This window comes from Microcoleus sp. AT3-A2 (genome assembly GCF_036705685.1).
In the GTDB taxonomy this organism is placed as follows: Bacteria; Cyanobacteriota; Cyanobacteriia; order Cyanobacteriales; family Microcoleaceae; genus Microcoleus.
The window spans coordinates 9420-67090 of record NZ_JAUBVF010000009.1; the positions used below are offsets into that span (position 1 = coordinate 9420).

Consider the following 57671-nt stretch of genomic DNA (forward strand, 5'->3'; position numbering starts at 1 on the left):
CGCCGATTGGTTCTGGTGTAGTGCCACCACCGCCGATTGGTTCTGGTGTAGTGCCACCACCGCCGATTGGTTCTGGTGTAGTGCCACCACCGCCGATTGGTTCTGGTACAGTGTCGTTATCAGCGATCGCAACTGTCACCCCTGGAACCACAACCACATTATACTTAGCATCACCGCCGCTCACACTGTGAGTGATAGTACCGCTGTGAGCCCCTTCGACAACCGTATCATCAACAGCTTTCACCGTAACGGTTTGAACACTATCCCAATTAAGGGTAGTGAAAGTGATAGGCGCGATCGCCTCAATCTGCTCACCTGTTGTGAGAGTGATAGTAACAGAGGCGATCGGCTGGCTGTTGAGTTTTACTGTATAACTGCCATTCGCCCCGTCTTCAGTAGCAGTTGTTTGCGTGGGAGAAATGCTGACACCTACTGTGTCGTTGTCGGTAATAGCTACATTGACATCCGGAATGGTCTGACCGCTATACTTAGTGTCGGTACTGGTAACAGTGTGAGCGATCGTGCCGCTGTGCGTGCCTTCGGCTTTGCTGTCGTCGGTAGCAGTGACTGTGACTGTTTTGGCAACATTCCAATTCGTGCTATCAAAGATAACAGGCGCGATCGCATTTATTTCACTTCCAGCATTAAAGTTAATGGTAACAGGAGCGATCGGCTGTGACGTTAACTCGATCGCATAATTGCCCGTCGCGCCGCCTTCTGTAGCAGTTGTTGCCGTGGGGGTAATAGAAATACCAGCCGTATCCTCGTCTTTATTGCTGAGGCTAACATCCGCTACATCTTGGTTGTTGTAAATCGGATCTGTACTAACAGTAGCCGTCGTGATTATTTTGTAGTCAATATTGCCGTCAACAATGCTATCCTCAACCCCTGTCACAGTCACCGGCTGCGGTGTATTCCAGTTAACCGGAGTGAAAGTTAAGCTATTAACCGAAACTGTTCCTTCGGCAACATTGTCACTGTTCAAACCGATAGTCACATCAGCAGTCGGCGGAGTATTCAGCACCACAGTAAAGTTAGCCTTAGTGCCATCTTCACCAGTAGTTAATCCCGCCGTCGGATTCACCGTAATTCCGGGAGTTTTATTGTCACTGTTGGTGACGGTGACATCTTCAGGATCGAGGTTAGTGTAATTAACATCGGTACTCACAGCAGCAGCGGTGACAATTTTGTAAGGTTTAGGGCCATCAGCTACTAAATCTTCAACACCACTTATCGTGATTGTTTGCGGTTGATTGTAGTTAGCAGGAGTGAAAGTTAAGCTATTAGTTGAAACTGTTCCTTCTTCAACATTGTCACTCCTCAAACCGATGGTAACGTCAGCAGTGGGTTGAGCGTTGAGTTTGACTGTAAATTCTGCCTTGCCACCAGCTTCACTTGTAGTTAATCCCGATATTGGGTTAATAGTAAAGCCAGCTTTGTCATCATTAGTAATAGTTGTGGTAGCGGTTGCAGTGGTAATTGTCGGTGTGGAGCCCGGGCTGGTGGGATTTGACAGGGTAACGGCTATGGTTTCGTCGGGTTCAACTTGGGTGTCGCCTAATACATCGAGAGTAATGGTTTTGGATGTTTCATCGGCGGCAAAATTAATGGTGCCAGTAGCAGTAGTTGCCCCTGAAGTGCCGCCGATGTTGTTGTAATCGCTGATGTTTGTAGCTGTGCCGGCGATCGTATAATTGACGCTACTTGCCCCGCCTGTGTTGCCGCTGCGAGTCGCGGTGAAAGTCAGAGGTTTTGTGCCGGTATTACCTTCAGGAATGCTGGCAGTACCAGTGGCAATGGCATAAGAAACAGTACCGTTTGCTGCAATATTTAATGTTGTTTGTTTGGTTGTACCTGCAATGCCTCCGGTGATTGCGCCAAAGTTGAGGATTGCGGTTTCGGCGTTTTCAGGGAGATTGTCGGGTTTGATAGTAACTGCAATATTTTGGGTGAGTGCGGAACCTGTTGCACCGGCGGGGAATATAACAGTTGTAGGGGAAATGGTGTAGTCTGAATTTTGGGTGGCTGTGCTGCTGGGGTCGATGACAATTGGCACAGTTACATCGCCCAAGGGTGTGCCACCGGTGAGGGTGACGGGAATATCAACTGCGGTGTCTGTTGTTCCTTCTGTACGGGTGTAAGTTGCAGCCCCGAAATTAACTGTATTGGGTGTATTCAGCAGCACCGAAACGTTATCTGAACCGTTGTTCGCTACTGCCAAATCCGGTAGAGTATCAGCATTAAAGTTGCCGGCAATAATGGACATTGGACTTGTCCCCGCAGCAAAGTTAACGGCTGAACTAAAACTCCCAGTGCCATTTCCTACTAAAATTGCAGCGCCGTTAGTGCCTGTTACTGCTAAGTCAAGTTTGTCGTCTCCGTTTAAGTCTTTCACCACAATGCCGTTAAGCCCTGCCCCTGCGCTAAGATCAGTGGCCGCGCCAAAGCCACCAGTGCCATTTCCCAATAGAATTGAGACACTGTTAGAGCTGCCATTAACTGTGGCCAAGTCGAGGTAAGTGTCTCCGTTAAAGTCCCCAGTGGCGATCGAATTTGAACCTTGCCCAGCCCCAAAATTAGTAGCTGCACCAAATCCGCCCGTGCCATTTCCTAACAGAATTGAGACATTATTAGAGAGACTGTTGGCAACGGCTAAGTCAGGTAAACTGTCAGCATTAAAGTTGCCTACAACAACGCCAGCCGGAATAGAACCAACATTGAAATTAGTGGCAGCGCCAAAGCTGCCAGCACCATTTCCCAACAAAATTGAGACGCTACCAGCACCTTGAGGGTTAGCGTTTACCACTGCTAAATCGAGGAAAGTGTCGCTGTTAAAGTTCCCGACAGCTATTGAAAGGGGAGTGTTACCCACATTGAAATCATTACCTACATAGAAGCCACCAGTGCCATTTGCTAACAGAATGGAGATATTACTACTATTTACTACTGCTAAGTCGGGGAAATTGTCATTGTTAAACAGTCCTGATGTGATGTAACGCGGACTTGAACCTACGGCAAAGTTGCTAGCCGTGCCAAAACCCCCTGTGCCATTCCCTAACAAAATGGAAATGTTGTCGTCATTCTGGTTTGTCACTACCAAGTCTGGGAAGGTATCAGCGTTGAAATCCCCTACATTAATACCTCTGGGAAGTGACCCCGCGGCAAAATTAGTCGCAGCACCAAAACTATTCAAAACGTACTCGTAACCCGCTAACACTTGGGGTTCAAATACCAGCGGTGCTTCTATTTTCCCGGTTCTGACTTCCAGTTCCCAGTCGCCGCCTTTTGCTACACTTCCGGTGAGGTTTTTGGAAGCCGCAACCGATGCGCCGGTTAATTCACTCAAGCGTTTGACAAATGCTTTACCTGTCTCGCCTGCTGCTACACAGCACCCGTAAAGGAGTATATTAGGTCGATTTTTGCTCCTTGAGTCGGTTTGTGGCGAAAACCATTGCTGTAGAGAATCCCGATCGCATTCTATATCATCTAAATCCAAGCTACCGTCGCCCAGTTGCAAGCTGCCCGGAGCACCGTGAGAAACAATGTGAATGCTGTCAATATTGGTACGAAGAGCTAAAATTTGAGTAATTTGGTCGATCGCATCTTTATTCCCATCCAAAACGACTACTTCCGTACCCGCTTTTACCCCGGCGACTAAACTTTGATAATTTTCTACTTGAGTGTCGATAAAGGCGATCGCACTTGGTGAAACTTGATTATTTAAATTTGGCATAATACACCTATTGATAGCTAAAAAAAGACAATGATTTCCCTGTTTCGCCACTTGCGTCCGAAACATTTCTGAAGGTTGTAGTAACCATAACTGTTTTTTATGAAAATCTATATAAACTTTTCTTTATAAACACCTTTTTATTTAAAGTTTTGATAAAGATGGGGGAATTTATTAAGTAATATTACGGATGAGCCATTCTGAGGCAGATTATATAACACAAAAACACTTCAATTGCAAGTGTAATGAGACTGAAATATTAAGAACGGGATTTTTGATAGATATCTGCGATGCGGTTGGGCAGTTCGTTTCAACCCTGGCGGACTTTCGGGCAAGGGTGGGGACGGGTTTAGGAGATAATTGGTATTAGGCAATTATTTTTAGTAAAACCCGCCCCTAAAACTTATTCGTTACCATCTTTACGAGTGATTCCCTACGGGATAGCTTCGCTTCACGGACTTACTTCAAACCCCCATCTATCCCCGCTAAAATCTGCTCAGCTTGCCCGCACAAAGCAGCGTGACAGCAACCATTACTCGCCAACAATCCCCCCCACTGACTCACATCTCCCCGGTTATACTGCAAAGTAGAACCGTCAAAACGAGTAAATTGACCGCCCGCTTCCGTCAAAATTAATTCGGGCGCCGCTAAATCCCAATCTTTAGGCGCAGACTTTCCCGAAAGAGCAATATAAACATCAGCCTTTTGTTCGACAAGTGTCGCAATTTTACAGCCGATACTGCCAACAGCTATTTGATTTTGACAAGGCAGTTTTTGTAACAATTGATTAAAGCGATCGTCCCGGTGACTGCGGCTAGTTACTATAGATAAATCCGCCGCTGTATTTCGCGCCGAAACCTGCAATTTGACCGCTGAACCCCCCCGGCTTTCCATAAAAGCGCCAGCATTTTGCACCGCGTAATAAATCTTTTGCTGTTCGGGCCAAGCCACAACTGCCAATACCGGTCTTCCCTCGAACGCTAAAGCAATGTGAACTGCAAATTCCCCTGTCCTGTCAATAAAATCTCGCGTTCCATCCAAAGGATCAATAATCCAAACCCAACTTTGAGGTAAGGGAATTTGACCGTTAGTTTCTAAATAAGATTTGTAAGTTTCTTCGCTGAGATAGCCAAATTCTGCATTCCCCAAAGCCGATTGCAATTCGTCTAGGATGTAAGAATTGACAGCGACATCGGCGGCGGTGACGGGGCCATCTTTTTTCTCTTGGATGTCAAGGTTAGGAGTGTTGGAATCCTGCCGATAATAGGATTGTAGGATATCTGATGCACTCCAGGCGATCGATCGGGCAATTTCGCTGATTTCTTCGAGAGTTTTCATGAGTTTCTTGTTTGTGAACCGCAGATGAACGCCGATTAACGCAGATTTCTGTAGGGGCGGTGTCCCCGTGCCCGCCCCGGGGAACCATACATTAGCAATTACCAATTAATATGAGGATATTTCCATTCATAATAATTAGGAAACACAAAATTAGTAAAAGAAACCGAAATACTAACCTCCAATGATTTTACATGGTGCCACCAACCGACAGGAATAAAGATAGCTTCTCCCGGTTCCAAAATCACTTCAATAATTTTCGCATCTCTGTAAAGTGGGTATTTGTCATAATCCGGATTTTCGCCGTCCACCTTGCTGAAAACTCCGACGTGATTATAAAGCAGAGGTGTTTGTTGCGGAGAAATCAACTTAATTAGTTTGCGACCAGACACTTGAGCTAAAATTAAATTAACTGGGTCATGGTGCAGCGGTGTAATCGTGCCTTTGGGCCCGAACCAAAAGAAAACTCTGCCTTTTGTATCCGTTGGATTGAGGTATTCAGGGAAAATTTCAATGTCGTTGAATAAGGGTTTAAATTCCTCTCTTTCCAGAGTTTGGTTGTTAGCAACCATGTAGTAGTCGTTGCTAGGCCCGCCCTTGACCACCATCTCTACATATTTGCGGAACAAAACAATTTTTTTGTGATTTTCTATCTTGATTTCGTAATTTGGGTCAGAGTTGCGGTTGGCTTGAATTTGTACCTCTGCATCGCCATATTTTTGCTGTAAATACTCCGGCGTCCACAACTGCAACGCTTTCCAGTTGTGCATAATATTGGTAATAATTACTGGAGTATTTTTTGCATAGTAGTTTTCGAGAAAATACTCTCTAGAAAGGCTGCTTTTGCGTTCGATTGTGCCAAACTTGGAAGACAATGCAGCTAATTGATTGCTAATCCTGAGATGCGATTCTAATTTCTGCAATAACTGCACGTACTGACTACCTGCTTGAAAGTAGGGATGAGATGATATTTCCCTAACTTCTGCGGTGGCTGTTTCCGCATCTATGCCGGTATTTATTAGTCCTTGAATGATTTCTGCATCGGGTTGATTTAATAATTTGTTAGCCGCCACCCACTGTTTCATATTGTCGGGAAGTTCTTGTTTGCTTGGGGTGAGTAGATTGGGCAAATTTTGTGTCAGCCATTCTAGGTTAACTTGCTGCTGTTCTGTTAGGGTAATCCGCAAAGGGGGAAGGGTGATAGTTAGAGGTTGGGTGTCAGACATGATTCGGGTATGTTGTTTTGGGAGTGTTTTGTGTGACTTTAACTTGTCTTACTAATATAGCAATTTTGTTAACGAACCGCGAAGGCGCTAAGGGCGCGAAGGAAGAGAAGAGAGAATTTCACAAATTTTGTCGAGGTTGCTGTCAGGATTTTAACTCAACAAGTGTTGCCAGTTCAAGTTTTCTAGCTTTGAGCGGTTTTAACCGGATAGTTTGGTTAATTTTAATTTAAAATTAACTCTTATTCATCCAGGCGCGGGTTCCGAAGCTTTTGCAGGAATGGGAAGCGATTTTAGATGCAGCGGTGAGAGTATCGGTAAAGTTATTTTGCAAAATGTAGTGACAGAAAGCCCCGTGAAAGATGTCGCCAGCGCCTAAAGTGTCTGTGGCTTGAATTTGAGGTACTTCTATAGTGCCGTAAGTGCCATTGCTGAGGTATGAAATTGATTTTTCGCCGCGAGTGATGGCAATATTGGGAATTCCTGCGGCTGACAAGTAAGCAAAGACTTGTTCGGAATTGTCGCAGTCTGGTGGATGAAAGTTATCCGAACATACCGCCCATTCAATAAAAGGTAAGATTTCCTCTAATCCGGGTTTCCAACTGCCACCGTCGAGGACAATGGGAATGTTTTTTGACTTGGCAAGTTGAGCAATTTCTTGGCTGGCTGCGATTTGATGTCCGTCAACCAGTACAATATTAACGGATGTTAAAATATCCTGGTTAATTGTTTGACTGTCAACTTGCGATTTCGTAGCATTGATGGAAATTACCGATCGATCGCCCGTTGCTTCAGTTACAATAATCGAGGAAACTGGCGGCGAGTGTGATCGCCCCGGTTCCAAATCAATTATCCTGACATTATACTCCGCTAAGTCTGCACGAATTAATTGGGCGATCGCGTGAGTGCCCAAAACGCCCGCTAATACCGCCGCATTCCCCAAATAGCTAAAAGTGACCGCAGCATTTGCCGCCGGCCCGCCCGCAGCAATGGTACAATCAGAAGCAACAACTTTCTGATTTTCACCCGGAGGCTTCCCTGCCAAATAAACTAAATCTAAAGTCGCCAATCCCAAGAATAATCCCGTTTTCATATCTGCGTTAATCCGCGTTCATCTGCGGTTAAAAAATCCCAATCTTAAAATGCAAGCAAATCCCACCACAGGAACATTTTACATCGTAGGAACCCCGATCGGCAACCTGGAAGACATGACATTTCGCGCCATCAAAATCTTGCAAAAAGTAGACTTCATCGCCGCCGAAGATACCCGCCATACAGGCAAACTCTTGCACCATTTTCAAATCAAAACTCCCCAAATCAGCTATCACGAACACAACCAAAACCAGCGACTCCCCGAACTCATCGACAAACTGCTTTTAGGCAAAGATATCGCCCTCGTCACCGATGCCGGAATGCCGGGAATTTCTGACCCCGGATACGAGTTAGTCAAAGCCTGCGCCGATGCTAATATTAACATTATTCCGATTCCCGGCCCGACCGCCTGCATTGTTGGCATAACTGCATCAGGATTACCCACAGAAAGATTTGTATTTGAAGGTTTCTTACCCGTGAAAGGTCAAGAACGCCAACAGAGTTTAGAAGCTTTACAAATAGAATCCCGCACTATAATATTATATGAATCTCCGCACCGATTGCGGCAAACTTTACAAGATTTAGCAACTACTTTGGGAAGCGACAGACAGATTGTGCTGGCGAGAGAGTTAACTAAAATGCACGAAGAGTTTTGGCGTGGTAGTATAGAAAGTGCGATCGAGCTTTACAGCAATCGCGAACCCCAGGGAGAATTTACCCTCCTAATTGCCGGCATCCAAACAGCCGCACCAATATTTTCTGAAGACGCCATCAAAGCAGAATTGCAAACATTAATTGCAGAAGGCATAAGTCGTTCCCAAGCCAGCCGCCAGCTAGCGCAACAAACATCCCTCCCCCGCCGCCAAATCTACCAACTCGCCCTCACAATTGGCGACAATGAATCATTAGAAAAACCCGTGGATGAGTTGTGAAATCTCTCTTCTTCTCTGCGCCCTCTGCGCCCTCTGCGGTTAAATAAAAAAAGCTAGATACTCACACTCAGAATTATATGGTACGCGGAAACTACGATCGACAAAAACCATATTTACGCAACCCCCACATCAACAAACCAATCGCCGAAATTTATGCAGACTTAGACGCCTTTACCTGGGAGATATTTGAAGACCAACCCCACCGCTTCGATACCGTAAGTTTCTACGTCTTGCTTCCCCCACTGTTTTATGAAGGGCGTTTCATCAAAGGAATTTACTTCAGCGAAGCAGTCGAACTCATAAACAAACTATTTCCCCAACTTTCATCAGTATTTTTCTCCTTCACCTATTCCCCCGGAATCTCCTACTCCTGGGCCCCCATAGCTGACGCCTACTCCAGCTTATACAAAAACCCACAGCGAGAAAAGTGGTTTCGCGAAACTTATGTCGATCGCGCCCACAAACCAATCATACCACTGCAAGACACCGACTTCATCAACGAATACTTAATTTCCCCGCGCAACGTCCCCGCAAAAGACATCGACCTCCTCGCCGTCGCCCGAATTTCCGAAGAAAAAAATTTGCCAATCATAGCCAAAGCCTTAAAAGTTTACCGCCAAAAATATCCGCAAAAACCGATTAAATTAACAGTAGTCACCGGCCACGAATTTGATGCTAGAAACCTAAAAACTCTCGACCAGTACGCCTTACAAGAATGGCAACAAGTCGAGGCAATTTTAGACAATCCCTCCGACTACATTAACTTAGTACCAAGAGTAGACTACTACAGCGAAATCCCCACATATTATTCGCGAGCCCAAGCATTCGTCCTCGGTTCCCTCCTCGAAGGAAAAAACCGGGGAATTACCGAAGCAATGAGTTGCAACGTACCAGTAATTTGTTTTGAAGAATTCAACCAATACGCCAGAGGAAACTCGCCTGTTTTCCCCGAAGGTGCGGGTCTTTACGCCAAATTTGACCCGGAATCTCTCGCAGATACTATATATACAGTATTGGAAAATCAAACAGAATTCAAACCGCGATATCAGTATTTAAAACATTGCGGGCGCAAGAACTTTTTCAATACTTGTATAGACAGTTTTCCTTACTATCAGCACAATATTCCAGACTACAAACAAGGAGATGCGATTAACAATTTGTGGCTAGATTTAGCTGTTCAGCAAAATTATCAAGTTAGTTTGAATAGCTTTTTGTACGGAGGTTCTCCATTGTCTCATATTCGCGGGACAAATGCGATTCAGCAGAACCTCGGCGAGTTAACCAAGTTTCAATGACAGATAATTCGGAATGATGAAACCACAGAGGACACAGAGGACACAGAGGAAGAGAAGGGAGAGATGAATAATTCTGATGTCAACGGGATTCGAGATTAGTCTTCATAGCGAGGACTTTCGCAAGCCCCGTGGAATTCATTCCCTGGCGACTGGTAGATGGCCGGCTTAAGTTGACACTAATGCCCTATGACAATATCCGCACAAATCTTACTTGCCAAAACTCTAGCCAAATTCACAGGAACAGCATTGCCGACCATTTTGTATCCATCAGCAATATACTTATACTTAAAAATAAAATTATCCGGGAAAGTCTGAACTCTCGCGCACTCTCGCACAGAAAGCCGACGGTAAGGCTGAGGTGAATTGGGGTCAAAAATGCGTTTGTCTTTACCAACCAAAATCATTTTACTAGCTTGAGGATGGAGAGGTGCGTGTCTGCCACTTGCCTGAATTGTAAAAGAAGGTTCTGACCAACTTCTAACTCGATTGCGCGACATATAAATGCTCGAAAACCCCAAATCCGCACATTCGTGATTTTTGACATAATCGTGATAATTATCTAATTTACCCTTAACTGACATAGGGGCGATCGCCTGCAAATCAAAAATCGCATCTTTCAGCGTCAAAACCTCGATTCCAGGTTCGGGAAACTCAAAACCAAAACCCAGAGTTTCCCGATAGCCAACAACAATCACCCTTTGCCTATCTTGCGGAACACCAAAATGTCTAGCATTCAACAACTTGTACGAAACCCGATATCCGATGTCCTCAAACTGCGATAATATATAATTGAAAGCATCCTTGTTTCTGCCAGCCAAAATACCGCTAACATTCTCAGCTAAAAAAAACAGAGGCTGCTTGTCCCGCACAATTCTGATATACTCCCAAAAAAGTTGACCCCGACTGTCATCAATCCCCCGTTTCGCCCCGGCTTCACTCCAACTTTGACAAGGAGGCCCGCCAATTATCCCAATACATTTGGGAATTTCATCAGATTTGATTTTTCTGATATCTCTGCGATCTAAAATAGTTTCAGGATGATTAAACTCGTAGGTATCCCAAATAGACTTATCATATTCATTCGCCCAAACCGCATTAAAGCCAGCGAACCGAAAACCCAAATCCAACCCCCCACAACCAGAAAACAGAGAGATAATATCTAAAGCCACCTTTTTTCATCCGCAACAAATACACTAAATCAATTATAAACCTCTCTTTTCTTAGATATCTATCTCTTTCTTCTCTCACTCTGCGCCCTCTGCGCCCTCTGCGGTTAATAAAAAAATATAATTCACACACAAACAGAACTTATCATCCTCAATGAATGCAGAATCCATCCTCCAATCCTACCAACATTTCGGCGTGCACCTCGGCTTAGAAAGAATTCACCAACTTCTCCAAAAACTAGACAACCCCCACCAACAAGTACCCATTATCCACATTGCCGGCACCAATGGCAAAGGTTCCGTTTGCGCTTATCTCTCTTCCGTACTAACAGAAGCAGGCTATCGAGTTGGACGCTACACATCCCCGCACCTAATCGATTGGACAGAAAGAATTTGCATCAACCAAAAACCGATTTCCCCAACAGAATTGCAACAGTGTCTAGAACGAGTTGTCGCCGCTACCGAAAACAACACCGAAACTCCCACTCAATTTGAAATAATCACCGCAGCAGCTTGGCTGTATTTCGCCGAACAAAAAACAGACATCGCAGTCATAGAAACTGGATTGGGCGGTAGATTAGACGCGACTAACGTTTGCGAAAAACCTCTCGCGAGCGTCATTACTTCTATCAGTCTTGAACACTGGCAAATACTCGGCCCCACCGTCGCCGATATTGCTGGGGAAAAAGCGGGAATTCTTAAAGAAAAATGTCCGGCAGTTATCGGAGAATTGCCAGAATCAGCTAGAATAGTAGTAGAAAAACGCATTCAAGAATTAGACTGTCCGGCAACTTGGGTAAAACCAGCAATAGATTTAGGACAAGGATTCGCAGAATATCAGTTAAATCAAAATGCGGTTAAAATAAAATATCAATTGCCGCTGCTGGGAAAAATTCAACTAATGAATTCAGCAATTGCGATCGCAACTTTGCAAATTCTCCAAAACCAAGGATGGCAAATTTCCCCAACCGCCATTGAAAACGGTATCGCCAAAACCCAATGGCCCGGAAGACTCCAGCAGACAACTTGGAAAAACCGCAATATATTAATTGATGGCGCGCACAACCCCGCCGCCGCGATCGCCCTGCGTGAATATGTCGATCGCCTGAACAATCACCCGTCACCGATTAGCTGGGTAATCGGCATTCTTGCGACTAAAGACTGCGATGATATTTTGAAAGCATTACTCAAAAAGGGCGATCGACTTTACCTAGTACCCGTACCCGATCCAAACTCATCATCCCCCGCAGAATTAGCCACCCTCGCTCAAATTATCTGTCCCGAATTAACACTCTGTCAAGCCTTCCCCGACTTAACAACAGCTTTAGATGCTGCTGTTACAGGTGACAACCTAACAATCCTTTGCGGTTCGCTTTATCTCGTCGGCTATTTTCTGCAACAACAACAATCCCAAGCTTAAACGCATCAGAATTGTGTTTCTTCCTCCGTAAAGATAGGAGGCCACAATTCAGAAACGGGCAATTCCCAACCGGGAAAAAGTTCTGCTACTGTTAAGATATCGCCATTTCCTAAAACAATCGGTTCACCTGTAGAGCGATAAATAGTCACTGTTTCTTCATCAGGATCGATCAGAATTCCGACGATCGCACCCAGCTCTATAAACTTCAAAACCTTGGTTTCTATAGGCTTAATGCGATCGCTCTGAGATTTAACCTCAACCACCAAATCGGGGACAAGTTCTCCAAAATAACGCGGACTTTGGCGCAAGCGGGCGGCGCGCACAAAAGAAACATCCGGTGCTTTGACATTCGTATCTGGCATAATGAAACCGCCTGCGGAGTCAAAGACTCTCCCCAAGCGACGGGGATTTATCCAAGCGAAAAGAAAGGCGATGAGACGGCTACTGATTTCACTGGATACGATGTCTGATGGCCCCATAACTGAAATTATCCCGTCTTCTAGTTCAATTTGGTAATCTAAACCCGCTTCGGAAAAAAGGGTTTGAACTTGGTTTAAATCTTTGAGTGTCATCGCTGGCATAAGAATTTTCTCCTATTCCGATCTGAGCTTTGATTTTAACACGAGTCAAATTTCTGAATATTTGAGGAATTCAGGCTATATTCCTACAAATCATCAATTAAGCTGAATTGAGAAAGGATCTCGCACGGGATAAATAAACTCGGTTTCTGGGATGAGCGATCGTTCTTATCAACAAACATTTACCTCTAAAATAGTCGAGATTGACTTATCCAGAGTTCTCCTCTGACTCCGCGTTGTGAAGAGGCGATAATTTCATTATTCGATAATAACTTAAAAGCTGATATCTGCTTATATATGGCGACACAGATTCCCATTATTTAATAATACGTCAAGTGGCAGAAAAAAGCAAGGGGCGAGATCAAAAAAAATCCCGCCCCAGCTTCAATTAAAAACTACCTTTGATCCCAAGCCTTAGCCGCATCAGCCACAGCTTGGTCTACCGACTTCTCATCCAACATTGCCGCCTGTAAATTGTCATAAATCGCCTTTTGCAGCTTCTTAACATCCTTGAGAGGCGGAATCAATAGCTCGGCGGAAGTCAACCCAGAAGCACTAACAATCCGAGCTCGATCGGCTGCTGCAGCATCAGTCGGAACGTTCTTAAAATAATCGTCCTGCAAAGCCTCAACCGTAGAAGGCAAAACATTAGCAGCCTTAGCAAAAGCCAACTGATTTTGAGAATTAGTCACGTACAAAGCAAACTTGACAGCATCATCAGGGCGCTTGCTGTCGCGGGGCACAACCAAATTCATCACCGCCACAGTCTTCTTGCCTGTTTCCCCCGTAATTTGAGGCGCAGCAGCCGAAACAGCACCAATACTCGGAGCATTCTCAGCAATCGCCTTCAAAAACTGAGGGCCGGAAGCCAACAAAGTAGTTTCCCCAGCTTGATAAAGCTCGATCGCCCTGCGATGTCCCTGCACCAAAACATCCTGCGGCAAAAGTCCGTTTTTGTACAAATCTACCCAATACTGAAAAACAGCTTTGCCCTTATCAGTATTAAAAGCCGCCTTGCCTTTAGCGTCAATCAAAGGCACACCCATCTGCACGAAAGATTGCAAAACTTCCGCCGAATCTTCCGGCACAAAAGTCACAAAAAAAGCAAACTTACCAGTCTTTTCCTTCACCTGCTTGGCAACAGTTGCCAACTCGGCATAAGTAGCCGGAGGCTTAGCAATTCCAGCCTTCTTCAACAACTCCGTATTGTAAATTGTCACCCCAGTCGTGAGATACCAAGGAATGCCAAAACTCTTGCCGTCGAGTACGCCAGCTTTCCAGATATTTGGCAGATAGGTCGATCGAACTTGCTGCGGAATTCGAGAATCCAAATCCAGCCAAGCATTGCGTCCCGCCAACAGCGAAGCAAAATCGGGATTGAGGTTAACCACATCCGGCGCAGTTTTCGCCGAAACAGCCCCCAAAATCTTGCTTTCCATCGCCGACCAAGGAACGTCCACCCAGCGCACCTTCACCCCCGGATTTTCCGCTTCAAAACCGGCGATCGTCTTGTTGAAATACTCAGTAAACTGAGGTTGAAGCTGCATAGTCCAGAACTCGATTTCCTGCGTATTATTTGCCTGGGAATTAACAGCCGGCTTGCCGCAACTCACCACCGCAGCCAGCAGCAGCCCCACCAGTCCAAAGACAGCAAACAGTTGCCAAGATTTACGTTTCATAAGAATAAAATTTGAGAGTTATGGGAACCGTTAGACAAAAAAGAGATCGCCAGAATCAAGCGCGATCGAGTCAGTAACAGAGTTTTGTACCTGGACCCAGGAGCGAGAAAGTCTGTTTTTGTGCAGAATCGGCAGGTTTTCGGTCGATCGAGCTGGAATTTGTTGACATTCGCAGCAGAATAGCTATTGTCAAGTAAATTGGATAGCATAAAATCGGAACTAGCGATCGCGCAACACAGACGGAGCTGCGTAGCTACGGCGGGATACCGAGATTACAGCACTCTTGCGGCAGTTGGAAACCAACCCTCCAACACGGGCCGCGCTGAATCAGGCTGGCCAACTACAAAAGAAAAAAATAGCAATTATCGGCGACCCAATCACATGGTTAACTTTTTCAAAGGTCTACTTTCCCAACGCCAGCCAGGAATCGGGATCGAAATAGCCCCAGACCGCATCAACATCATTCAGCTCGAAAAGAAAGCTCAGGCATTAAAATTAGGCATCCTAGCCTCAATAGAAGTTCCAGAAGACTATGTACAAGAAGGACAAATAGTCGATCCGCCGGGAATGGCAGAACTCATACGCGCCGTCCTCGCCGACAACAAAATCAAAGCCAAGCGAGTAGCCACAGCCATTCCCGGCCGCGAAGCCGTCATCCGCCTCATCCCAGTTCCCGCAGAGCTCAACGAAGAAGAACTGCGGGATTACATGAACGCAGAAGCAGGACTGTACTTGCCGTTTCCCAGAGAAGACGCCGACGTAGACTATCAAAAAATAGGCCTTTTTGTAGATGACGATGGAGTAGAAAAAGTGCAAGTCGTCTTAGTAGCAACCCGCAGAGAAGTTACCGACACATACATCGAAACATTCAAAGAAGCCGGACTGATTATAGACGTACTAGAAGTAACCAGTTTTGCCCTCATCCGCACCCTCAAAGACCAACTGCAACAATTTTCGTCCCAAGAAGCTGCTGTTCTCACCGCCATAGAATTTGACAGCACCGAGTTAGCTATAGTAGTGGACGGCATACCTCAGTTCAACCGTACCATCCCGATCGGCACCTACCAAATCCAGACCGCCCTCAACCAAGCCATGAACCTGCCACCAACCAGAGACACCAGCGAACTGCAAGGCATGACCCTGCCAGTCACAGATACAATGGGGGCATCGGGAGACGCCAATCCCGGCACAAATGCGATGATAAAAGTATTGGGAGAACTAGCAGACGAACTGCGCCGCTCAGTAGACTTTTACCTCAACCAGAGCGAAGAACTCGAAGTAGCGCAACTGCTGCTAGCGGGTCCGGGAGCTGCGATCGGCAAACTAGACGAATTTTTTATGCAAAGATTAAGCTTGCCCGCATCTCAAGTCGATCCCATCGAAACTCTAGGGCTAGAAATCAGCCAAGAAATTACCCCAGAACAGCGAGCAGGTTTAGGAGTCGCCCTAGGTTTAGGACTAAGGGAGGTTATGTGACCTAACAGTTGTAGATGAGAGAAAAACCGATTTGAAAATTTTAGGTAAAAGCCCCTTCCAAAAGAAGAAGGCAGAAAGCAGAAGGTAGAATAGTGGAGGTAGAAGGTAGAAGGTAAAAGGTAGAATATATCTGAGGTAGAAGCAGCCCCTTCCTTCAGTAGAAGCCAGAAAGTTGTTTCTTTCTTCCCTAAATAAATCCTTCACTTGTACCAGCAATCTTGGGTTCTGTCTAAAATCTAAAATTTCCCATTTAAATCTATAGCAACAGCCAAGACTGTTAGTACCTTCTTAATTGCTGAAACATAAGCGGTAGATCACTTTTTCCTTCTACCTTCTACCTCGTGCCTTCTACCTTCTACCTTCTACCTTGTGCCTTCTGCCTTCTTCCTTCTGCTATAAAATCGAGTGAAGCCATGTACAGCCTAGATATTAATTTTCTCAACGACCGTCCCGACTACAAACCCGTTGCAGCCAAAAGCCCAGCTAAAAAAAGTTCAGGTGGAGCCAAAGACCAACTGCCCTTATATGGGGCGACGCTGTTTGCCATTGGCATCGTCGCCGCAGTCATGGGCGGCTGGTGGTGGGCGACTAACGAAAATACCAAGTTGGCCAAAGAACAAGCAACCATCGACGCAGAACTGGCCCTGTTAAACACTCAAGCCAGCACCATCAAAGCCATCAACGCCGAAACCGACCAAGTTACCGCCGAATACAAAGCATTAGCCGGAGTATTCGACCAAATTAAACCTTGGTCGGCGATGCTGCAAGACCTCAGTGCCCGTACTCCGGCGGGAGTGCAAATTAACAAAATCGAGCAAATCGACCCAAGTCCCTCCCCCGTTGCAGCAGCACCCCCACCCCCCGCAGCAACTCCCGCCGCCTCCCCAGGGGCGAGTCCGTCTCCAGCCAGCCCCCCCCCGGCTGCTGCTCCCCCGCCCGTCGTCCCGCAGCAGGCATCAAAAGTACAAATTTCAGGGATAGCCAGTACCTTTGCCCAAGTTAACGACTTTATGCTGCTAGTCCAGCGCTCTCCTTTCTTCCTTAACACCGATACCAAACTGATAGCGGCCACATTAAAAAACAACCCCGCACAATTACAAGTGCGTAACCAAAACGCAGCACCAGCAGAACTTCCCAAACTGCGACCGGTGGTGGAATATAAAATTGAAACGACGCTCAGCCCGACGGGGGCCTCCGAGTTGCTCCCCGAGCTGCGAAGCAAGCAAGCAGACGGGCTCGCAATACGGATAGAAACACTTCAAGAAAAAGGAGTGCTAGAAACACAAAAACCAGAGGTGAAAAAACAATGACAGCAAATCAGTTTATTCCCAGCGGCGCACAAGCAGAAGAGACAGGGGCTCAGGAAATATTCGGCATTAAGCTGACACCCCAAGTCCAAGCAATCGGCATCGCGGTTCTCGGTCTCCTCATTGCCGGCGGCCTCGGCTACCAGTTCGTACTCCCCGAATTCCAAAAAGCCGACGCATCCAAGCAAAAAATTAGCGAAAGCAAGCAAACGCAACAGCAATTGCGATCTCAAATTCAGAAAAAGGCAGAAGCAGAAGCAAAGCAAGAAGAAGCAAAACAGCGCCGCGCCCAAGTGACGGCAATGTTTGCCAGCGACGCCAGCGCCAACACGCTTTTGCTTGACATGACCCAACTCGTTAATAGAATCAACGCCGGCGTGCAAGGAGATGACCTCAAGGCTAAAATTACCAAATTTGAGCCGGATATGCCCCCAGCCGCAGCAACCGCCGCGCCGGGAGCTCCAGACCCTGATATTCTGGCGGATACCTCCTTCGGGCCGTCCCTGGCTGGCAAGCTCAGACGCAAAAAATTTAAGGTAGAGTTTGAAGGCACTTTCGCTCAAACCCGCAATTTTATGCGTAACTTGGAGTTGATGCAGTCGCTGTTGGTAGTTAGGAATTTGAAATCTGAATTGGTAGCATCAAATCAGCCAATTGAAGTTGATTTTTTGAAAGGGAAAATAGTTCCTGTAGAGCAGCCGCCAACTAAAATTAAAACTGCTTTTGACTTGCACGCCCTGCTGCCGTTAAAGCAAGAAGAAAAACCGCTAACTCCGGCTCCGAGTCCTGGTGCTAAGTAGCGGTAGTTTGGCGGATAGATATTAGCTATTGTTTCCAACTCGCTATTTCACAAGAAAGGAGAAGGCAGAAGGTTGAAATTGGAAGATTGAAGGTAGAAGTAAAAAAATTATGAATGCCACAAAAATATTTTTTATAGGGCAATCAAAAATTTGTTCTAAAACCAAATTTCTTCTAATACCAGTTTCAAAAAGTAATGGAACTGTATAGCAATCCTTACAGGAGTCGTATTTTTTTTACCCCACCCCAACCCTCCCCTTACAAAGGGGAGGGAGTAAGAAATGCACAAATGATGCGAGGATTGCTGTAGGATAGCTTCTAACCCTGATGTCATCAGTTATTCCCAATCGAAAATAGAAAATCGAAAAGGGCATAAATTCTTCCTTCTTCAAAAAGGCTCGAACCCTTGAATATTTTAGTCAGTTTAGCAGCTAGCGACAAAAGACTGCGAACAAAAAATAACACAGTGTAGTTGAGGAGAGAACGTGAAACAGCATCTACGGTTAAGTGGAGGACTCTTATGCAGCGTTGCAGGAGTTCTGATCGCCCAAGCCCCCGTCTGGGCAGCGCCGACTCAAGTCACAGGAGTGCAAGTAAGTCAAGGCAATAATGGCGTAAATATTGTGCTGGCAACAGAAAAGGGCGATCGCCCGCAAGTTTTCGCCATCAATAACGGCAATACTTACCAAGCCACAATTATCAACACCCAGCTTCGCTTGCCACAAGGCAACAGCTTCCGTCAAGATAACCCCGCTCCGGGAATTTCTTCAGTAGAAATCAGCCAGGTAGAGGCTAACAGCATCCGCGTTGTGGTAGCCGGCACCAACGGAGTTCCCAACGGACAAATTGTTCCGGGACAAGGCCAAAGCATCGTCCTCAGCGTTGCCGGACAGGGTGGTACAGTACAGTCTGCCCAAACTGCACCTCCGCCGCCTCCGGGACTGCCGCTGAGCCAAACCGCTCCCCGGCCTGCTCCCCAAGTCCGCACGTCGCAAACCCCAGGCGTGATGCTGCCAAATCCCGAAGTTACTGTTACCAGGAACGATCGCCCGCCCCTCCCCAGCGAAATTCAATCCCAAAGCAATCAGGCTGCACCTTTCCAACAGCGGGCCGTTGCTCCGCCCTTGGGAGATATCGCAGTGTCTAACATCGCCCCCGGCGCGGGAAATATTGAACTGAGTTCGGGAGAACGCATCCCCCGCTTGGTGCTGCGGGATGCCCCAGTCCGTGACGTTTTAGCTCTGCTGGCCCGCGCTGCTGGATTGAACATTGCTTTTACAGGTGGCGGGGCCCCTGCTCAGCCGGGCCAGCCCGCAGTGCCTGGTCAGCCAGGAGTTTCCGGCTCGGATGAAGGGCCGAAGATTTCTTTGGACATCGAAAATGAGTCGGTGCAAGATGTCTTTAATTACGTGCTACGGCTCAGCGGACTGCAAGCTAACCGCCAGGGGCGGACGATTTTTGTAGGGACTAGCTTGCCGATCGACTCGCGCAATATTATCATTCGGACTTTGCGGCTCAATCAAGTTCGCTCTACGGATGCAGCTAACTTTTTGAGCGCTCAAGGCGCGGAAACTCAACTGCCGATTACTCGGGTGACGATTCAAAGCGTGGGCCAGGGAAATGCGGCGCGGGATGTGGAAATTAGGGAACCGGACATTAAGGCGATCGGCGCTAGGGAAGGCACCGGGCCGCTCTTGCTGAGGGGACTGTCGGTGCTGGCGGATTCTCGGCTCAATTCCATCACTTTGGTGGGAGACCCGCGCAAAGTTGACATGGCTGTGGCTTTCTTGACGCAGCTAGATTTGCGCCGCCGTCAAGTGGCTGTCAACGTCAAGGTGATCGATATCAACTTGTTGGGAAATAACGAAACTAATAGCAGTTTCTCTTTCGGAATTAATAACAATTTCTTTGTCAATGACGATGGGGTGGCAAGTCTCAATTTTGGCGGCATCAATCCGCCCAGTGAGGGCGATGCCCGAAACGGGATCCTCGCTCGACCGATCACAGGCAATCCCCTAGGAACCCCGGACGTTTTCTACGATGCGAACGGCCGGCGTATCGTGCCGCTTACAGGTCAAGGTCGCGATACCGCCGCCAAAGGTGTGTTCCTCCAGCCGACAGCCCCAATTACTAATGACCCTACGCGAGTTGGAATTACGAATTACGAGCCTGGATCGGCAACCACTTCGGGAAGTGCAGATTTCGGCTTGTTCCCGCTGTTCCAGTATCCGAGGAGGTTCCTGTCGGCGTTGCGGGCAACTATTGAGAGCCGGAATGCCAAAATCCTGACCGATCCGACTCTGGTGGTTCAAGAAGGAGAAACGGCGAATGTGAATATTACTGATGAGGTGATTACTAACATCACACAACAAACGCAGACTACCGGAAATACAAGTACGACAACAACGACGGCCGTCAAAGACAAGGTGGGTTTGCAGTTGGGGGTGGCGATTGACCGGGTTGACGATAATGGCTTTGTGTCTCTGCGGGTAAACCCGATTATCAGGACACCCAACCCCGCTATCGACCTTTCGGTGGGTTCGAACATCAATAGTATCACGCCGCTGGGCGAGCGATCGTTGCAATCCGGGCTAATTCGCCTGCGGGACGGTCAGACTTTGATTGTTTCGGGGATTATCCGCGATGAAGAACGGGTTCAAGCGAACAAAATTCCGATTTTGGGAGATTTGCCGATTATCGGTTCGCTGTTCAGGAGCACCAGTAAGACCAACCAGCGAGCGGAGTTGATTGTATTGCTGACTCCGCAGATTTTGGATGATAGCGATCGATCGAACTTTGGCTACCAAAACAACATCAGTCCCGACGCGCGCCAACTGTTGCAGCGCAGTCAGCCCGTCCAGCCGAGACAGTAGGAACAAAGGAAAAATGCCTTGCTGTCAACTTTCCACGCTCTTTCCCCTGAGTTCGACAGTCCGACAGGGGTTGAAACCCCTGCCTCAAAGCTAAAGTCCTCGCTTCCAAGGACTAAAGAACTCATTAGTCCTATGCAAGAAGACTATCAATCACTCTTTCAGTCGTCTTCAGACGACTTCAGCTATGAGACAGGGACTTCAGTCCCTGGCGGGTTTCAGTCCCTGGCGGGTTTCAGGAGAATGAAACAGCCCTGCCCACGGGGGAAAGAAAGATGGGAAAGGAAGAAGGAAGAATGAAAAGACTTTTCCTTTAGCCCTTGACAAATTACATTTTATTCCTTCTATTTCTCCTTTTTTTCTGCTCTGAAATCCACCGAGGCGAGAAATCTTCTCTCCAAGGTGGTATTTTTTTACCTAAATTTTGGGATTAATTAAAAAAATTGTCCAAATCCATATAAATTAAAGGTTCCACCGATCCATAACGGTCGGCAAGACTTTAGAATAATGCAGTGAAAATTAGATGCTGTGGGGTTTTCAGCAGTTAGAAACAAAAATTCCTTTTCTGACCAATTATCCTAGGGTAATTGGTATTCAGCAGGAGTTGTGATTCGGGGAAGCGGACGGGAGCAATCGGGAACCACCCAAACCTCCCAAGCCACACCTCAATCCAGTTGATAACTCACGGCTAATAGTTGAACTAACTCTGTTTAACGTAATTTTGCAAATCCAGAAGGAGTTCGCAATGAACAAAGGTGAATTGGTTGATGCAGTCGCGGAAAAGGCTAGCGTGACGAAAAAACAGGCAGATGCTGTTTTGAGTGCCGCCCTCGAAGCAATCATGGAAGCTGTCTCCGATGGCGACAAGGTGACGCTGGTCGGTTTTGGCTCGTTTGAGTCGCGGGAACGCAAGGCCCGCGAGGGTCGCAATCCCAAAACTGGCGACAAGATGGAAATCCCGGCAACCAGAGTTCCTGCATTTTCCGCAGGGAAGTTGTTTAAGGACAGAGTTGCACCGCCGAAAAACGCAGAATAACTGGCGAACTGAGTCTTGATTAGACCTGTACACGGTGGGAATTTAGCTTGGGCAGCCGCACTGGCAGGCTGCCCTCCCTCTGCTATTCTCGATTTTTCTGCGAGTATCAGTCCTTTGGGCCCTCCTGAGTCTGCCCTGGCTGCGATTCAAGCACACTTGAGCAGTCTGACGGCTTACCCTGATCCGGATTATGGGGAGCTCAGGACTGCTTTGGGGGAGGCTTTGAATGTTGACCGGGATTGGATTTTGCCGGGGAATGGTTCGGCGGAATTGTTGACTTGGGCGGCTTGGGATTTGTCGAAGCTGGAGGCGACTTATTTGGTGACTCCGGCTTTTGGCGATTACTGGCGGGCTCTTTCGGCTTTCGGCGCGCAGGTGCTGAAATGTCCTTTGGAACTCGAATCGTTGGACGCAGAGGCTGGAAGCCGGTTAGGAACGGATGATTTTTCGGTTTCTAACCGTTCCCTTGTCTCCCCTTCTCTCCGTCTCCCGGTTCCTCTTGCTCTCGATGCCGATCATCGACGAGGTTTGCTCCTGAACAACCCGCACAATCCTACGGGTTTGCTGTTTGGTAGGGAGGCGATTTTGCCTTATGTGAAGCAGTTCGGTATGGTGGTGGTGGATGAGGCCTTTATGGACTTTCTACCGCCTTCTGAGCAGGAAACTTTGATCGATGCTGTTGAGGAGTTTTCTAATTTGGTGATTTTACGATCGCTCACTAAATTCTATTCTCTGCCGGGACTGCGGTTGGGCTGCGCGATCGCCCATCCCGATATTCTGCGCCGCTGGCAGTTACTGCGCGATCCTTGGCCTGTGAATGCTTTGGCTGCTGCTGCTGCTGCTGCTGTGGTGCGAGATACTGTTTTTGAGCAGCAAACTTGGGATTGGCTGCCTGTTGCTCGCCGAGAGCTATTTGAGGGTTTGGCTAATTTGCCAGGTTTGCAGCCTTTTGCCGGGGCGGCTAATTTCTTGTTGGTTAAGGCGTCGATGTCGGTTTCTTCGATTCAAAAAAGTCTGTTGGAACGAAACCGAATTTTGATTCGGGATTGTTTGAGTTTTCCTGAGTTGGGCGATCGGTTTTTTCGGGTGGCTGTGCGCTCTAGGGCGGACAATCTGCGGCTGATTGCTGGACTTAAAGAAGTCATTAGTCATTAGTCATTAGTCATTAGTCCGTTTACAGTTGTCTGTTGTCAGTTGACAAACCGATTTTATTGGTCGTTCGAGCGCACTTCCCAAGAAACCCAGTTTCTCTGATAAATCTTGGATTTGGCAGCGAAGTATCTAGGAAGAAACCGGGTTTCTGACCCCGCGCGCCGATCGTCATAAACTAATGACTACTGACTAATGACTACTGACTACTGACTAATGACTAATGACTAATGACTACTGACTAATGACTAATGACTACTGCCTTCTTTATTTATGCTTGACTATGATTTAGTGATTATTGGTGGAACTCCGGCCGGACGTTATGCTGCTTTGACTGCAACTAATTTCCCGGCCCGCGTTGCTTTGGTGGAACCGCTAAGTAATTCGCAAGATTTGCCTACTGGGGGGAAAGAGTTGATCGACCTTGGTTTGAGATACAGCCAAACTTTGAGGGAGGCTGCTCGTTTTGCCCAGCAGATCAGCCGCCAGCAGTTGGGACTTCGCTGGGAAGTCGCTAATTCCTCTATGCCGCTCAAATTGCGGTTTGACGGGGTTCTAAAGTGGGCAGATGATGTTGTTTCTAATTTGTCAGAAATTGATTCTCTCGGCCTTTTGGCTGCTCGCGGGGTTGATGTTATTTTTGGCAACGGCGAGTTTGTTGCGAAACCGGATTTGGCTTTTGTTGCAGGTGGGCGTTCATTGCGATCGCTCTGTTATTTGCTAGCTTGTCCAACTTTGCCGGCGATTCCCAATATTGAAGGACTTTCGTCTGCTGGCTTTTTTACTTCGGAAACTGTCGGGCAATTAGCAAAACTTCCCCAGTTGCCTAAAAGTTTGGCTGTAATCGGTGCCGATCCCAGCGGTGTGGAAGTGGCTCAGACTTTTGCTCGGCTAGGGGTTGCTGTCACTTTGGTGGTGAAAAGTTCGCACATTTTGGCTAAAGAAGACCGGGAGGCTGCTGGTTTGGTGCAAGCTGGAATGGAAGCTGAAGGAGTGCGGATTCTGACTGCAACTGAGGTGACTCAAGCTAGGGTGATTGAGGGTAAAAAGTGGATTCAAGCAGGGCCAAGGGCGATCGAAGCTGAGGAGATTTTTCTGGCTGCGGGTAGAGGACACAATTTTTCATCGTTAAATCTCGAAGCGGCTAAGGTTAAATGCAGCGATCGGGGGGTGATTTTAAATGAAAAGCTGCAAACAACAAATCACCGCATTTACGCGATCGGCGATGTTGCTGGGGGTTATCCGTTCCCTCACATCGCTAATTACGAAGCAGCAGTTGCTGTAAAAAATGCTTTGTTTTTGCCAATGTTTCAAATAGATTATCGCGGGATTCCTTGGGCGATTTTTTCTGATCCCCAGTTAGCGAGGGTTGGCTTGACAGAAGCTCAAGCAAGGCGTCGTTTTGGAGACGATCTCATTGTTTGTCGGGAATATTTCAAGAATGTTGAAAGAGCTCAAATGTCCGGGGATACAACTGGTTTTTGTAAGATTGTCGGGCGTCGCAACGGGGAGCTTTTGGGAGCGAGTATTGTGGGGCCACAAGCTGCTGAGTTGATTCACGCCATCGCTTTGGCTGTGCGTCACGGGATGAAGGTTGAGGCGATCGCCGAACTTCCTTATATTTGGTCGAGTTTTTCGGCAATTAATGGTCAAACTGCTGCTGTTTGGGAGTCGCAGCGCTTGGGCAGAAACACTTTTAAGCATAATTTGTGGGAGAATTTGTTTCACTGGCGCAGGTATTGGAAGTGAAACAATCAAAGGGGTAATTGGTAATTTGTAATTGGTAAGTATGTGAGTGGCACAATATAATTGACTTGGGCTAATTCCATAGTCTGCTTCTGAATTTTGGCATTTAATGCCTGATTCACTTATTAGAGTGGGGCACCTTGTTGTTGCATCTGGACAAATAATTCGGCTTGGAACCTATGACTCCCTACCGATCCACCATCGGGCGCACAAACTCGATTTCCTCTGCTTCCTGCTGTAAATTCAGAGTCGCCCGAATTGTAATGATGAGATTAAATTCTGAGCTAAACTCGACATTAGATTTAATAGGCGATCGCATACAATCATCGGTTTTACAAATACTCTTAAGTACCTGGTTAGCCTCTTAAATTATTCTATCAACGGCTGGCGTTCAATCAGCCTTAGTCTTCTTCATCTTCTACTTAGAATTAACTCAACTATAAACAGCTCTTACATAAACAATTCAAGTATTGTTTTAAACTATTGCTTTGATAACTCTCTCTCCCAAATATATTAAGAAAAATGTAATTCACTGAATCCTAAAGCAGAGCGAGCGAAAATAGTAGATAGTAACTCTCAGAAGCTTCAGACTTGACAGAAGCAGTAGGAATACGTAGATATGACTAACATCACAAATTTTTTTCTAGGAGATCACATAAACGAGCAAATATACGCAGGCAATCGAACTCTAGTTTATCGTGGTATTCGCTCTTGCGATCAGCAACTGCGAAAGTTGCCAGTCCAGACACAGGAAGTTTTAAAGTTAGCTGCTTGTATTGGCAATCAGTTCGATTTGGCGACATTAGCAATTGTTGATGAAAATTCGCCATAAGAAACCGCATCGGCTTTATGGAAGGCACTACAAGACGGGCTAATTTTACCCATTAGCGAAGTTTATAAGTTTTATCAAGCAGAGGGAAATAGCGAATCAGTAATCTCTAAGGTCAAGAAACCTGACCAATTACTAATTACCCAGGATCAATTACCCAAATATAATTTTTTACACGATCGCGTCCAACAAGCTGCTTATTCCCTCATTCCTGAAGACCAAAAGCGTTCTACTCACTTAAAAATTGGTCAACTGTTATTAAAGAATACGCCAGAAGCCGATCGAGAAGAAAGAATTTTTGATATTGTCAACCACTTGAATGTGGGAGTTGAGCTAATTACCCAGGAAGCAGAACAAGAGCAATTAGCACAATTGAATCTGGTTGCTGGAAAGAAAGCGAAAGCTGCTACCGCTTATGCTGCTGCGGTTGAATATTTCAATTTTGGTAGAGAATTGCTGACAGCAAATAGTTGGCAAAATCAATACGAACTAACATTAGGGCTGCATACCGAAGCAGCAGAAGCTGCATATCTGTGCGGTGACTTTGACGGGATGGAAGAATTGGCATCAGTCGTGGAAAGCTGTGCCAAAATGCTACTGGACAAAGTGAAAGTATATGAAGTCCAGATGCAAGCTTGTATGGCGCAAAATAAGTTACAGGAAGCGCTGAATACGGGACTACAAGTTTTAAAACTGTTGGGTGTAGAGTTTCCCTCAGAGCCAAATCCGTCTGATATTGGGCAGGCATTAGGCGAAACTGCGGCAATTTTTAACGAGAAGCGAATTGAAAATTTGATTGATCTGCCTCAAATGAGGGAACCCTATAAACTAGCCGCCATAAGACTTTTATCAAGTATCTTTGCTACTGCATACCTTGCTGCTCCTGCACTGTTGCCTTTGACTGTATGCAAACAAGTACAATTATCCGTCCAATATGGGAATGCTTCCGTTTCTCCCTTTGCTTACGCCAATTATGGTTTTCTGCTTTGTGGAGTTGTGGGAGATATTGATTCAGGTTATCAGTTCGGTCAATTGGCTTTAAGTCTCGTGTCAAACGTACAAAAGAAATCTTGGTATTCGATCGTGCCAGCACTCAAACCACCTGGGCTGGCGATCCTTACATCATTGATAACCAACCCAAGAGCGTTTTATGCACTCCGATTCTCCATCAACGCAAAGTAATGGGGATTCTGTATTTAGAGAATAATCTCACAACGGGGGCGTTTACGCGCGATCGCGTCGCCATCCTCAACATCCTGTGCTCCCAAGCAGCAATTTCCTTACAGAACGCCCGACTCTATCAACAATCTCAGGATTATGCCCAAAAACTAGAGCAGTCTATTTACAATCTCAAACAGATGCAGTTGCAGTTGGTACAAGGTGAGAAGATGTCTGCTCTCGGAAATTTAGTCGCAGGTGTAGCCCACGAAATTAACAATCCCGTAGGCTTTATCGCCGGCAACTTGCAACCAGCTCAAGAATACCTACAAGATTTGTTCGAGCTAATCGATGTATATCAAGATAGTTTTCCCAAGCCAGGAGCTAAAGTTGAAGAAAAAATTGAGGATATAGACTTGGAGTATTTGCGAGAAGATTTGCCTAAATTGATTGGCTCGATGCAGGAGGGAGTCGATCGCATCCGCAATATCAGTACGAGTCTGAGAACGTTTTCGAGGGCAGATAGCGATCGACCAGTTTCTTTTAATATTCACGATGGACTCGAAAGCACTCTGCTGATTCTCCAGCACCGTTTAAAAGCCAGCGAGTTCCGCCCTGCCATTGAAGTTGTGAGAGATTATGGTAACTTGCCTTTAGTAAAATGCTTTCCCGGACAGTTAAACCAGGTATTTATGAATGTGCTGGCTAATGCCATTGACGCTCTGGAGGAGTCAAATAAGGAGCGCACTTTTAGTGAAATTAAAGCTCTACCTAATCAAATTACGGTTCACACTCTTCTGAGCGAATCCAAGAATCAGGTTTTGATTCGCATTAAGGATAATGGAGTGGGGATGTCAGCCGAAGTCAAGGAAAACATCTTTAACCACTTATTCACAACCAAGTCTGTGGGTCAAGGAACTGGATTAGGATTGTCTATAGCCCACCAAATTGTTGTGGAAAAACATGGAGGTACATTAGTGGTGAATTCTTCCTTGGGACAGGGTTCGGAGTTTGTGATTTCTATTCCGGTATGAGCAGTTCGTAGTATGGCTCTAGCGCAATTAGTGCTCCCTCGCAATTACAAGCCACGTTATTAGAAGAAACAGGAAACTGGGTACGGGGAACGAGTAACAGGCTAGGGGTTTTCGTGCTAGGAACTAGCGACTATGGACTAGGGAAATAAAGAATATAGACTAATTCCCCCATCCTCCGCCCGCACCTTATTCGTGATTGAGACAGGGGTTTGCAACTGCCCGCTTTACCAACTTTCTTCCTTTTTTTTGTACCCGGTTTGGAATTAAGAGTTCCCTTGAGATTTTAAGCCTCTACCTTACCGAAATGAAAGCAGCTATCATGCTACTGAGATTGTGGAGTTGAATTTAATAATATGATACGCAGCGCGCACCCTAGGTTAATAAGGTGCGCGCTTGACGCTTGACGCTGAGATGTACGGAGAGGGTGGGATTTGAACCCACGTTAGAGTTACCCCTAAAGTAGATTTCGAGTCTACCGCATTCAACCGCTCTGCCACCTCTCCAATTGATTTGAGATGTGAGCTAAAAGTATTTTACCGCACAGTGCGCCACATTGTAAATCATTATAAAAAAGAAGTTTGATTTTCTTCAGATTCCAAAGTGGTCTTAAATCCCCCTGCTGGAGTCCACTGGAGGGCTCCGTCGCGCCCTGTCCAGAATATCTGGGTTTTGCTTTGGCGCAGTTGGGCGGCGGTTTCTGGGTCGATTTCGTTAGCAGATGCGATCGCCACTTGCGGCCCAACCGCGCTTAATAACTCAGCCGTCAGGGCTTTTCCTGACCACCACAGCACTTGAGCCGGCTTCAAGGTTCCCGTTGCTGCCAATTTTTTTTGCGCTTCCGGTGTCATTTCACCGACGAGCAACCAAGTTCTATTGCCCACCAGCAATTCTACCACCGGAATCTCCGCATTCACCAACTGCAACCGCGTCGAACCCAGATCAACTGTACTGTTAGTTTCTAAAGGAAAGTAAACGCCTTGGCGAGATTGCACAGCCGTTATAAATTCCTGATTGTTGCCACGATGAATTTGTTTCGGAGCGTTGTTATCATAAAATGTTTTAATTGGCAAGCGTTCTAGTAATTTTCCCCAACCACTGCTCAAACCTAAATGACCGTGAGTGGCGATCGCAAAATTCACAGAATTAACTCCTTGCTTCTGCAAAAAAGGCAACACTGTAAACCTTACGGTATTTTCATCACCGCTATTAATTAGCGCCACCTTTCCCCTATCTTGAATTACTAAAACAGGCTCACCAGATGTCGCCAGCAAAGTAACTTGAAATAAAGATGATTGAACGTGCCAAGCTGGCAAAACTATGATACTTATTCCCGCCAGCAGCGCCAGCGGTAAAATCCAAGCAGATGAAAAACTAGGCAGCGAAACCACTCTACTTTTACCATTCTTCTTGCTTCTTTCTCCCTTCTTCCTTCTTGCCTCTTCCTTCTTCCTTCTTGCCTCTTCCTTCTTCCTTCTTCCTTCTTCCTTCTCCTTTCTTCCCCCGATCCAAACCCAGCCAATTAAACTGTAAAGCGCTATTAGCTGAAACACCGATACTTGACCGACAGCTACCGAATTACCGGGTAATTGCGAGAAATATTCCGCGATCGCAATTAACCCCTTTGCCGGATAGTCCAGCAGTTGCGCTAAAACACTGCCAGCGGGCGGAAAAATCAATCCAGCTAAAGCGCTAACCATCCCCCCAATACTCAAAATCCACAGCAAAGGAGCCGCAATAATATTAACTAAAATGCTGTAAGGTGATACCACACTAAAAACATAAAGTAACAGCGGCAGCACCCAAACTGAAGCGGCTATCGGAACCACAACAATCGAAGCGATCGCGGGCGGCATCCAGTCCAACTTTGCCATCAGTGGCAGCGTTGTCACGATTAACCCTAAAGTTGCCAAAAAACTCAGTTGGAAACCTAAATCCCAAATCCACAAAGGGTTAACCAGCAGTAAAATAGTAGCAGCAATTAACAGCAATCCCAGCGGCTTAACTTGGCGGCTCAGCACCAAAGCAAATAGTGTTCCAAATCCCATCAAAGCGGCGCGGCATACTGATGGTTCAAAGCCAGTTAGCCCCACGAGCAAAAATAAAGCACCGACGCCAAAGCTAAATTGCAATTGTTTGGAAAAACGCCTGGTTAAAGCTAGAACTAAAGCCAAAACCATCGAAACTTGAGTGCCGGAAGCTGCGATCGCGTGGGCTAATCCAGCCTGCACAAAAGAGTCGCGGATGTTGTAAGGTAAATCGACTGCTTGTTTGCCGAGGGCGATCGCACTGATCAAGGGCCCTTCAGGAACATTTAACTGTGATAGTTGCGATCGCACGATCCGCTGCCGCATCGCTTGAATTTTCGATGGCTGCATCCCGCTTGGTTCCAAGAAAGCAGCCGTTTGGCTGTTAACTCGATTTACATCCGCGATCGCCTTTTCTCTCTTCCAGTCGATTTGACGCCCTTTGAGCCCTACAAAAGCCCCTTCTCTGGCTAAATATGCTTGAAAATTAAAAGCCCCCGGATTCGACGGCGGCTGCGGTTTGTACAAGGAACCCACAACTGCGATCGTATTGTCGGCGTACAAACCCGTTGTTTGCAGCAGCGGCACTGTAACGTAGAGTTTACCGGATACTGGGCGGTTGACGACTGCTCCTCCCTCGCCGCCGTTGATTTCGCTAACTAAATCTGTTTCTAGCCAAAATTGCGCTCGGCCCGATCGAGTCAATCGAGGCGTACTGGCAACTCTACCGCGAACTGTCACTGCCACTTCTTGAGTGTTTCCGCCAGCCGGAATCAGTTTGCTGATGTCATCTATTGCCGGTTGGGGCGATCGAACTGCAAAATAAACGCTAGCTAGAAATGCCACCAAACCCGCAACTGCCCACACCCATTTCGCTCTCGGCAGCATCTCCAACAAACTCAATTCTTCCCTCGCATCTAAGGGTTCTTCAAGAGCATTTTCTTTTTGTCTGCTGCGTCTTTTCTTAGTAACTTTGACAGAAGTTTTAGTAAATTTTCGCAACAATTTCGGCAGGGCGATCGCCACCGCTATTCCCAAAGCAAATATCCCGTATCTACCCCAGGGAACCGCTGTAGAAATCAATCCCAAAATGTAGGCAATGCAGAAAATGACACCCGTTGCTTGATTCATTAATTAGTAATTCAGAGGGGGAATATTTCAGGGAAACCGATGCGGGACTTATGCACTCCTTACCAAAGAAACCGGGTTTTTTAACCCGAGTAAAGGGCTAAACGCCGTGAATTGGGGTAAAAAAATCGGTTTCTGGCTACCCGTGCGTAAGTTATGGCAAAATTTCTTTCCTTACGTTCTTTCTCTTCTCCTTCCCCTTCCTCTTCCTCTTCTAAATAGACAGCCCCAATTTTAAACCGAAAGCCGCGTGCAGCACCATAAGTGCAAGGGCTGTCGTGCCTAAATAAGCGTGAACTGCTCGCAGTGTCAGCTTATTGCCTCCAAAACCCGTTAGCGAAATCAAGCTGCCAATAGCCAGCAAAACCAGCACTGCCGAACCCGTCCAAAAATGCGGACTTTCCATGACAGGCTGGTGCTGCATCACCAGCGACAGCAAGCCGCCTGTATAGCCCAAAGCTAGAAACAGAAACATCCACGGTGCAAGCTTGCGGTGATCCGAGCGACTTTTGAGTGCGACATCTTTATCGGTTGCCAAACGTCCCTGCCATCCCGTATACCCGACAAAACTGCCCATCGCCACTACCACGATCCCCATCATTACAGGGTGTCCCCAATGGGTAATTGGTTTGGGAATTCCTAGACTGCGAAATTGACTGGCGATGGGTTCTAGTAGTTCGCTGAGATTTATAATTTGCTTGAGATTCCTAACTTTGCGATCACTAATTTTGGTTTAACCAACAACTTACTCTAAATAGCAATATTATCGATCGGGATTTTCAATCACTGTTTCCAGCCAGAAGTCTGTATAAAATAAAAGAGCCGGACACAGGAGAAGTGTATTCCCTAGGCTCAGCAGGGGAGCGGCCATTTCAGTTAATTTGAGCTCAGCAGTATCCAGTTTTTTGTCCCCACACCAGTAAGAGGATGCTATTGCAGACGGCGCTATGATTAAGCCTTACCGATTTTTGCAGCGAATTGTTCAACTGCTCGCCTACGCTTACTCCGCACTGATTGGCGGCTATCTGATTCTGAGACTGATCTTTTGGGACAGGTTGTGGCCGGTTGCGTTGATGGGGGATTTTGTTCCTTGGATTTTCTTGCCAATCTTCCTGCTGCCAATTCTAGGGTTTTTTCTCATAAAGAAACGCTGGTTCGCGATTGTTTCATCTGTGGCTAGCCTCTGTTTACTGGGTTGGCTACACGTCACCTACTTTTCTCCCCAGCCGGCGAACATCAGTGACTCCCAGCCAACCCTCAAGGTTTTTTCTCTCAACCTCGGCTGGCATCACAAATCCCCACAAGCTTTGGTCAACCTAATTGAGGAAGAAAAACCCGACCTCATTTGTTTGCAAGAAATTAAGGAGGATTACGCCAAAGAAGTATTCTCTAAGTTGGCTGCATTATACCCGCACCATCTGGGGCGCGGATACCATGTGATTCTCAGCAGATATCCCATTCGCTCTTTCCAAAAGTTAAAGCTAGCCGGTGGGAACGAACCACAGGAACGAGCTGTTATCGACATGAACCAGCAAGATGTAGTTCTTTATAACATTTCAACAACCCCACCGTGGTTTCGCCAGCATAAAATTTTGCCTTTTCTCAAAATCCCAGTTTACGACTACGGCGACCGACCGGCACAAATTCAAGATTTAGTGCGGCGACTCCAGAAAGAAACGCTGCCGACTATTGCTGCCGGGGACTTTAATCTGACTGACCAGTCTCAAGACTACTATTATTTGAGAGCGGTTATGCAAGATGCTTTCCGAACAGCAGGACTGGGTTTTGGCTTTACTTTTCCTCACGGGTGGGATCTGAGTTTACTGGTTAAACAGTTAAACTGGAAATTAAATTTTCCCCTGGTGAGGCTTGACTATGTTTGGTATTCTCACCACTGGGGGGCAAAATCAGCCAAGGTTTTATCGGCAATCGGTTCAGAGCATCTGCCAGTGTCGGCCCAACTGCGGATGCAACCGGAATTTGGACGTGTGTAGAAGGTTGGCAACACTTTGGTGGGGCGATCGCAAGGGAATTGGTGTCAATTTAAGCTCCGGGCGAAGATCATGATGCTGTTGGCTAATCCGTGAAGGGTGACACCCCACATTTGCTCCCGTCGCACCCCTTTTAGATTTCCGGTAATTGGCCGCAATTAATTTTTCTATCCTTGCTTTCTCTTTCTTCTTCCTTTTTGGCGTACTTGACATCTTTGCGGTTCATGATTAAAGCCCCCAAGGAAACAAAGTATTGATTCGCCAACAGTCTCATGGAATTCGCGGGTATCCAAACAAGGAATTTTAGACAAATGAAGATTTTTCCAATCAAGCCCAGACGACTAATGGCTGGAATTAAGCCTTACTGGCTTTGCAGTTGACTCCTGAATCGCCCGTAGGCCATAGCCCCCAGTCTGCGCTTCGCCCAATCTTCACAGTCTCATCCTCACTCTGGATGTTAAATTATACCTGCCTGCTTAAAGTTAATTTCAATTCCTTGACTTGTGAATGCCAAAGGGAGAAATTAACATCGCAGCCAACGAGCAGTCACACTTCTACATTTTGCTAATCGCTCTCAAGGGAGAATCAAATTCTGGAAAAAAAACTAGAGGTTCCAAGTTTGAGACTTCTGGCATAAAGTATGCCGTCTGCCCAGGCTCACTTCGATCGACTGAGCGCTAAACCGTCTGAAGGCAGCCTGATAGCACCCTTGTCTGTTGAGCAGCCATCGCTGTGTACCTAAATGAACCCTCTCGACTAACTCGCTGGGGATTCGGTTTTAGCAGACAAGCACTCACTTTCTTGCGTCGCCTTCCTCGGAACCGTGCAATCGCTACACTCACTGCGCCGTCGCTAAAGTAGCTTCCGAAGGTTGGATTTGATACTTTACGAGATTTGCCAGTTCTTGTAACTGATTAATCGCTTCTGCACCTTCTAGTTTCATGAGTTCGCGGTCGTCCCGCATCTCAGTCCAAGTGATACCGTAATCTGACACTAAAAATCGAATCAGATGGTTGTCCGTCAAACTGACCATAAATGAGGCACTGTTCATCTGACCCCCGCAAGTGTAGCAGGATGCCAGATAACCCCGATGCTCTAGCACGATCGCTAAAGCTTGGAGGTTCATTACCAAATCTTGAACGAATTTACGGTGTTGTTCTGCAAGTCTCAGAAACACAGTTCTCCTCCTATCACCACACCGTGTATTTTACATCCCATTTAATAATTTCTTAATAACTGGGTATTTAGGTGCTGGTTCAGTATAAGTTTAGTATGCTCAAAAAAAATCGGATTAGCGACCTCTTCAGCCTACCTATACTACATTAACCGACTTGTGGTCGAAACGAAGTATCAGCAGCGACATTCAGCCAAAACAGCCTCTCGCGGGGGACTCCAGCCGGAAAATTTGCCTGCTGTAAAGGCTGATTCAGCCGTCGGAGAGCCCAAAGATACAAATAACTAATGATAGTAATGAAATTAGTTAAGTATAAGAGTTCAATCGCCCTGGGGATACTCGTCCCAAAGCGTCGTCGTCTGTCGCAAGCTCCGAAAATCGCCATTCCCCAAAATCAAGTGATCCAGCAGCGGAATCGACAAAAACTGTGCTCCCGCCAGCAACTGTCGCGTCAAAGCAATATCCTCCGGGCTTGGTTCCACAATCCCGGAGGGGTGATTGTGCGAGATAATCGCCCGTGTTGCCCCCTGGCGGATCACCTCGCGAAAAATATCCCGTGGGTGAGCCAAAGTTTCCGTTGCTGTGCCGATCGTAATTACCTGAGTACCCAGCAGCCGATTTTTCACATCCAGCAGCACCACAGCAAAACGTTCCTGAGACTGCCACATTAAATCCTGACTCAGGGCATCTGCCGCCGCTTGCGGAGAGTCAACCACAGCCATTTCCGGCGGCCGCGACTGAAACACCCGCTTCCCCAACTCCACCGCAGCCAAAATCGAAGTTGCCTTAGCAGGGCCAATCCCGTGAATCTGCGTCAACTCCTGAACGCTAATACTGCGTAGCACCGCCAGAGGATCGCGGTGGTGCAAACTCAACTGATTTAAAATATACTGTCCGAGCCCGACGGCGGAAAGTTTGCCGGGTCCTTGACCAGTACCCAGGAGAATCGCAATCAATTCTGCAGTCGCCAAACTTTTCGGTCCGCCCGCCATCAGCCGTTCCCGTGGCCGTTCACTCGTTGGCAAATCGACAATTCTCAAGCTGTAAGTCATAGCTGCACCCGCACCGCAAGCTCAACAATTACACAATTTTAGCCGATCAATTTGCGTTCTTCAATTCGTACTATCACCGAAAAAAGCCTTCATCATTAACCGAGGCTGTTGGCCGAGCAAATCTAATCTAGCGTTTCGCAAGCGATCGAGTCTTGATCGCGATCGAGCTTAAACGGATCGCCCGGATATGCCTCTAACACTCGCTGCGCTTCGGCTTGACTCGAAAAGTCAGAACAGTTGCAATCCGAGTTAACGCAACTCGGAAAATCGGCACTACTTTTAACCTTGGGTTTAGAAGACTCGTAAATAACTTTCTTGGTATCTTCCTTTGGCGGCTGTGCATCAAGAGCAATCTCTGCGGTTCGTTCAACAGATTTGACTGAAGATGGCAATTTGCGATCGGACTCTGGTTTGGCAAGTGCAGGTACCTTCGCAGAAATTGCAGGTTTCGGTGTTGGTGTCGGCGTTTTCACAGTCTCCGGCTTGGGTGTCGGCGCTGCCGAAAGCAGTGACGGCTTAGCGGTTTGAGATGATACTAGCGGATCGCTTGGGGCAGTAAGCGCCACTGAAACTTCCTGAGACGGAGGGGGTACGGTGACGCCAACAAGCACAAACGAAGCCGCCATCAACCCGCCGTACATCGCGATCGATCGCTTGCGGGTTGGTGCGGCCACCCATTTCGGATTAACAATACCCAGAAAGAAGGCAGGGATCGATAATAGAAAGCTTAAGACGAAAAAATTAAACATAGCCACTTTTACCAGTAAACAAGAGAAGTAATCCAGCACGCAAAAATCGGGTTTCTTTTACCAAAATCCGAGGTTAAGCACGAAGGATATCTGTTTAAACAACCCGATTTCTTTAATCCCTGTGCGTAAATCCTGAGAAGTTAACTTCCTTATTTATCCGCCGGCAAACTCACAAATCCCTATGATTTACGACGTAAACTAGAACGTTGGACATCAGACCCTGCTGCAATCCGGTTTCTGAGTGTATTTCTCCTTACTAAAACCACGATTTTTTCCTACAGTTCGCGATCGCACTCCGACGCCTATAAACCGGGGTTTTTAATTGCAGTAAATGAGTAGAACCAAATATTTTTCTTAAAAAACTAAGTTTCTCGCCCCAACTGGCCGTAAGTCCTGGTAAAATTTCTTGTAATGCTGCCAAAAAAGTGAAATGCATACCCAGCTACCTTCAGCGCAAAGGTGCGCTTACCCTAAATTCTGGCCATTCAGTTGAGGCCAGCAGCCCCGATGAAACTGCTTGCAATGGCTTAGGTGCTGTCACCCCAAGCAAAACGAACGAAACTGCCATCAAGCCGCCGTACAAGGCAGCCGATCGCTTGCGAGTTCCCAGTCCCACCCATTGAGGATTTAGCAGACCCAGACAAAAAGCCGGTGTGGAAAACATGAAAGTTAATACAAACAAGCTGGACATCACGCACCTCCGAACTAGCGAAATTGCAGCGATTAGTTACTTTTATCTCCAATTAATAGCTCACAAATCCGCTTAAAAAAGTGGCAATTTAGGATTTATAACTTGAGAATTATTGATGTTTATCAAACAATAATAAATTTTTTTAAAATCTCTTACTTTAGGTAGTTGTTAAAAAAATAAGAGCTTTCTAGAGAGTCCGAAAAATTAGCTTAAAATAGACACTAAATTCCTTACTCAAAATATGAAAGTCCGCTTTAATGTAGTGCGCCAAAATCAAAACGAGGCTCCCCGGGTTCACACTTACACCCTAGATGTGGAAGAGAGCAATACCATCCTCGACTGCCTCAACAGTATTAAGTGGGAACACGACGGCACTTTAGCTTTTCGCAAAAATTGCCGCAATACAATTTGCGGCAGTTGTTCTATGCGAATTAACGGTCGATCGGCATTAGCTTGCAAAGAAAATGTAGCCAGCGAACTCGCAAGACTGCAAAAAATAGCTGATTCCAGCTCAGCAGAAATGCCTACCGATTTCATCCCAGAAATCACCGTCGCCCCAATGGGAAATATGCCGGTCATTAAAGATTTGGTTGTTGACATGACCAGCTTTTGGGACAACCTAGAAGCAGTTGAACCCTATGTCAGCACGGCCTCGCGAGCAATTCCAGAACGCGAATTTCTGCAAACTCCAGAAGAGCGATCGAAACTCGACCAAACCGGCAACTGCATCCTCTGCGGTGCGTGCTATTCTGAGTGCAACGCCCGCGAAGTTAACCCGGAATTTGTCGGCCCCCACGCCCTCGCCAAAGCTTACCGCACGATCGCCGACTCCCGCGACAGCGAAACCGAAAATCGACTGGAAAAATACAACGAGGGTACCGCAGGCGTCTGGGGATGCACCCGCTGTTACTACTGCAACTCGGTTTGTCCGATGGAAGTTGCACCGATGGATCAAATTGGTAAGATTAAACAGGAGATTCTCGATCGCAAAGACGACCAAGCGAGTCGATCGATCCGCCACCGCAAAGTTTTAATCGATCTCGTCAAAGAAGGCGGCTGGATAGATGAGCGCAAATTTGGCATTGAAGTAGTAGGAAACTACTTCCGCGATGTTAAAGGTTTGCTGAGTCTGGGCCCGTTGGGTTTGAGAATGATCGCTCGCGGCAAGTTCCCGCTGTTTTTTGAGCCTTCAGAAGGTACTGAAACCGTGCGAAATCTCATCGAATCGGTTCAAAGTTTAGAAAAGTCCGCAGATTAGCGATCGGCTGTCATTTTCCTGGTAAATTACAAGTTGTGCGATCGCAAAGCTTTCCAAAAATCATCACTCAAAACACGAAACTCAAAACTTTTAAATGACTGCTAAAACTCCTCCATCCCCAAAACCGACAACCCCAAATACCCCAAAACCAGAACCAGCGTTTGGGTGGAATGCCTATGCAGAACAAATCAACGGCCGATTTGCGATGGTGGGATTCGTGGGACTTTTGCTGCTAGAGTTCTTCACCCGCCAGGATTTTTTCACCTGGCTGGGTCTGCGTTAAATTAATCAAAATTAATTAAAAATGGAAGCTGAAAAATTATCTATATTTCAGCTTCCTTTTGATTTTTAAGAGTTATTTAAAATACAGTTTATCAAATTAAAAATAGAATATTATAACATTTATAGTGACATACAAACATATGAAATTACCAAAGTGGATAGTAGTTGCTTGTAGTGCGATCGTCCTAGCATCATGCGGAAATCAACCTTCTATCGCAAAACCATTTGATTTGTAAACAATGGATTCAATCATCACAAACGTTTCAGGTGGTTCTACATTCACGACTCAAATAGACTTACTATAGCTTAATCTCCGAACCGCGATCGTCCAAGAGCGGACGAACATTTGCTGATTGGTGTCGAGAAAGGGCTGATTTGATTCCTGAAGCTAAACGTACTGTTGAGGTGCTGTTGCAGAAAGCAAGGACTACTGAGTGCGATGAGGCCTATCGAGAACTTTTGAGTCTGACAAAATTAGACCTCAGCTACTCTAACATCAGCGACATCAAACCACTAGAATCCTTGACTAACCTGAAACAGCTCGACCTCAACGGAAATGACATCAGCGACATCAAACCACTAGAATCCTTGACTAACCTGAAACAGCTCGACCTCAACGGAAATGACATCAGCGACATCAAACCACTAGAATCCTTGACTAACCTGACATAGCTCGAACTGTACAAAAATAAAATCAGCGACATCAAACCGTTAAAATCTTTGACTAAATTGACCGCTCTCGACCTCCGCCGAAATCCGATCGCTCCCAGAAATTGCCCGATCGAGCCTTCTTCTATCTGTCTGTGGGGATCGGCAACACCAAATGAGGAATATGACCAAAATAAGGGATATGACTAAGCTCTAAAAATTAGAGATACAAGAGCGTCAAACTTATATTGCAGATAACACATGAATTTACCAAAGTCGATCGCAGTTGCTCGTAGTGCGATCGTCCTAGCATTATTATGAATTTGGTTATTTTTTCAAAGGCGATCGATAATGTCTCAAATTTGATTAGCTGGGATGTCATCTTGGTCTGACTTGGAGTAGATAACGACGAGTAAGATGTAGGTATCGCCCCTGAGTTGATAGATCACTCGGTATCCACCACTTTTGCCCTTTTGGATGTCGCTGTTTTTGAGGCGGACTTTGAATATGGTGTAGCCAGTGCCGGGGATTTGGTCGCCGATGAAGTTACCAGACAGGAGTTCATCAAGTAGGGGTTGTAGGTCGGTGCGGATGCTGCGGTAGCGTTTAATGAGGGTGCGAAGTCGTGTTTTGAACTCATCGGAAAAGACAAGCTGGATGTGGGGTGTGCCGTCATTCATCAATGTCATCCCACAGTTCGGAAATAGGGTGTAATTTGCCTTCTTTAATTTGCTGGAGGGATGTACGGAGGCTGGCGAGGATGAGTTCGGCGGGTTCGTCATCGGGATCGGCAGGCGGGGTGACGATATTGCGGTCGATTAATAGTTGGTAGAAGTCGTCCACAGCAATTGCAGCGAGTTGAGCTGCTCGATCGAGACGGAGGCTGTGTTGCTGATAAAGTACGATCGCGAGTTCGAGTCGCACATCGGCTTCAGTCAGAGGTAGATTGTCGGGAATGTCGATCGTAATTTGCATGATTTAACAATACTCCGGACAGTTTTTAAAGAGGGATGCGATGGCTTCGGCAAGCAACGCTTACACAAATACATAGTATAATGATATTTCCGGCAAAATTATGAGTTAATTACTGTTTCATATGATGTTTATCAGGGAAATAAATCCTCTTTCGTCTAAATTGTTACAGCGAATTTATCGCCAAAGCCGACATCATTAGGTACGTCACGCGTGCACATTACCTCATATTAGCTTCGCAAGGAGTAAAAAAAGGAGAGTTAATGAATATTTTTCAAATAAGTTATAAGACTCTCTATAACTGGTTCAATCGGTGGGGATTAGAGGGAATGATAGGACTTTATAATAAACCAGGAAGAGGTTCTAAGCCACTATTTAACTCTTCGCAGAAAGCCCAAATTAAAGAGTGGGCTAAACAAGAACCAAGGCAATTAAAAAATGTTAGCCAAAAAGTTCAAGAGACCTGGGGCATAACTCCCAGTACAAAAACAATTAAAAGAATACTAAAAACTCTAAATATGAGTTGGCATCGTATGCGAAAAGGAGTTGCAGGAACGCCTCCAGCCCAGGAATATCAAGAGAAAAAGGCGCAATTAGAAGAATTAAAGCAATTGGATGAGCAGGGTAAAATTGATTTATATTACTTGGATGAAACGGGATTTTGTTTGATTCCTTGTGTCCCCTATGGCTGGCAGGAAATCGGAGAATATTTAACAATTCCTAGTCGTCGTAGTCAGCGAATGAATGTACTAGGAATTATGAATCGAAATAACCATCTTGAAACTTATATTTCATCTCAAAGTATTAATTCAGATGTGGTTATTGCCTGTATTGATGCTTTTTTCCCCACCGTAGATAAGCCAACGGTGATTGTCACTGATCAAGCTTCTATTCATACCAGTGATGCTATTGTTGACAAACTTGAAGAGTGGAAACAACGTAATATTACTCTCTTTGAGTTGCCTTCTTACTCTCCATAATTAAATTTAATTGAAATTTTATGGCGGTTTATTAAGTATGAATGGATTGAGATATCTGCTTACAAGAATTGGGATACTTTTGTTACCTCTGTGGAAAAAATCCTGAAAAAATTTGGAGAAAACTATGTAATTATTTTTGTCTAGCTACTTACTATGTATTTGTGTAATTAATTCTGTCTGACTACTTAAAAGCGATCGTTCTAGTCCGCATCAAGGTAGTGGAAAACTTCTCCAAAACTTCGGAATCTTGTAGCGGGCTGGCGGCATAGTGGCTAGCCCGCTAACCGTCCGTCCTATCAGAGAAACCCTACAAACCAGAGCAAAGAGAATGCGTTACTTTATGTAGAAGGGCATTGATCACTAAAAATGTGCTCAACGCCTAGCGGTATCAAAGGTTTAGGAATCACAAAAGTTCTTGATGAGTTCCACTATAAAAAAGAGCGATCCACCGTTAACACCTTCGCCTTCAGCAACTATTTGCTCCATTCGTCCCATGCTGCCTTCGCCACTTTTGCGATGACTTCCTCACGTACCGCATCGTTTGCTCTAGAGTCTGAAACAAAAACAGCGATCGCCAGATGCCGTCCATTGGGGAGCGTCACGAGTCCAACATCATTGGTTGCAGCCGTCACTCCATTTACAGTAGAAGAAGTACCGGTTTTGTGAGCTACAACCGTCCCATCAGGCAACAGTCCTTTAATGCGCTTTGGGCCTGTAGTTGTCTCTGTCATCAATTGCAGCAATAAAGCTCGACTAGATTTGGAAAGTCCTTTTCCCTCATGAAAGGCGCGCAACAAAACGATGGTGGCATCAGGTGTTGCATAGTTACGATACTGCACTGCTGTGTCTTGCCCTAGCTCCTTCTCCGTGTTAGCAACGACGATATTGTTTACGCCAATACCCCGCAAATACTCCGTGACAATCATTGGTTTTCCGAGTTGTCGTAACAGCACATCAGAAGCCGTATTATCACTTTCAGAAACCATGTACTTCAATAGTTCAGCCAGACTGAATTCCATTCCCTGCGATTTCTCGTCGAGAATCCGACTACCCTGGAGGACATCACTGGCTTCAACACGAATTTTCTGGTCTAGCTTCAGTTTTCCTTGGTCTACTTGAGCCAGAACAGCCATTGCAATAGGAAATTTGTAAACGCTTTGCATCGGAAATTGCTGATTTCCATTCAGACTCACTGACTCTCCGGTTTCTAGCACTGTGGCTGTAACTCCAACACGCCCGATCGCTGCTTGAGAAATTTGTTCGATCCGATCGCGTAATTCGTTGGTGCGATCGGCGTTGGATATTGTGATACCGCGAGGCGCACTTGTCTCGGTGTTGGGAGCGTCTTCTCTATTACTGGAGGAGTTAACGCTCGTGCAACCAAGAGTCAGTAAACACAAGCAAAATGTGTAAAGCCAAACTTTTTTAATCGCTGGAATCATGTCAATAGTTCTCGGTTAGGGTGAAGCCGTATTAAGGATAGAATAAGTTAGGGGTGAGGTTTTAATGGGTACAGCTTCGACTCTACCTCTCGGCTGTAGCCCTAATAGATTAACGAGGAAAGAATGGTATGTTACATTAATTAACCATTAACCGAGAGAATCGTTAGGTCATCGCACATGATCGCTCAATTAATGGTTGTAACATCTGATCGATCTGGGCGATCGCTCCCAGGTTGAGACAAAAAACACTCTCAAGGGTAGCCCGTAACTCTGCAACCGTTGAAAGGACGCGGTGTTCTGTTCGACCATCCAAATAATGCACCGTAAGCTGATTATTCCACAAGGCATAACGACAATTTGAATCCGGTTTTGCCACCATCAAATTAGTAACAAAAATCGAGTTTGGATGAGTTGAAACATACCAATTGCTCACCTCATAATCGGGTAATTCTTGCTCCTGAAGGTCGAATTTGTAAAGGGATTTCCACTCCTGCTTGATATATGCTTGCATAATGTAGCTGCGATCGGTTGCAATCAATCGAAATGGTTCATGGGATGTAGGTTGTTCAATATCCGGTATCAAAGCAAGCGGCGCGGTAAGCGTTAATCCTCCGAATCCCACATCTGCAATGTATGGCTCTCCATCAATATTGACCCCCAGCACCATATGACTGCGAGGTGCGATCGTCCCGGATGGCAAATTCCACAGCACGCGGGCTGCTAGATTCGTTACCTCAAAGCCAAGAGCAAGCAAAACAGCCCGCAACAATGAGTTTTGCTCAAAACAATAGCCACCCCGTCCTTCGTGGATTAGTTTTTGTTGCAAGGATGCTAAATCCAGCTTCACAGGTTGTTTCAGGAGTGAATTGAGGTTTTCAAAGGCGATCGTGTGGGAATGTCGCTGATGAATTGCCTGTAACGTTGTCAGCCTGGGCGAGGAGTCACCGCTATAGCCAATTCGTTGAAAATAGGCATCCAGGTCTATCTCAGTCAGTCGCTGTTGCAATTGCATATTTTATTATCAGAGTCAATGCTGAGTTTATTCATGGGTAATAATTAATCATTACGCATCCAACGTTCCTTCATGTTTAACATCGGAGAAATCATAGATTGTGAGCGCTCCTTCACGTCGAATCATCCGCTTCCCCAGCATATCGCTCCTTTCATCCCATCAAGTAAATCGGTAATGTCTCTTTGGTCGGGGTCGCGATTAGCGCATAGCTGTGCTGACATAACGCATCTCCTTTGCTAATCTCAAAGTTAGTTCTTTACCGCAATTGCTCATGGGTAGCCAATCTACAGCCAAAACTATCTTTCTGGTCGCCTCTATGGTGGGCTGGCTTATCGTTGGTGCATCTTTGATGTATCTTTTTCCGGTCGTCGCAGATTGGTTAATATCCTCCGATCGCACCCATCTATGGATGCAGACCCTCAGCCGTAGCGGTTACAATCCTATGCTGGCTTGGGTAGGAGGAGGCATCACTCTGGTTATTACCGTGTCGGGGTATATCCTCTGGCATCAGAGGTTTGAAGGCAAGATTTAGAGCGATGTTGACACTCCTCGACTATCAGGTACGAGGATTCTTGGTTCACAGGGATTCCAACGAATTTACCCTCACCAAGCATCTTGACCGTATGCCCTACGGCTGCAAGCCCTCTAATTAAAACTACTTGTGCTGCTGCAACATCTCTGTCTGTTGTATACCCACAGCTAGAACAAGAATGGGTTCGCTCCGACAGTTCTTTCTTGCCTGTCTCCACACCACAATTAGGACAAATTTGACTTGTTTTATGAGCACTTACTTTCTGAAAACACACACCATGCTTAAAACAGGTTTGCTGCAAGATAGTAAAGAATTGCCCCCAACTAGCATCTAAACAGTGCTTACCGAGCATTGCTCTAGACAAACCAATCAAGTTCAAATCTTCAACAAATATCATTCCTGCATCTTCGCAAAGTTGGTGTGCTAGTTTCCAGTGCCAGTCTTTGCGACAGTTGGCTATATATTCGTGCAGCTTGGCAACTTTCTTCTGAGCTTTTTTTCGGTTATTCGAGCCTAACTTCTTTCGACTGACGCGCTGTTGCAGCAATTTAAGCTTGCGTTCGGCATCAACGAAAAACTTTTGGCGCTTTACTAGAAGACCGTTGGAAGTCGCTATGAAATTAGTTAGACCAACGTCAATACCCAAAGCTTCGCCGTGAGGCATAACCATCGGTACAGAAACGTCCCATTGCAGGGTTAGCATTACATACCAACCGCTAGCTTTCTTGACAATTCGAGCTTGCTTGATTGTTGCACCATCAGGAATGGGACGCGATTGATGGAATTTCACCCAACCAATCTTGGGTAGTTTCACCCTCTCGCCTTGAACTGGATTGACGCCCATTTCTGGAAACACAAAAGAACGCATTCCACCAATTTTTTTAAAGCGCGGAAATCCGTGTTTCTGTTCCCACATACTGACAAATGCTTTCTCAAGCCTTCGCAATGTTTGCTGCAAGACGTGGACTTGAACCGCACCGAGAGCAGGAATGTTTGCCCTGGCTGCGGTTAAGTTTTTGCACTGACTTGCGTAAGTCGGTCGCTTTGTTTCCGCAGGGATGATGAATTCAGAACGGATAGAGCAAGCGTTAACTTGACAGCTACGAGATTGAAACCAATGTTTGCGTTCAGCTAGCGCGTAATTGTAGACGCGACGGCATTGCTCTAGCCAATCTTCAAACATGGCTGTTTGCACCGCTGTTGGTTTCAGTTTAAATTCGTAGGTTAAGTTAAACATTTGCTCTGTCCTTCCTATCCTAATTATAGAAGTTTGGCTAAACGCAAATGCGATTACTCACAATTCTTAATTAAAGCCGTCCTAGAAGGACGGGGCTTGTATCCCATTTTCTTGGTCACAGATCGATTTTGGAGCGATCGAGTTCTGAGCTTTTAGAAGTGTGGGAGGCATGAGCGGTGAGGCGTAAAAAAAGCCTCCCAAGACGACTATCAGAATTTTAGATATTTATGAATGCTGGTTTGATACAGCCGTTCTTACTTTGGGGAAAACAGCTAAATGCTCTATTTCTAACAGTTTTTGCTGATTTAAAACATTATACTCTGATGTATCTGAAGTGGCAACCGCTAGTACATTCTCAGTGATTTAGCCTTTAAGTTTCTGCTAAATGACCCTTAGCTCTTAATAAGGGCATGGTAGTGGTTTGGAAAACTTAACTTTTATTTACAATAAGCTGTTGCACATTTAAACTGTGATACAAGCATTACCCTTGTTTTTGATTTTGCGACCCCATTTAATTATTAATTGCCCTTCATTTAAGAGGCGGTGCAATAAATACTCTAGCTCTTCAATAGATGTAAAAAGTCTATTGGCTATATATTCTTTAGCCGAATGCCATACTAATTCAATTAAGTTATAGTCGGGGCTATATTCGGGGAGGAATTCTAAAGGTCGGTTAGGCATTTCTGTTTCAATTATTTTCAGGTACTCTTGTTTTTTGTAAAAACTAGCATTATCAAGGATAATTACTATTTTGGCTCCTTTTTTCGCAAATTCTGAGGCTTGATTACCTGCTGACATCCATTCATTAATTAGCTCTTCATGAAACAGTTTTAGCACTTGATAAAAATTATATAAATTGCCTTTCTTGAGGAACTCTACCCACCTCTTTTTATCGGAATTTCTCACTCCTCCCATTACATTAACTCTGCCTTTTCTCCGGTCTCCTCGGACTTTTTTTCGGCTGCCTTTTTTACACCAGTTCTTTCTTCGGGTCACTCTTAAACTAAATCCACTCTCGTCCAAAAACCATACCTGTAAACGTTCTGGCTATTCTTTTTCTATTTTTAAATATTCGGCTATCTTTATTTTAAACGCTGTTCTTTTTTCGGGATTTCTCTTCGACTCCAGGCTATACTTGGCCCAGATGTAAACATACTTTTTTTGCTTTAATATCCTCCGAACTTGTCCTCCACTTAATTTTATTCCTGTGGATTCTTCTAAGTATGTTGCTAATCTCTCCGCTGTCCATCGTCCAAAATTATATCCTAATTATTGAGGCTCTTTTTCTATGGCCTATAATAACATATCTATATATTTATCTGTGGCTTTTTTGTGATTTTCCTTCATCCTTTCATCTATTAGACTTTCTAGATTGTCGGGGTCTCCCTTCATACACCAATAAGATACTTTGTTGACTAAACAACCCAAAAAATCAGCGATTTTAGATTGTGTTTTGCCGTCATTAAGTAATAATAAAATCAGAATTTTTTCTCTGATATTTGCCTTTTCTTCTTCTCTTAAGGCTTTTTGTAGTTTCTCTATTTGTTGGGGATTGAGATGGTTTTTAGCTGGCATTCTTGTATAGATTTACTAAACTCCTTTTTTATTATACCCTATTTAAAGGTACAACAGCTTACTAAAAAAGTAATAGCAATAGCTGTACCAAAAGTATTATCAAGTTTTGCCATGACCCGATTCAAGCTGAATCTTCGTTTTCCTTGTCCAAATTTTCCTTCAATCGCATTTCTAATTCTTTCATCTTCTCAGGCTTGTTTTTTGGTTTCTTTGCTCACATTAGCTGGAGGTCTTCCTAAAGGCGGTTCACTAATTCTAATTCCTCTTTCTTTACACAATGCTCGGTTTTCTCGATTTCGATAAATGCGATCTGCATGGACTGATTCTGGATAGTATCCTGTGAAGGCATAATACGCTTCTATTTGGGCTTTTAAGTCTCCCGATTCGTTAAAGTTATCCCAACTCATCCGGTCTAAAAATACATATCCTTCAAAGCAACTCGCTGATAGTTTAGCTCCAAACTCTACTGGTTTCCCCGCTTTTCTTCTAACAATGGGACGGATATGGGGTTGGCTTAAACTTACTATTCTATCCTCTATGCTCTGTTTGTTATTTTCAAATAACCAGAGCTGTTGACTATAAACCTCAGCTACAACTAACAAGGTTTTATATTGCTTTTTATTCAGATTTTCTAGGGAGCACCTGACTCGATTAGCTGTTCAATAAGATCCCGGTTTCTTTTGATATATTGCAGTTGTTTCTTAATTGCTTGTCTTTTTTTGTTCCGGGTGGGACGTTTTTGTTTTGCTACTGCTAAGTAGTCTTTTCTGGCTATTTTCCGGTAGGTTCTGGGTTTGTTATTGATTTTTTCTTTGAGAGACTTATAGAGAATGTCGATGATTTTTTCGGTATGAACTCTGGCTCGATTTAATATTCCTAAGTCGGTCGGATAGCTAATGTCGGCTGGGGTACAGGTTGCATCTATGATTAATTTTCCTTGATTGGGTAACTCATTTTTTGCGTCCGAATCCTTTTTTTTCGGTTTTAACTGAGGTGGTTTCACGCATTTTTTTGACCATTTTTTCGTTCACTTTATTAATTAAGTTCCCACTGATTCGTTGCCAAAAGTGAACTAATAGTGATGGGTCAAAGGGTAGTTCATTACTGTAGGTTGATTGACCGATAAAGTATTGTAGATATGGGTTTTTGCGAATTTGTTCTACTCTTGGACGATCGCTAATTCCGAGTTTCTCTTTAATGATCAATACCCCCAATGCCATCCGAAAGGATTTAGCCCTTAAGCCCATTTCTGTGGGGAAGTTTTTAGCATATTCTGCTTCAAATTCTGACCACGGGATTACTTGGGTCATTTTGACCCAACGGTTATCTCGTGACAAGCTGCCTCCGAAGGGCAGTTCAAACTCGGATGGGGGTTGTGGGGCCAGCTCAACTTTTCGGTACACGATTGCAGGTGGTGATGCAAGGGTTTTGTGCTATTTTACCTGTTTATCTTGCACCTAACTCGCTTGTACCCTCTCTTAACCCTTTTGGTGTAACCTTTTGACACTGATTCAGCAAGCCCTACATAGAAACATATGAATTTACCAAAGTCGATCGCAGTTGCTTGTAGTGCGATCGTCCTGGAATTATAGGGACACGGCAATGCCGTGCCCTGACTCCGAAGTTTCGTTCAAACTAATTTCCCGTTGTTTCACGGACGGTCAAACTGTACTTGCCTCTACCTTTTGGAGGCGGATCGTAAGCATTGACAATGACGCGATAGCGACCGTTCGCAGACAAGGTAACAGTAAGCTCTGAATTGGAATTTTGTTGCGTCGCATCATCATTTTCTGCTAGTAGCTCGCCCTGGGAGTTGAAAATAGCGAGATAAGTATCAAACTCGGTACTTTCTACGGTAACAACCACTTTCTGACCCTGAGTGCCTTCAAAGGTATACTCGTCGTACAAACTGCTGTCAGAGGGCAGTACAGAAGACTTAGCAGGGCTGAGTTCTCCGTTTTGCTCTAAGATGACTTTAGATGAACCCGCATCAGGACTCGGCGGAGGTTCTACAGTTGGACTCTGAGTTGGCGAACTTTGTGGTGATGGCGACGGGTTGGGGCTTGCTTGAGCTAAAACCCCCTTGCTAGCAGGCTTCGCGTTAGGTAAATTTTGAGGAATTTCTCCTGAAATGAGGGGGGAACTACTGTTAGCAACTCCACCTAAATTTGAAACTAGCGGCGAGACAGTCGGCTTGCCAGAAAAAGTAGCTAGTAGAGCAATTGGCGCGATCGCCCAAAATCTAACTTGACGCATGAATTACCTCGGTTTGCAACGAAGAAGGAAGGAAGAAGTCAGTAGTCAGTAGTCAGTAGTCATGGATTATTGGTTAGGTGCTACCAATGCCCTGTTTGGCCAATGCCCTGTTTGGCCAATGCCCCACGCCCCATGCCCAATTTTCACCGGACAGTTAGAGTGTAACGACCCCGGCCCGAAGCATCGTAAGCATTGACAATTACGCGATAGCGACCCGTAGCGGGCAAAGTAACGGTCAGAAACGCATTTTTAGTCGAATCGCTCTCATCGTCATTTTCTGCCACTAATCGGCCGTTAGGGTCAAAGATAGCCACATAGGGATCGAAATCTGTACTTTCGAGGGAAATGGCTACAGACTGACCCGATCGACCTTCAAAAGTATACTCTCGATACAGACTGTTGTCAGACGGCAATACTGGGCCGCCTGCGACTAAAGCGCCTTCTTCTTGCAAAATCGCCCGAGAAGGCGCGGTAGGAGCACTCGCTTTCAGTTCTAACGTATAAGCCCCTGACTGCTTAGCTTGGTAGGAATTTGCCACTAACGTGTAAGTCCCGTCTGCTGGCAGCCTGACTGTAATTCTGGCGTCTTTACTGCCGGCCCCGTCATCGTCTTGGGCGATTTCGCGCTGGTTGGGCCCGAGCAAAATTAAATAAGGGTCAATTTCTTGACTTTTCATTTCTATTGTGATTTGCTGGCCCGCTTTTCCCTCAAACGAGTAGAGATCAAAAAAGCTGTTGTCGGTGGGCAGAACGCTAGACTTGTCGGTGAGGAGGCCGCTGACGGCGGGCCCGTTTAACGCAACTTTTTGAGGTGATTTGTTGCCACCAAAGGGCGATCGGGCTTGAGCCACCCGGGGAGCTCGCCCTTCTCGTACCGCTGTCAGGAAAGCTGGTACTTTGTCTGCGGAAATTGCAAAACCGATACCGATACTGCCACCGCCCCGACCGCGAGTAAAAATAGAAGTATTGACGCCGATTAATTCTCCTGAACTGTTGAGCAGAGGGCCTCCTGAATTGCCGGGATTGATGGCAGCGTCAGTTTGAATTAAGCCCCGCTGCTGGTCGATGCGGCTGACGATTCCGACTGTCAAAGTACCTTGAAATTGACCGAAGGGATTCCCGATCGCAAATGCTTGTTGCCCGACTTTCACCAAACCGGGACGGGCTAAAGGAATAGTGGGCAAATTGTTTTGATCGCGAATCTTCACCACGGCTAAGTCTAGACCGTCTTCGCCGAATCCGACGACATCGGCGACAAGTTTTGTACCGTCTGACAAAATGATATTGACGGTACCGCCTGCCGAAACAACGTGGGCGTTCGTTAACACCATGCCGTCGGGGCTGATAATTGTGCCACTGCCGTTAGATTTATCTGTATCGACTGTAACAACCGCCGGACTAGCCTTTTCGTAGACTCGAATATTGGTTTGTTCTTCGACTGTTTGGGCGATCGCACCCTGGGAATGCACCGCATTAAATGCCGTTAAATCTGCTGATTGCCGCACAGGAGAGCTCGTAACAACCGCACTGGCGCTGGCTGCAACCCCAACCGTTAAAATTCCCGATACTGCTAAACTTAGAAGTGTGAAATTCATGGCGATCGATTTAGTATTTAGCGATCGGTAGCTAGAAATTAGGTTTTGTGGCTAACCGCTAACTACCTTTTGTAATTATTTTAGGACTTGCACCACGGTAGTGACATTCCTTACGCCGGTTCTCCAATTCGGGAATCTGAATCAGCAGCTAAATACTTAAAATTAGTTTGTCGTACCGCAGCATCCTCATTGCCGTAGAAAAAAGACAGCAAAGCAAAACGCTGGCCGCTAATCACCGGCGTCGCTTCATGCAGCAAAGAACACGAAAAAATAATCGCCGTGCCAGAATCACCTTTATAACCGTGCGGCGCGTACTCTGGAAACCGTAAAAATCCCCCCGTGTACTCTCCCACATTCAAGTTTAGCGTCATCGCAAACCTGCGGTGCAGCGTAGCTTTGCTAGTGTTGTCGCGGTGTGGCCGAAAATAACCGCCGCTGTCAGCATCGTAACAGCCCACCAAATACCGCTCAAACCTGGTGATTGTAAACTGAAAAGCTTTTTCTACTTCCGGCAGCACCCGGCGCAGAATAATCGCACTCAATTGTCGCTGGAAATCCTCGTCTTGAATAAAGAAATCTCGGCGCTTCTTGAAAGTGTCGTCGTGCAGACCCACTGTTTTCCCGCCTATTTGCCTCATAAAGCCCGAAGGACTTCCACCGTGAGTTTTGTACATATCGATCAAACTGCGGCAAGATGCTTTGTCCAAAACGTTAGGAATTACCAACACCGGGGCGTGGCGAGTGGCTGCTCGGGCTTCCTCAATTGGGGGCAAAGTTTGAATAAAATCTAATACTTGCTGGGCGTGTTGGTGCGGTTCACCCATCGGCAAAATATTAATTACCTGAAGGTTTTCGTTGAGAACAAAAGTTTGGGGTGCATAGTGAACTCCGGCAACTCCATTTTGTTCGACATCTCGGCAAACACCATACTGCTGACTGACTTGTTTGTGTAAGTCCCAGAAAAACAGGAATGACGGAGCAATTGTTGTCGGTCTGTTTAGTTCTTTGTCTGCTGGGTCAACGCTCACTCCGAACCGCGCTACTTGCAAGCTTTGGAATTCTTCTGAAAGCTCTTGAAAGCTTTTGAGGATAACTTGGATTTGTTCAAAAGCTGCGCTGGCAAAGAAAAACAGCACGACTCGCCGGCCGCCAACAGTCGGGAAATGAAATAAGGGGTTATTTGTAGAAGGAACGGAAAACCAGGGAGCCGGATCTCCTATTTCGAGTAATGGCATCTTGCTGATTTAAGATTGGGGATTTTATATTTAGATTATTATGCTGTCGATTAGTTCCACAGATTAGGTATGTCAAAATAATTTTTGAATAAAATTAGCTTTTATTTGTATATATCTATGTTTGGCTGGGGTTTCACCCTCGCAATTTACAGTCTTTTTGAGCACTTTCATATCTGAGAATAAGTAGATGGGCATCAATAAACGCAACTGATTTTTTTGCCTGCGGGTACGAGAAATGTTGAGTTTCACCCATCTACTTAGTGTTTGCCTATTTGTCGAAACTGGGGGAATTATCCGGTTGGTCTTCCGGGTATTCTACAGGTCGATACTCCACGTAGTCTGACGGGGGTGCTTCCACGTCGCGGTTGCTGGGGCGAGACCTGGATGATTCCGTAGGACGGGGTTTTTTGGTTCTCGGCGGCGTATCGGAACTGCGGTTTTCCGAAGCAGGGGGGCGACTGCTGCGGCTGCGGGTCGGTCTTTCTTCGGGGTTGTCTGAAACGTCCCAGTTGTCAGACTCTTGGGCAGGCGGGGCTTCTGGGCGAGAGGGACGTTTGCGCGAGGCTCGATCGGGCGAGTCGGGCCGTCCGGTGTTAACGCTGCCGTTGCGATTCGAGGGGCGGCGGCGGGGTTCGTCGTCGTAGGCTTCCCGAGAGGAACGGTAGTCTTGGCTGCCTCTGATCCGGGGACGCTGCGGATAGTCTTCCTCTGGTTCTAGCTGTTCCATGTCGGCATCGTAGCCGTCGTAACCGTAGGCGTTGCTGACCGGTCGGTCTTCATCTATGTATTGGGCGCGACTTTTGGCTTGGGCTGTGGTCGCTCCTCGCAGCTTAATGCTTTCTGCTGCAAAAAATATGGCGGAACCTGCCAGCAGAAATTGACCGAATGCCAAAATTGGGTCAAGCCGCCATCCTTGAAATAACAGAATACCGCCGCACAGCAGGCCGACGGCTGCAAAAAAAATATCGTGGTCTCGGGCTAGTTTTGGACGCCACGATCGCAGAAAATACAGTCCTGCCCCTGCTACTGCTAGGATAATCCCTAACAGGCTGCTCCAGTTCAATCCTAAATTGACCATTAGCCTATCTCCTATGTCTTTCCTATGTTAACGAGTTAGATTTTACATCTATCATTAAGTCTGTCAGCCCGACTGTGCTTTCTGGGGCAGCGTCCGGTCAGGGTTTCAGCTTGGGAAGTGAGTATAATAATGAGTTTAACGGGAAAAAACCTCAGCTTGGCAGTCAACTGAAGGTTTTGCCTTGACAGTTGCTGGCAGCCGAGGTTTCTCGGATCGGGGAAATGCCCGACTTGTAGCCCACAATATACTTGCAGCGCCGGACTTAGAAACCCGCTGACTTTTTAGGTGCGCTTGATTTTGTCTTTTTGGCTGATGAAGATCAGGGCGATCGTTGCTGGAATCACTACCACTGTCACGCCGATCAGCAGGCTGTACAAAAAGTTCGCGAGAGAAGGAGTCATAGATTCAAAGCCTTTGTTACAACAATTTGATTTTTATTAATTTTATACTTTCGATCGCACCTGTGAAACGGTTAAAATTATGAATAGCAGACTTAACAAAACTTAAAATTTCGAGATAAGACCCATGACTGGTATTACCGTTGCAAGTTGGATTCTGGGCTCTGTCCTAGTCGTGATGACCTTGCTGTTTATTTTTCGGATCGTCCTGACTTGGTATCCCGAGGTGAACCTGAGCAAGTTGCCGTTGAGTCTGATTGCTTGGCCGACGGAACCTTTTTTAGCCGTAACTAGAAAGATTGTACCGCCGATCGGCGGGGTGGACATTACGCCGATTATTTGGGTGGGTATCTGTAGCTTGCTGCGAGAAATGATTCTCGGTCAGCAAGGGCTACTGACGATGATGATGTAAGAGTTGGCGGTTGACGGTTGACGGTTGACTGTTGACTGTTGACTGTTGACGGTTGACTGAAAGCAGTTTGGGTAAAAACCCCCGGATTGATCCGTGGGGTTGCTTTCTTCAATTGTTCAATCCAAAATCCCAAATCCCAAATCCAAAACCGATTGACTAATGACTGTTTTGGTTCAAGAACTGTTCGACGAAATTGGTGTAAACTTCGCCACTGAGAAACTCGGGGGAATCGAGGATTTTTTGGTGGAAGCCCAGGGTGGTGGGGACACCGGTGATGGCGCATTCCCGCAATGCCCGCTTCATCCGGCAGATGGCGGTCGGTCGATCGCGCCCCCATACAATTATTTTACCGATTAAAGAATCGTAGTAAGCCGGTATTTCGTAATCGGTGTAGACGTGAGAGTCCATCCGCACGCCGGGGCCACCGGGAGGCAAATAACCGCTGATTATGCCGGGGTGAGGGCGGAAGTTGCGATCGGGGTCTTCGGCATTGATGCGGCACTCGATCGCGTGGCCGTTGAGAATTACTTGGTTTTGCTTGATTTGCAGTTTTTCTCCTTGGGCGATCCTAATTTGTTCGGCTATCAAGTCGAGACCTGTAATCATCTCGGTGACGGGATGTTCTACTTGGATGCGCGTGTTCATTTCCATGAAGTAGAACTTGCCCGATTTGTCAAGCAGAAATTCGACAGTGCCCGCACCCGTGTAGTTGATGGATTTGGCGGCGGCGACGGCGGCGTGACCCATTTGATCTCGCAGTTTCTGGGTGAGGGCTGGGCTGGGGGCTTCTTCGAGGAGTTTCTGGTGTCGGCGCTGAATCGAACAATCTCTCTCGCCGAGGTGGATGACGTTACCGTAGTTGTCGGCGAGGATTTGGATTTCGATGTGGCGGGGTCTTTCGATGAATTTTTCGAGGTAAAGTCCGGGGTTGCCGAAGGCTGCATCGGCTTCGCCTTGGGCTGCGGAGAATAGTTTGGGGAGTTCGGATGCTTCTCTCACTAGCCTCATCCCCCGACCACCACCGCCGGCTGTGGCTTTGATCATCACAGGATAGCCGATGTCGCGGGCGATCGACAAAGCTTCGCGATCGTCCGCCAGCAATCCTTCGCTACCGGGAACTGTGGGGACTTTCACCCGCTGCATAGTTTCTTTGGCGGTGGATTTGTCGCCCATCGCCCGCATTGCTGCCGGAGACGGGCCGATGAAGGTAATTTGATGGTCGGCGCAGATTTCGGCAAATCGGGCGTTTTCGGCGAGGAAGCCGTAACCGGGGTGAATGGCTGCGGCGTTGCGTGTCAGGGCTGCCGCGATGATGTTGGGGATGTTTAAATAGCTTTTGCTGCTGGTGGGGGGGCCGATGCAAACGGCTTCGTCTGCCAACTGGACGTGCAGGGCGTGTTTATCTACGGTGGAGTGTACGGCGACCGTGGCAATCCCCATTTCCTCGCAGGTCCGCAATATGCGGAGAGCTATTTCTCCCCGATTAGCGATTAAAATTTTCGAGAACCCCATCTTCGCTGCTTAATTCACTCAATATTCTGTACAATAATGCCTTTCGGTATGTTCTGGATAATCGTTTTCCAGAAATTGTTCACAAAAATTTATTTTACATTTTGCTGGTAGTGGTGCTATGATTGTAAATCGGCGGTCTCAAAGGGCAAGTCACAAGTTAAATGTCAGGAACCTCAACCTGTGAATCTTTAACTCGTAACGCAAAAATCCAGGAGATTGCTAGAAAGAGCGGATGTGGCGGAATTGGTATACGCGCACGCTTGAGGTGCGTGTGGCAATATGTCCTTGCGAGTTCGAGTCTCGCCATCCGCATTGAATATATAAAACAACTGTTGACGGTTTTGGCTGTTGGCAGTTGTTTTATATTGAGTGGTTTTTCTAGAAAGTCGATCGAGTTTTAGATCGGATTCTCGAAAACTCGATCGAACTAAGCATTCTTTAACTGTCGATCGACAATTGTGTTTGTATGGACACGCTGAGTTCATTTACGCACAGCGCATTTACGAAAACAATTGTATGTGGGACTGCGGGCATTAAGCGACGCAGTGCATTCAAGTAAGATTCGGCATCGGGGCGACGACTAAAACGGGCGACTGTTAACCGCTGACAGTTTGGGAGTTGGCGAATTATACACCAAGGTTTAAGTCGATCGCGATAAGTGAGTTCTTTTGGTATCATAGGAAAATCCTTTCCACGAAAGTGGATGGTTAGAGAGGCGATTGCCCTTGATTTATCAGGTCTGAGGGCGATCGTCTTTGTGATTACAAATATTAAACGATAGATACTTATCGTTTGTCAAGTAGAATGGGGTTAGTTAGGTTCCGAATCCGAGAGTTGGCTGATGAAAAAGGATGGACGCTAAAGGATGTTGCCGATCGATCCGAGGTTCCGTACAGCACAGTCAGGCACTATGCTCGCTCGGAAGGACTAGCAACGGTTGATATCACATCCATTCAAAAGATAGCTCGCACCCTCGATGTTTTGATTGAGGAATTAATGGAAGTTGTCAAAGAGTAAACAGATTTATCAGTAAGTCGCGAGAATATGACTGCGAAAATGTAATTAACAAAGAAAGCAGAGGGCGATTACCCATCCGAGGGAAGTTGATTTTGGGGACTAGGTAAACTTGTCTGCTGATCTGATGATTTACTATTGAGATGGCGTTTAGTGAAAAACCAAGCCAACCATCCCAAGCCTCCACCGGATAAACAACTAAGTACAACGGCAATAATGAAGGGATGCGGCGGTAGCAGAGGATGTTGGGGAGAAGGAAAATCCCAAGGTTTTTCGATTAAGGGGTAGCCGGCTGCTACGATTCCGGCAAAGCCGACTCCGACACCGATGCCGGTACCGACTGCTTGAATCGTATTTTGTAAATTGCGATCGCGCTCTTTTTCTTTTTCCTCTTTATCCTGTAAAGTTTGTTGCAGTTGGCGATCGGACTTGGCTTGTTCTATTTCCACCAAACCCCGCAATGTATTGATAAATTCGCCGATCAAGTCTTTACCCGGCTGGATATAACTGAGGTAGGTTTCTATTTGGTCGAGATCGCGCTTGCAGGTATTTTCGCCAAACTCTCGCCAACTGGGAATATCGCCCGGTTGCCAGAATTTTTGTAAGTAAGTTTGATAGTTGAGCTGATTGGTTTTGATTGTGGTATAATGCCCTTGCAGATTTCGCAGTTGCCGTTGATACTGCATAGATAGTTCTGGCATTGATTCGAGAAGTTTTTGCAGTTCTTCTAAGGGCTTATCTTGCTTGAATTGTTTAATCTTTGCTTCTAGTTCGCTGTAAGCTTTTCTGGCTGCAATATAACTTTCTTGCGCTTGTTGGTAAACATATTCAATTTTGTGGCGAGTCAAGAGTGAGTTAAATAAAGGGTCATAAACAGAGGTTACATCTGGAGATATCCCTTGATTGTTGATCCAAACTAAAATCCGATAGAGTTTATTGGGTTTATTGGGTTGGCTAATTTCATATTCAAATAGGGGAACTTTGAGCAAGTTACCTTGAGCGACTAATCCAAATGTAAAGTTAGTGCTTTTTAGCAGATTTATCACTAATTCATCAGCTACGCCTTGACATTCTGTATCAGGTATTTCTGTTTGTCCGTAAAGCCAGATCGTTTCACCGAGAGTGTTTTCCGAACATTCTAAGAAAAGGCTGCTAGGTTCAAATAAATCGATTTCTGCTGCTGCGATATCTCGGTCATTATCGGCCGGAGATAAAGTTAGATCGAAAGCGTAGGTATCATGCCATAGAAAGGGTTGCAGATCCCCGCTAATCGCTAATTGATTTTTGTGAATCGCAGTAAGTGCAATCGGCTGTTGTTCTTTGGTTAGCCATTGATTGATTAAATTTAAGGCTTTTGTCTGATGTTTTAAAGCCTGGGATGCTTCATCAAATTCGTAGCAAACTAATTGAGATTTAAAATCTTTCAGTTCACTGAAAGGCAGTTTTTCACTTAGTTTTATCAGATTTCCCCAAATAAAATCGGCTGTAGGTGAAACTCGATCGGGAGGTTCAGCTAAAGTCTGATTGAGATGGAAATAACAAACACTGATACTAAAATTTTTCATGGAGAA

At 46.0% G+C, this 57671-nt stretch carries 46 protein-coding genes, 2 tRNA genes and 4 pseudogenes (1 of these 52 only partly in view); 21 read left to right on the forward strand and 31 right to left on the reverse strand.

Features of this window, described 5'->3' with window-relative positions; translation table 11 throughout:
- The 4 genes from QUB37_RS07825 to QUB37_RS07840 all read right to left on the reverse strand — a co-directional run.
- Positions 1–3733, reverse strand: a 3733-nt coding sequence (locus QUB37_RS07825; protein ID WP_333160682.1) for a DUF4347 domain-containing protein, incomplete at its 3' end; no start/stop codon positions are given.
- A gap of 456 nt (positions 3734–4189) precedes the next feature.
- Complete coding sequence (locus tag QUB37_RS07830; RefSeq protein WP_333160684.1) at positions 4190–5068, reverse strand: inositol monophosphatase family protein; 879 nt, start codon at positions 5066–5068, stop codon at positions 4190–4192.
- A gap of 98 nt (positions 5069–5166) precedes the next feature.
- Positions 5167–6291, reverse strand: coding sequence for a cupin-like domain-containing protein (locus QUB37_RS07835; RefSeq protein ID WP_333160686.1), 1125 nt, complete (start codon positions 6289–6291; stop codon positions 5167–5169).
- A 232-nt stretch (positions 6292–6523) separates the two neighbouring features.
- On the reverse strand, positions 6524–7381 hold the full coding sequence (locus QUB37_RS07840) for a PfkB family carbohydrate kinase (RefSeq protein WP_333160688.1): 858 nt from the start codon (positions 7379–7381) through the stop codon (positions 6524–6526).
- A gap of 49 nt (positions 7382–7430) precedes the next feature.
- On the opposite strand from QUB37_RS07840, the gene rsmI reads away from it, so the two are divergent.
- Positions 7431–8312 carry a 16S rRNA (cytidine(1402)-2'-O)-methyltransferase gene (gene rsmI / locus QUB37_RS07845; RefSeq protein WP_333160690.1) on the forward strand — a complete coding sequence of 294 codons (882 nt, stop codon included), beginning with the start codon at positions 7431–7433 and terminating at the stop codon, positions 8310–8312.
- A gap of 77 nt (positions 8313–8389) precedes the next feature.
- A complete protein-coding gene (locus QUB37_RS07850; protein ID WP_333160692.1) occupies positions 8390–9607 on the forward strand; it encodes a glycosyltransferase in 1218 nt (405 codons plus the stop codon).
- Between the two features lie 176 nt (positions 9608–9783).
- On the opposite strand, the gene QUB37_RS07855 is transcribed toward QUB37_RS07850, so the two are convergent.
- Positions 9784–10776 (reverse strand): DNA cytosine methyltransferase, encoded by a 993-nt coding sequence (locus tag QUB37_RS07855; RefSeq protein ID WP_333160694.1) that lies wholly within the window; start codon positions 10774–10776, stop codon positions 9784–9786.
- A gap of 151 nt (positions 10777–10927) precedes the next feature.
- Here QUB37_RS07855 and QUB37_RS07860 point away from each other — a divergent pair, with 151 nt between their 5' ends.
- Positions 10928–12193, forward strand: coding sequence for a folylpolyglutamate synthase/dihydrofolate synthase family protein (locus QUB37_RS07860; protein ID WP_333160696.1), 1266 nt, complete (start codon positions 10928–10930; stop codon positions 12191–12193).
- Between the two features lie 5 nt (positions 12194–12198).
- Here the strand turns inward: QUB37_RS07860 and QUB37_RS07865 are convergent, their stop codons facing one another.
- Positions 12199–12774, reverse strand: coding sequence for a Uma2 family endonuclease (locus QUB37_RS07865; protein ID WP_333160698.1), 576 nt, complete (start codon positions 12772–12774; stop codon positions 12199–12201).
- Between the two features lie 392 nt (positions 12775–13166).
- Positions 13167–14450: a sugar ABC transporter substrate-binding protein gene (locus QUB37_RS07870; RefSeq protein ID WP_333160700.1), complete on the reverse strand. Its 1284-nt coding sequence runs from the start codon at positions 14448–14450 to the stop codon at positions 13167–13169.
- Positions 14451–14831: 381 nt separating this feature from the next.
- Between QUB37_RS07870 and pilM the strand changes: the two genes are divergently transcribed.
- The 7 genes from pilM (at position 14832) to QUB37_RS07905 (ending at position 24835) form a co-directional block, all read left to right on the forward strand.
- Positions 14832–15926 (forward strand): type IV pilus assembly protein PilM, encoded by a 1095-nt coding sequence (gene pilM / locus QUB37_RS07875; protein WP_333160910.1) that lies wholly within the window; start codon positions 14832–14834, stop codon positions 15924–15926.
- 413 nt (positions 15927–16339) lie between these two features.
- The gene (locus tag QUB37_RS07880; RefSeq protein ID WP_333160702.1) at positions 16340–17236 is read left to right on the forward strand and encodes a PilN domain-containing protein; all 897 of its coding nucleotides are present in this window, start codon (positions 16340–16342) and stop codon (positions 17234–17236) included.
- Positions 17233–18033: a pilus assembly protein PilO gene (locus QUB37_RS07885; protein ID WP_333160704.1), complete on the forward strand. Its 801-nt coding sequence runs from the start codon at positions 17233–17235 to the stop codon at positions 18031–18033. The genes QUB37_RS07880 and QUB37_RS07885 overlap by 4 nt, the downstream gene beginning before the upstream one ends.
- A gap of 483 nt (positions 18034–18516) precedes the next feature.
- The gene (locus tag QUB37_RS07890) at positions 18517–20904 is read left to right on the forward strand and encodes an AMIN domain-containing protein (protein WP_333160706.1); all 2388 of its coding nucleotides are present in this window, start codon (positions 18517–18519) and stop codon (positions 20902–20904) included.
- A gap of 724 nt (positions 20905–21628) precedes the next feature.
- Positions 21629–21937 carry an HU family DNA-binding protein gene (locus QUB37_RS07895; RefSeq protein WP_278187376.1) on the forward strand — a complete coding sequence of 103 codons (309 nt, stop codon included), beginning with the start codon at positions 21629–21631 and terminating at the stop codon, positions 21935–21937.
- 15 nt (positions 21938–21952) lie between these two features.
- The gene (gene cobD, locus QUB37_RS07900; protein ID WP_333160708.1) at positions 21953–23092 is read left to right on the forward strand and encodes a threonine-phosphate decarboxylase CobD; all 1140 of its coding nucleotides are present in this window, start codon (positions 21953–21955) and stop codon (positions 23090–23092) included.
- Positions 23093–23359: 267 nt separating this feature from the next.
- Complete coding sequence (locus QUB37_RS07905; protein ID WP_333160711.1) at positions 23360–24835, forward strand: NAD(P)/FAD-dependent oxidoreductase; 1476 nt, start codon at positions 23360–23362, stop codon at positions 24833–24835.
- 184 nt (positions 24836–25019) lie between these two features.
- Here the strand turns inward: QUB37_RS07905 and QUB37_RS07910 are convergent, their stop codons facing one another.
- Positions 25020–25151 (reverse strand): hypothetical protein, encoded by a 132-nt coding sequence (locus tag QUB37_RS07910; RefSeq protein ID WP_333160713.1) that lies wholly within the window; start codon positions 25149–25151, stop codon positions 25020–25022.
- Between the two features lie 300 nt (positions 25152–25451).
- Between QUB37_RS07910 and QUB37_RS07915 the strand changes: the two genes are divergently transcribed.
- Both QUB37_RS07915 and QUB37_RS07925 read left to right on the forward strand, forming a co-directional pair.
- Positions 25452–25664 (forward strand): hypothetical protein, encoded by a 213-nt coding sequence (locus QUB37_RS07915; RefSeq protein WP_333160715.1) that lies wholly within the window; start codon positions 25452–25454, stop codon positions 25662–25664.
- A 1043-nt stretch (positions 25665–26707) separates the two neighbouring features.
- Positions 26708–27853 (forward strand): annotated as a pseudogene (locus QUB37_RS07925) (GAF domain-containing sensor histidine kinase); the annotation flags it as partial.
- Between the two features lie 416 nt (positions 27854–28269).
- Here QUB37_RS07925 and QUB37_RS07930 read toward each other — a convergent pair.
- The 3 genes from QUB37_RS07930 to QUB37_RS07940 form a co-directional block, all read right to left on the reverse strand.
- Positions 28270–28356: transfer RNA gene (locus QUB37_RS07930), tRNA-Ser, on the reverse strand.
- Positions 28357–28416: 60 nt separating this feature from the next.
- Positions 28417–31008: a ComEC/Rec2 family competence protein gene (locus QUB37_RS07935; RefSeq protein ID WP_333160721.1), complete on the reverse strand. Its 2592-nt coding sequence runs from the start codon at positions 31006–31008 to the stop codon at positions 28417–28419.
- 211 nt (positions 31009–31219) lie between these two features.
- Positions 31220–31699 (reverse strand): DUF4079 domain-containing protein, encoded by a 480-nt coding sequence (locus tag QUB37_RS07940; protein ID WP_333160912.1) that lies wholly within the window; start codon positions 31697–31699, stop codon positions 31220–31222.
- 253 nt (positions 31700–31952) lie between these two features.
- On the opposite strand from QUB37_RS07940, the gene QUB37_RS07945 reads away from it, so the two are divergent.
- Positions 31953–32999, forward strand: coding sequence for an endonuclease/exonuclease/phosphatase family protein (locus QUB37_RS07945; RefSeq protein WP_333160723.1), 1047 nt, complete (start codon positions 31953–31955; stop codon positions 32997–32999).
- An 835-nt stretch (positions 33000–33834) separates the two neighbouring features.
- Here the strand turns inward: QUB37_RS07945 and QUB37_RS07950 are convergent.
- The 4 genes from QUB37_RS07950 to QUB37_RS07965 form a co-directional block, all read right to left on the reverse strand.
- Positions 33835–34173: a DUF1815 family protein gene (locus QUB37_RS07950; protein WP_015176985.1), complete on the reverse strand. Its 339-nt coding sequence runs from the start codon at positions 34171–34173 to the stop codon at positions 33835–33837.
- A 317-nt stretch (positions 34174–34490) separates the two neighbouring features.
- Entirely contained in the window at positions 34491–35222 is a 732-nt protein-coding gene (gene radC / locus QUB37_RS07955) for a RadC family protein (protein ID WP_333127827.1), read from the reverse strand.
- Positions 35223–35344: 122 nt separating this feature from the next.
- Entirely contained in the window at positions 35345–35896 is a 552-nt protein-coding gene (locus QUB37_RS07960; protein WP_333160726.1) for an excalibur calcium-binding domain-containing protein, read from the reverse strand.
- Positions 35897–36419: 523 nt separating this feature from the next.
- Complete coding sequence (locus QUB37_RS07965; protein WP_333160728.1) at positions 36420–36662, reverse strand: hypothetical protein; 243 nt, start codon at positions 36660–36662, stop codon at positions 36420–36422.
- Positions 36663–36903: 241 nt separating this feature from the next.
- Here QUB37_RS07965 and QUB37_RS07970 point away from each other — a divergent pair, with 241 nt between their 5' ends.
- From QUB37_RS07970 to QUB37_RS07985, 4 genes are all read left to right on the forward strand, one after another.
- Positions 36904–37920, forward strand: coding sequence for a succinate dehydrogenase/fumarate reductase iron-sulfur subunit (locus QUB37_RS07970; RefSeq protein ID WP_333160729.1), 1017 nt, complete (start codon positions 36904–36906; stop codon positions 37918–37920).
- A 94-nt stretch (positions 37921–38014) separates the two neighbouring features.
- Positions 38015–38203: a chlorophyll a/b-binding protein gene (locus QUB37_RS07975; protein ID WP_333051883.1), complete on the forward strand. Its 189-nt coding sequence runs from the start codon at positions 38015–38017 to the stop codon at positions 38201–38203.
- A 374-nt stretch (positions 38204–38577) separates the two neighbouring features.
- Positions 38578–38874 (forward strand): leucine-rich repeat domain-containing protein, encoded by a 297-nt coding sequence (locus QUB37_RS07980; protein ID WP_333160731.1) that lies wholly within the window; start codon positions 38578–38580, stop codon positions 38872–38874.
- Between the two features lie 48 nt (positions 38875–38922).
- On the forward strand, positions 38923–39060 hold the full coding sequence (locus tag QUB37_RS07985) for a hypothetical protein (protein ID WP_333160733.1): 138 nt from the start codon (positions 38923–38925) through the stop codon (positions 39058–39060).
- Positions 39061–39206: 146 nt separating this feature from the next.
- Here QUB37_RS07985 and QUB37_RS07990 read toward each other — a convergent pair whose 3' ends face one another.
- Both QUB37_RS07990 and QUB37_RS07995 read right to left on the reverse strand, forming a co-directional pair.
- Positions 39207–39539, reverse strand: coding sequence for a type II toxin-antitoxin system RelE/ParE family toxin (locus QUB37_RS07990; protein ID WP_333160735.1), 333 nt, complete (start codon positions 39537–39539; stop codon positions 39207–39209).
- Positions 39523–39825 (reverse strand): UPF0175 family protein, encoded by a 303-nt coding sequence (locus tag QUB37_RS07995; protein ID WP_333160736.1) that lies wholly within the window; start codon positions 39823–39825, stop codon positions 39523–39525. The genes QUB37_RS07990 and QUB37_RS07995 overlap by 17 nt, the downstream gene beginning before the upstream one ends.
- Before the next feature lie 121 nt (positions 39826–39946).
- On the opposite strand from QUB37_RS07995, the pseudogene QUB37_RS08000 reads away from it, so the two are divergent.
- A pseudogene (locus QUB37_RS08000) lies at positions 39947–40946 on the forward strand (IS630 family transposase).
- A 329-nt stretch (positions 40947–41275) separates the two neighbouring features.
- Here the strand turns inward: QUB37_RS08000 and bla are convergent.
- The 10 genes and pseudogenes from bla to psbX all read right to left on the reverse strand — a co-directional run bounded on the left by bla (position 41276) and on the right by psbX (position 53165).
- Entirely contained in the window at positions 41276–42244 is a 969-nt protein-coding gene (gene bla / locus QUB37_RS08005) for a class A beta-lactamase, subclass A2 (protein WP_333160738.1), read from the reverse strand.
- 163 nt (positions 42245–42407) lie between these two features.
- Positions 42408–43256: an arylamine N-acetyltransferase gene (locus QUB37_RS08010; RefSeq protein ID WP_333160740.1), complete on the reverse strand. Its 849-nt coding sequence runs from the start codon at positions 43254–43256 to the stop codon at positions 42408–42410.
- Positions 43257–43735: 479 nt separating this feature from the next.
- Positions 43736–45025 (reverse strand): transposase, encoded by a 1290-nt coding sequence (locus tag QUB37_RS08015; protein ID WP_333160742.1) that lies wholly within the window; start codon positions 45023–45025, stop codon positions 43736–43738.
- A gap of 462 nt (positions 45026–45487) precedes the next feature.
- Positions 45488–46600: pseudogene (locus QUB37_RS08020) on the reverse strand (IS630 family transposase).
- Positions 46601–46659: 59 nt separating this feature from the next.
- Positions 46660–48003: pseudogene (locus QUB37_RS08025) on the reverse strand (IS5 family transposase); the annotation flags it as partial.
- A gap of 232 nt (positions 48004–48235) precedes the next feature.
- On the reverse strand, positions 48236–48856 hold the full coding sequence (locus tag QUB37_RS08030; protein WP_333160744.1) for a pre-peptidase C-terminal domain-containing protein: 621 nt from the start codon (positions 48854–48856) through the stop codon (positions 48236–48238).
- A gap of 143 nt (positions 48857–48999) precedes the next feature.
- Positions 49000–50451 (reverse strand): DVUA0089 family protein, encoded by a 1452-nt coding sequence (locus tag QUB37_RS08035; RefSeq protein WP_333160746.1) that lies wholly within the window; start codon positions 50449–50451, stop codon positions 49000–49002.
- Positions 50452–50561: 110 nt separating this feature from the next.
- Entirely contained in the window at positions 50562–51686 is a 1125-nt protein-coding gene (locus QUB37_RS08040) for a redoxin domain-containing protein (protein ID WP_333160748.1), read from the reverse strand.
- Positions 51687–51954: 268 nt separating this feature from the next.
- A complete protein-coding gene (locus QUB37_RS08045) occupies positions 51955–52764 on the reverse strand; it encodes a Ycf66 family protein (RefSeq protein WP_333160751.1) in 810 nt (269 codons plus the stop codon).
- A gap of 281 nt (positions 52765–53045) precedes the next feature.
- Entirely contained in the window at positions 53046–53165 is a 120-nt protein-coding gene (psbX, locus tag QUB37_RS08050) for a photosystem II reaction center X protein (protein WP_333160753.1), read from the reverse strand.
- Positions 53166–53289: 124 nt separating this feature from the next.
- On the opposite strand from psbX, the gene QUB37_RS08055 reads away from it, so the two are divergent.
- Positions 53290–53574 carry a YggT family protein gene (locus tag QUB37_RS08055; RefSeq protein ID WP_006634856.1) on the forward strand — a complete coding sequence of 95 codons (285 nt, stop codon included), beginning with the start codon at positions 53290–53292 and terminating at the stop codon, positions 53572–53574.
- A 156-nt stretch (positions 53575–53730) separates the two neighbouring features.
- On the opposite strand, the gene accC is transcribed toward QUB37_RS08055, so the two are convergent.
- Positions 53731–55086 (reverse strand): acetyl-CoA carboxylase biotin carboxylase subunit, encoded by a 1356-nt coding sequence (accC, locus tag QUB37_RS08060; protein WP_333160754.1) that lies wholly within the window; start codon positions 55084–55086, stop codon positions 53731–53733.
- 228 nt (positions 55087–55314) lie between these two features.
- Here accC and QUB37_RS08065 point away from each other — a divergent pair.
- Positions 55315–55398: transfer RNA gene (locus QUB37_RS08065), tRNA-Leu, on the forward strand.
- Positions 55399–55524: 126 nt separating this feature from the next.
- Here QUB37_RS08065 and QUB37_RS08070 read toward each other — a convergent pair.
- Positions 55525–55764 carry a hypothetical protein gene (locus tag QUB37_RS08070; protein ID WP_333160756.1) on the reverse strand — a complete coding sequence of 80 codons (240 nt, stop codon included), beginning with the start codon at positions 55762–55764 and terminating at the stop codon, positions 55525–55527.
- A gap of 126 nt (positions 55765–55890) precedes the next feature.
- On the opposite strand from QUB37_RS08070, the gene QUB37_RS08075 reads away from it, so the two are divergent.
- The gene (locus tag QUB37_RS08075) at positions 55891–56103 is read left to right on the forward strand and encodes a helix-turn-helix domain-containing protein (RefSeq protein ID WP_006634859.1); all 213 of its coding nucleotides are present in this window, start codon (positions 55891–55893) and stop codon (positions 56101–56103) included.
- A gap of 68 nt (positions 56104–56171) precedes the next feature.
- Here QUB37_RS08075 and QUB37_RS08080 read toward each other — a convergent pair whose 3' ends face one another.
- On the reverse strand, positions 56172–57665 hold the full coding sequence (locus tag QUB37_RS08080; protein ID WP_333160758.1) for a hypothetical protein: 1494 nt from the start codon (positions 57663–57665) through the stop codon (positions 56172–56174).
- Positions 57662–57671: the end of a hypothetical protein gene (locus tag QUB37_RS08085; RefSeq protein ID WP_333160760.1), read on the reverse strand. 332 nt of this gene lie beyond the right edge of the window; only the last 10 of its 342 coding nucleotides appear in the window; its start codon lies beyond the right edge, outside the window; it ends in the stop codon at positions 57662–57664. Before QUB37_RS08085 ends, QUB37_RS08080 begins: the two co-directional genes overlap by 4 nt.

Bases quoted from the DNA above. Each gene is read 5' to 3' on its own strand.
- QUB37_RS07830 (WP_333160684.1), bottom strand. From the start codon at position 5,068: ATGAAAACTCTCGAAGAAATCAGCGAAATTGCCCGATCGATCGCCTGG.
- QUB37_RS07835 (WP_333160686.1), bottom strand. From the start codon at position 6,291: ATGTCTGACACCCAACCTCTAACTATCACCCTTCCCCCTTTGCGGATT.
- QUB37_RS07840 (WP_333160688.1), bottom strand. From the start codon at position 7,381: ATGAAAACGGGATTATTCTTGGGATTGGCGACTTTAGATTTAGTTTAT.
- rsmI (WP_333160690.1), top strand. From the start codon at position 7,431: ATGCAAGCAAATCCCACCACAGGAACATTTTACATCGTAGGAACCCCG.
- QUB37_RS07850 (WP_333160692.1), top strand. From the start codon at position 8,390: ATGGTACGCGGAAACTACGATCGACAAAAACCATATTTACGCAACCCC.
- QUB37_RS07860 (WP_333160696.1), top strand. From the start codon at position 10,928: ATGAATGCAGAATCCATCCTCCAATCCTACCAACATTTCGGCGTGCAC.
- QUB37_RS07865 (WP_333160698.1), bottom strand. From the start codon at position 12,774: ATGCCAGCGATGACACTCAAAGATTTAAACCAAGTTCAAACCCTTTTT.
- QUB37_RS07870 (WP_333160700.1), bottom strand. From the start codon at position 14,450: ATGAAACGTAAATCTTGGCAACTGTTTGCTGTCTTTGGACTGGTGGGG.
- pilM (WP_333160910.1), top strand. From the start codon at position 14,832: ATGGTTAACTTTTTCAAAGGTCTACTTTCCCAACGCCAGCCAGGAATC.
- QUB37_RS07880 (WP_333160702.1), top strand. From the start codon at position 16,340: ATGTACAGCCTAGATATTAATTTTCTCAACGACCGTCCCGACTACAAA.
- QUB37_RS07885 (WP_333160704.1), top strand. From the start codon at position 17,233: ATGACAGCAAATCAGTTTATTCCCAGCGGCGCACAAGCAGAAGAGACA.
- QUB37_RS07905 (WP_333160711.1), top strand. From the start codon at position 23,360: ATGCTTGACTATGATTTAGTGATTATTGGTGGAACTCCGGCCGGACGT.
- QUB37_RS07910 (WP_333160713.1), bottom strand. From the start codon at position 25,151: ATGCGATCGCCTATTAAATCTAATGTCGAGTTTAGCTCAGAATTTAAT.
- QUB37_RS07915 (WP_333160715.1), top strand. From the start codon at position 25,452: ATGACTAACATCACAAATTTTTTTCTAGGAGATCACATAAACGAGCAA.
- QUB37_RS07935 (WP_333160721.1), bottom strand. From the start codon at position 31,008: ATGAATCAAGCAACGGGTGTCATTTTCTGCATTGCCTACATTTTGGGA.
- QUB37_RS07945 (WP_333160723.1), top strand. From the start codon at position 31,953: ATGATTAAGCCTTACCGATTTTTGCAGCGAATTGTTCAACTGCTCGCC.
- radC (WP_333127827.1), bottom strand. From the start codon at position 35,222: ATGACTTACAGCTTGAGAATTGTCGATTTGCCAACGAGTGAACGGCCA.
- QUB37_RS07965 (WP_333160728.1), bottom strand. From the start codon at position 36,662: ATGTCCAGCTTGTTTGTATTAACTTTCATGTTTTCCACACCGGCTTTT.
- QUB37_RS07970 (WP_333160729.1), top strand. From the start codon at position 36,904: ATGAAAGTCCGCTTTAATGTAGTGCGCCAAAATCAAAACGAGGCTCCC.
- QUB37_RS07975 (WP_333051883.1), top strand. From the start codon at position 38,015: ATGACTGCTAAAACTCCTCCATCCCCAAAACCGACAACCCCAAATACC.
- QUB37_RS07990 (WP_333160735.1), bottom strand. From the start codon at position 39,539: ATGACATTGATGAATGACGGCACACCCCACATCCAGCTTGTCTTTTCC.
- QUB37_RS07995 (WP_333160736.1), bottom strand. From the start codon at position 39,825: ATGCAAATTACGATCGACATTCCCGACAATCTACCTCTGACTGAAGCC.
- bla (WP_333160738.1), bottom strand. From the start codon at position 42,244: ATGATTCCAGCGATTAAAAAAGTTTGGCTTTACACATTTTGCTTGTGT.
- QUB37_RS08010 (WP_333160740.1), bottom strand. From the start codon at position 43,256: ATGCAATTGCAACAGCGACTGACTGAGATAGACCTGGATGCCTATTTT.
- QUB37_RS08015 (WP_333160742.1), bottom strand. From the start codon at position 45,025: ATGTTTAACTTAACCTACGAATTTAAACTGAAACCAACAGCGGTGCAA.
- QUB37_RS08030 (WP_333160744.1), bottom strand. From the start codon at position 48,856: ATGCGTCAAGTTAGATTTTGGGCGATCGCGCCAATTGCTCTACTAGCT.
- QUB37_RS08035 (WP_333160746.1), bottom strand. From the start codon at position 50,451: ATGAATTTCACACTTCTAAGTTTAGCAGTATCGGGAATTTTAACGGTT.
- QUB37_RS08040 (WP_333160748.1), bottom strand. From the start codon at position 51,686: ATGCCATTACTCGAAATAGGAGATCCGGCTCCCTGGTTTTCCGTTCCT.
- QUB37_RS08045 (WP_333160751.1), bottom strand. From the start codon at position 52,764: ATGGTCAATTTAGGATTGAACTGGAGCAGCCTGTTAGGGATTATCCTA.
- psbX (WP_333160753.1), bottom strand. From the start codon at position 53,165: ATGACTCCTTCTCTCGCGAACTTTTTGTACAGCCTGCTGATCGGCGTG.
- QUB37_RS08055 (WP_006634856.1), top strand. From the start codon at position 53,290: ATGACTGGTATTACCGTTGCAAGTTGGATTCTGGGCTCTGTCCTAGTC.
- accC (WP_333160754.1), bottom strand. From the start codon at position 55,086: ATGGGGTTCTCGAAAATTTTAATCGCTAATCGGGGAGAAATAGCTCTC.
- QUB37_RS08070 (WP_333160756.1), bottom strand. From the start codon at position 55,764: ATGATACCAAAAGAACTCACTTATCGCGATCGACTTAAACCTTGGTGT.
- QUB37_RS08075 (WP_006634859.1), top strand. From the start codon at position 55,891: ATGGGGTTAGTTAGGTTCCGAATCCGAGAGTTGGCTGATGAAAAAGGA.
- QUB37_RS08080 (WP_333160758.1), bottom strand. From the start codon at position 57,665: ATGAAAAATTTTAGTATCAGTGTTTGTTATTTCCATCTCAATCAGACT.